The following is a 57,671-nucleotide window of genomic DNA, read 5'->3' as shown; positions in this document are numbered from 1 at the left end:
GTAATAAGGCTTAGGAAAATGCTTTAATAAATTAACTGCTTTTTGAATAAAAATTAAATTAAAACGATTTGAATAATCTATGTCTGAAATTAAAGTGGCTTTTTTAAGCAAGCTCACTTTGTTGTTCAATCGAGCTTGAAAATATTCAATTTCAACTAAGGATCCTATTTGTAAGTTAACTCGATTTTTTGACTCACTTTTATTTACACCTTTTGCTAAAAGTGAGAAAATTCCATTTTTTGAATAAACTTGAACAATAGCATCATTATCACTTGTATTAGCATTTTGAATGTCTAAAACAACAACTTGTAAAATTTTTTCAGCCATAATTCTCCTAATAAATTAATTTAATTACTATATTTAATATTAATTTTAATATTTATTTATTGTATTTTTTCTTTTTTGTTAAAATAGTTTTACTTGATTATAAATAATCTTTTAATTATCACAAGGAGTAAGAATGACTTTAGAAGAAATTAGAAAAGTTTTTTTGAATATTCTTGAATCAACGCCGGGGGTTTATGGAATCTGTGAAAATGCAGAACAATGTCCTAATTTAGGCCAAGAATATTTAAGTATTCAAAATATAAACAATGAATGGCATTTCAGCGCTACAATTATTATTTTAAAATATGCTAATGCAAAAAATGTTGTTAACTCAATTAGTTCTCACTTAAGATACGAACTCAATAAGAAAAAGGAACATTTAGGCAAATTAAATGTATTTATAGGAGGTCTTGCAAATGACTAAGATTTTAGACGGTAAGCTTTTTTGTCAACTTTTTATTTCCGGAGCTAATAACATTATTAACTCTAAAAATAAGATCGACGCTTTAAATGTTTTTCCTGTTCCAGATGGCGACACAGGAACTAACATGTCATCAACAGCTCAAGCTGCTGCTGATGCTTTGGCTTTAAATAACTCAAATCACTTAGGTGAAGTAACTAACACTATTTCAAGAAATATGCTTTTAGGAGCTCGCGGAAACTCAGGTGTTATTTTAAGCCAAATTTTTAAAGGTTTTGCAATTGCGTTTAAAGAAGTTGAAAGCGTTGACATTAAAGGACTTTTAGAAGGATTTAAGCAAGCGACTAAAAAAGCTTATTCATCAGTTTTAAAACCTGTTGAAGGTACCATTTTAACAGTTATTAGAGAAACAACAGAAGCATTAGAAAAAGAAGTAAATAATAAAACTTCACTAGAAGAATTTTTCAAATTAGCTAAAAATGCAGCTCGTAAAGCATGTGACAATACTCCTAACAAATTAAAGATCTTACGTGAAGTTGGCGTAACTGACTCAGGTGGTGAAGGATTATATACAATTATTAGTGGTATGGAAGCAGCATTAAATGCTGAAGCCATTAAAATTAGTGAATCAGAAGAAAACATTGATACTTTTATCAGCTCAAAAGAAGTTTATGATGGCGAATTTGGTTATTGTACTGAATTCATTATTGAATTAAATGACGAAAAAGACTTTGATAAAGCTAATTTTGAAAAATCATTACTTAAAAAAGCTAATTCTTTAGTTGTAGTTCAAGATGAAAAAATTGTTAAAGTTCATGGTCATACATTAAAACCTGGTGATATGTTAAACTTTGGTCAAAAATATGGTGAATTTATTAAAATAAAGTCAGAAAATATGACTCGTCAAGCAAGTGAAAGTCGTAATAAAAACGTTATTATTAACCAAAATGATGAACAATCAAACAAAAAATGTGCCATTATTTCATGTAACTTAGGCAGTGGAATTATTGCAAGAATGAAAGAATTTGGAGTTGACGCTATTATTGAAAGTGGTCAGACACAAAACCCTTCAGCTCAAGATATTATTGATGCAATTAACTCAGTAAATAGCAAAAACGTTTTCATTTTACCTAATAACTCAAACATTTTCCTAGCAGCTGAACAAGCAGCTCAAGCTATTACAAATAAAAAGGTATTTATTATTCAAACTAGAAGTCAAATTCAAGGATTAACAGCTTTAATGAACTTTAATTCTGAATCAAGTCCTAAAGAAAACCGTGAAACAATGTCTGAATCTATTAAGCTTGTAACCACAGCTGAAGTAACCCAAGCAATTAGAAGCACAAAAATTGACAATGTTAAAATCAAAGAAGGTCAATTCATTGGCATTACTGATGGCAAGATTTTAGTTAGTGAAAATAACTACATTGATGCAGCTAAAAAATTGATTAAAAAATCAATTAACAGTGATCATGAACTTGTTACAGTTTACTATGGAAATGATGCAAGTGAAGTTGATGCTAACGAAATTAAAAACTTTTTAGAAAGCCATTATGATGTTGAAGTTGAAGTAGTGAATGGTGCTCAACCTAACTACCACTTCATTATTGGTTTTGAATAAAATAAGGAGCAAAATGTACAAAATAGCATTTGATATTAATGGCAATGACAACGGCATTAATTCAGCTTTAGCAGCAACTAAATTATTTTTAAAAACCAACAAAAATTATGCAATTATTTTAGTTGGTCCTAAGGCTGAAATTGAAAAATATTATGGCAAAAACATGCCAGAAAATTTAGAAATAATTGACAACTCATCAGTGCCAAGCGATGTTAAAAACATTCGCCAATCTTTAAGAGAAAATACCTCAATGAATGTTGCACTTGATTTAGTAGCAAATAAAAAAGCAGATGCTGTACTTTCTTCAGGAGACTCTGGCACATATCTTGCAGCTGCTACTTTTAAAGTTAAAAGATTAGAAGGCATTTCAAGAGCAGCATTTATGCCCTTAATGCCTACAATCACAGGACGTAAATTCTTACTTCTTGATGTTGGAGCTAACTTAGAAACCACAAGTGATTATTTAGTTGAATGAACTAAAATTGCAAATTCTTTTGATCGTGTTTTATTAAAAAACTTAGCACCTCGTTGTGCATTAATTAACATCGGAACTGAAGACTATAAAGGAACAGAATTAATTAAAGAAGCAAATAATAAACTTAAAGAACAACATCAATTAAATTACATTGGCTTTCAAGAACCTCGTGATTTATTAAATGGTGTTTGTGATGTAGCAGTAATCGATGGCTATGGTGGTAACTTAATTCTTAAGAGTCTTGAAGGTGCAATTTTAAGTTTTAAAAATTTATTAACTAGCAAAATTAAATTGAAACCAATTAGAAAATTAGGTTACCTTTTAGCTCGTGGTGCATTTAAAGATGTAGCTGAAACTCTTGATTATCGTAATGTTGGAGCTGCTTGAATCGCTGGGGTTAATGGTGTTGTAATTAAAAGCCATGGAAGTAGTGATGAAAAAGCTTACTATGGAGCACTTAATCAAATAAAATTAGCTTTAGATAACCACATTTTATCTGAGGTTAAAAAAGACTTAAATATTAATGAAGAGTAGAAAGAAAAATAATAAATAATGGATGAAATTAAACAAACTATTCAAGAATTTTTAAAAGCTTGAAACATCAATTATCACAATTTAGGATACTATCGTCAAGCTGTAACTCACGGTTCATATTTTGGACTCAAAAAAAATCAAAACAAAAATAATGTGAGTGAAAGAGTTGGCAATTATCAAGATCTTGAATTTCTCGGAGACGCTATTTTACAGTATCTTTCGTCAGATTTTGTATTCAAAAAATTTCCAAATTTAAGTGCTGGTAATATGACTTTAATTCGTTCTAAATTAGTTTGCACAAAGTCACTAAATGAAATTAGCACTAAAATTGGATTAAAAGATTTTTTACTAACTGCACCTGGTCAAATGAGTAAAGATGCTAAACGCTCAGTTAAAGTTGGCGCTGACATTTTTGAAGCCTTTATTGCTGCTATTTATTTGGATACAAATCTAAAAGTAGTCAAAGAATTTTTAAACAAAACTGTTTTTGATATCAAAATTGGAGACTTTGACATCAAGCATCTTAAAGATGCTAAAACTGCTTTTCAAGAACAAATTCAATCATTCAGTAAACTAGCTGTTATGTATATAGTTAGTGAAAAAAGTCCAACTGAATTTGAAGCTCACGCAGTTCACGACAATAAAATTTATGGTATTGGTTTTGGTAAAAGCAAAGCTGAAGCCGAAGAAAATGCTGCACTAGATGCATTGCATAAAATGAAAAAATAAAAATTTTTACAATTAAATTAGATATTAATATTAAAATTATAATTATGAACCGTCAAAAAATCAAGAATTGAGTGGTTCAAAAAATAAAGGAGGTAATATGAAACTCATTAAAGTTGAAGCCCACGGATTCAAATCATTTGCTGATCCTATTGTGCTTAAATTTGATGGTGGAGTAGCCGGAATTGTTGGCCCTAATGGTTCTGGTAAATCAAATATTAACGATGCTATCAAATGAGTTTTAGGTGAACGTAGTGCTAAAGAACTTCGTGGTGATAACATGGATGATGTTATCTTCGCTGGTTCTAAAACTGCAAAACCTATGGATAAAGCAGTAGTTACTTTAACTTTTGATAATCGAAATGGTATTAGTTCAATCCCGCATGAAACTATTTCAATTAGTCGTGTGCTTGAAAGAGGAAATGGAAACAACCAATATTTCTTAAATGGCGAACCATGTCGTCAAAAAGATATTAAAGATATTGCTATGGAAAGCGGTATTGGTAAAAGTTCATTAGCTATTATTTCTCAAGGTACAGTTAGTGATATTGCTGAAGCTACACCTGAAGAAAGAAAGTCTATTTTTGAAGAAGCTGCTGGTGTTTCAAAATACAAATTTCGTAAAAAAGAAGCTTTAAGCAAATTGGCTAAAACTCAAGAAGGTTTAGACCAAATTAAACTTGTTATTAGTGAAATTGAAAGAAAATTAATTCCATTAAGAAAACAAGCAGAAAAAGCTAAAGTTTACATTGCTAAAAGTGAAGAATTAAAAGCTGTTGAAGTTGGTCTTTTAGTAGACAACATCAAAACTTTTGGTGATATGTACGAAAGACTTGTAACTGAACTTGAAGGTGTTCAAGAAACTAAAAATGATCTTGATGCTCGTATTTCATCAGCTGAAGCTGCTATTACTCAAAATACTAAATTCAGATCAGAAGTTGAAGCCGAATTAAAAGAACTTTCAATTGAATATGAAACAGTTAAAGAAAGATTAAACAAATTAAACATTTCTTTAGCTAAAGAAAATGAACGTGAAAGATTAATTGCTGCTGGTGAAATTCAAGCAAACCAAGCTGAACAAATCGAAGCATACAAAACTATGCTTACAAGACATGCAAATAAATTAAATTACTACGCTCGTGAAATTGAAAATCAAGCAAACCAAATTGCTGAAAACCAAAAAACAATTTCAAAATATGACGAAGAAATTAATTTAATGAACATTAAAATTAACAAAAAACGTACAGACTTATTAAAAATTGAAACACAGTTAAACTTGCTTAACCAACAAAAAGAAAGTAACTCTTTATTATTTAAAGGGACCAAAAACATTTTAGAAAATAAAGCTTACTTTGGAAAAGCACTAAAAGGAACTGTAGCTGATTTAATTAAAGTTACAACAGAATATATTCCTGCTATTGACTCAATTTTAGCTAATGCTTCACAACACTTAGTGGTTGATAAAGCTGAAACAGCAGTTAAAGCTGTTAACTTCTTAAAAGATAATAATGGTGGTCGTGCTACATTTATTCCACTCACATCAATTCAACCAAAAATGATTCGTGATGATCATCTTTTAGCAATCCAAGGACACCCTGGATTTATTGATGTTGCAAGTAATTTAGTAACAATTGATCCTCAATATGAAATTCTTAATAAATTCCTTTTAGGTAATGTTATTGTTGCTAGCGACATTGAAAATGCTAACAAAATTTCAAGTATTCTCGAACGTCGTTACATGGTAGTTTCACTTGATGGTGACACCATTCGTTCAGGCGGTGTGATTATTGGTGGAGCTAAAAATACAGCTCAATCATTACTTGGATTTGATGAAAAAATTAAAGAGCTTGAAAATATTGTTACAGGTATGAGAGCAGCAGTTCAAGCTGATGAATCAAAAATCAATGAAATAAGAAACTATCGTCGTAGTGCTCTTGAATTAGACAGCCAATTAAAACAACAAATTACTAGTCTAAAAACCCAAAAGAGCAGTGAACAAGGTCTTTACGACGAATTACAATTAAAACTTCAAAATATTACAAACAAAGAATTCAAAGTTAAAGAAGGTGTTTCAGCATCAAGCCCTGAAGCTTCAATTGAAGTTTTAGAAAGTCAAAAAATTGCTCTTGAATCACAATTCAGAGCTAAAAATGAACGTGTAAATACAATTGCTGCCGAAATCAATTCAACTTTAGCTCTTAAAAATGATTATGAAGCTACACGTCGTAAATTAACAGATGCTTTCTCAGCTAAAATTGGTGAAAGAGAAAGATCAAAAACTTTACTTGAACAAAGTAGAGAAAGACTTGCTTCTCAATACAAAATGACATTTGAAGCAGCTGAAAAAGTTCATCACTTAGAAATGAATCGTGATCAAGCTGAAGAAATTGTTCGTCAATTAAGAGAAGAAATTGAAGGCTTAGGTAACGTTAACTTAGAAGCTCTTGAACAATTAGTTGAAGAAGAAAAACGTTACAATGAATATGCCGAAGGTGAAAGAGAATTAAGTGCTGCAAAAGAAACACTTGAAAGCGCTATTGCAGACATGGATAAAATCATTATCACTCGTCTAACTAACATTATTAATGATGTTAATGATGAATTTAACAATGTCTTTAGAACAATGTTCGGTGGTGGTACTGCAAAATTATTTTTCAGCAACCCTAAAGATATTTTAGAATCAGGTGTTGAAATCGAAGCTCAACCTCCTGGAAAAAATATTAAAAACCTTAAATTATTCTCAGGCGGTGAAAAATCACTTATCGCTATCTCATTATTATTTGGTATTCTTAAAGCTCGTCCATTACCTCTTTGTATCCTTGACGAAGTTGAAGCTGCACTTGACGAAGCTAATGTTGTTCGTTATGCAGAATACCTTCAACAACTTAAAGAAAAAACTCAATTCTTGGTTATTACACACCGTCATGGAACAATGTCAAGAGTTGACACATTATTTGGTGCAACAATGCAAAACCGTGGTGTTACAAGCTTCTTCAGCATTCAATTAGCAGATGCTAAAAAACTTGTTGCAGACGAACAAAAAGAAGAATTAGAACCTTCAAACAAAAACAAATAATAATCAAATAATTATTGTGCTTAATCATAGGCACAATTTTTATATATTTGCCCAATCAATCTATAAAAAAGCTTTATTAGTAAAATCCATCAATTTTAAATGAAAAATTGTTGAGAAAAATCTCACAAATTTAATTATTGAAAATAATTATAAAATATTAAAATTTATATTAATAAATATAGCGAATAATCATTTATAATTAGAGTACTAAAATTGAAAGGCCAAGAATGAGAAAATATCAACCTATTCAAAATTCAGCAAGTATCGAAATTGTTCAAAATAACCACGACTACAAATTCAATAGTGTAAGTAGTCGTGTTTATCGTGATCCAAAAAATCAAATATCACCTCGTGTTTATCGCGTCATCCGTGCTGAACAAATGCTTAAGATTTTAATCCTTTCTATTTCATTTGTAATTATGGCTGCTTCAATTATTCTCTTCACATTAGTCTATGCTAAAGTTGGTATCTTCAACAAAGAACAAAGATTAGTTGGCTACCTTGTACTTTTTGGATCAAGTGCCTTTATCTCAATGGCAATTGGTTTTAAAAATCTGATTGAAAATATTCAATGATCTCACACAGTTCAAAGATATCGTGATGCAGTAAGTAATGGTGATTACACTTCAAGTAGTACTTTTCATATTGCTTATCGTAAGATAGTACTTAAAGATGTTAATTTAACTTGAATGCTTGTTTTTGTCTTAACATATCTAGGCATTATTACAGCAATAGTTTATGGACTTTATATGTCAAATCGTTGATATTATGAAACTGATACATTAAAAATCAATTTTGAATGAGCTAAATGACTTGATAGAGGTTTTGGCAACACAATTCTATTCTGTATTATTAGTGTTATTATTATGGCTTCTTCAATAGCGGCGTATATTTTAATAAGATTATTTGATAAAAAACGTTTAGCTGACATTAGTGATTTTCTCGGTGAACGTTCTGTTGAAATTCATGAACAAGTTGAGCAAAGCAAAAAAGATCGTAACAAAATGTGACTTAGAATTTATCTAGTAGTAGTTGCTTTAACAATTCTTTTACCTCTTGCTTTAGCTCTAGTTGCTCTTTGAAGATTTATTGTTAAACGTCGTAAAAAGGTTGTAGCTTAAAAAAATTATAAGGTTTTAAAAAGCCTTATTTTTTATTAAATAATTCTATTATTTACTTGTTTTATATACATTTTAGTCAAAATTATTTTTATTTTTTTGTTTTTATTTTCAAATTTTTGCTTATACAATTTTTATATGGAGGCATTAAATGGAAAACACAAAAAGAACAAAATTAACTAAAACATCATGAATTCTATTTGGTTTAGCAATTTCATGTTTAGTTATCTTTGGTTTAATAGTAAAATCAGCTGTTGACTTGCATCAAATTATCGTAAAAAACACAAAATCTAGTTTTAATGAATACGAAGCAATATATCATTCTGGATTAAATTATGGATTCTTCTTATGATTTAAAAATTTTGATGTGATTAAAGGTATATTTGAACATGATAGCAATAATGTAAAAATTATTTATGTTGTTTCATTATTAGCACATATAATCATTCATATTACAATGATTGCTATTCTTGTTTATGCAATTAAAGCATTTGTAAAATCAATAGCTTCGAAAAATGTAATTAGCATTATTTTAAATATTTTGGTATTTGCGGCAGTTGTTTTAACAATTATTTGTTATGTTGGCTGAATTATTGCGAATATTTGAAGTGTAACAGGACCAAGATCATTAGATGATAAATCATATGCTAACGTTCACGTTGCATTTGCATTCTTTTTATTTGTAACATTTGCAGTAACATTAGTTTCAACATTCTTACATTTATTCTTAAAAAGTGCAAATCAACCAGCAACCATTGAACATAGAACAAAAGAATAATTAAAATAAGTGGATTAATTCCACTTTTTATTTTTCCTTATATAATTAAAATATGAAATTATTATTAGCCGGAACTCCTGCTTTTGCAGTTGAAATATTTGAAAAATTAATCAACAACTTTGAAGTTGTTGCAATTGTTTCGCAACCTGATCGCCCAAGTGTCAGAGGTCATAAATTAGCTCCAACGCCAACAAAATTATTAGCTCAAAAATATAACATTAAATGTTTTCAACCAGAAAAAATATCACAAATAAAAGATGAATTACAAACTTTAAATTATGACTATTTAATTACCTGTGCCTTTGGTCAATATATTCCTGAAAGTGTTTTAAATATTGCTAAAAAATTAAGTCTAAATATTCATGGTTCTTTACTTCCAAAATATCGTGGAGCAGCACCAATTCAATATTCACTTTTAAATAATGATCAAGAAACTGGTATTAGTCTAATGGAAATGATTAAACAAATGGATGCAGGTGATGTTTTTGTCCAAAAAGCCATTAAAATAGATGAATATGACACAGCAAGTACTTTATTTAATAAGCTTTCAAAGCTTAGTGCAGATAACATTGTGCAATGATTAAATGATTTAGATCAAAACAAACTTAAAAGAATTAAACAAGATGAAAGTAAAGTAACTTTAAGTCCCAAATTAGAAAAAGAAAAAGCTCTTTTAAATGAGTCCTTAACCATGCAAGAAGCAATCAATATTATTAGAGCTTATGAGATGAATCCTGGTGCTTACACTTTTATTGATAATAAAAGAATTAAGATCTTTTTTGCAACCAAAAAAGAAATTAAAAATGTACCTAAATTAAAATTTAAAGATGGTTATTTATTTGCCACTGATTATCAATATGAATCTAAAAAACGAGTTAAGCTGGCATAGCTTAACTTTTTGTTTTTAATAACTATAAAAACTTATATAATTTTTATGTATTGAACACAAAAATAATTATATAGAAGGAGAAAAAATGGCTAATTTATACAATCGTGAAAACAGTCGTGCTATTAATGAAAAAGGCTATGAACCACGTTCAATGAGTACAGAAGTACCAGTTAAAGTAAACTTTTTTGGAAAATTTATTTGATACATATCATTTATTTTCTTAATTCCAATTTTTATTCATATTTCTTGAGTAAATTATTTTAGAAGACAACAAATGAAAATAAGTAGCGATGCTTCATTAATTGATACTCAATTGGCTAAAAGAGCAGGAACAATTCTTAAGTTAGTTGAATCAGTAAGTTCACACATGAAATTCGAAAAAGATGTTATGACACAAGTTGCAGCATACCGTTCAGCAGTTGCTACAATTCGAGAACAATCAGGAAATACTTCAGCAGATGCTATGGCAGTACGTCAAAACTTTGAAAGTCAAACAGAATCATTCTTAACAAGATTTATGGCTCAATTCGAAAAATATCCAGAACTTAAGAGTGCTGAATTAGTTAAAGGTTTAAATGATGAAATCGTTGAATGTGAAAACAACATTGCTTCAGCTAGAAGAATTTACAATACTTCAGCCACAACATTTAACCAAGAAATCTTTACATATCCAAAAAGTGTTGTTGCTTCAAGTATGAGATTAACAACAATTCTATTATTCCAAGCTAAAGAAGCTGATAGACAAGATGTTAGTGTGAAATTGTATTAATTAAAAAGTTGATAAGGGCTTAATTGCTCTTATTTTTTATTTAACATTTATTTTGCATCATCAAAGCAAAATAAAAAAGCTCCCTTACTGAGAACTTCTTATTATTAATAATATCCAACAAAGCATAGTCTAATGCTACGAGGTTTAATATCTAATAAACCTAAGCAGCGAGATTCTAATTCTTGAGTTAAATTTTCAATAACTTGTTGGAGACCACTACCTTTTTTAATTTTAATATCAATTACAAAAGCAACATTTGTTTGTTCTTTATCAAATGAAATTCTTGCTTCATTAGCTAATTTAACATTTTTAACTTCTTCAAAGCATTGATCAATCAATTGACTAAAAACGTTTTCTGTAATTGAATAAGAAAGATTTAAACCACAATTTGTTGTAACTAAATTCATTATTATTTTCCTTTACCATTATATTTGCCAGTGTCAGTTGAAATAACAATTAAATCACCTTCTTTAATAAACATAGGTGTTTCTAATTCATAACCTGTTTCAACTTTAACTTTCTTTTGAGGATTTGTTGTTGTATTGCCTTTAACTGCATCAGGTGCTTCAATAACTTCTAAAGTAACTGTATCATCAATTTCAATGTCCAAAATTTCATCTTTATACATACGCACCTTAACTGTTGATCCTTCTTTAATGAAGTTCATTTCTCATTCAACATGACTAAGAGGTACTTCAATTTGTTCATAGGTTTCATTGTCCATTAAGATAATGTTGTTACCATCTGTATATAAGTAATTCATTGGACGTTTGTCAATGTGAGCTTTAGAAACCATAACACCACCTGTGTATGATTTAATAGTAATTGAACCTGTTCTTAAGTTTTTGACTTTAGCTTTAACGTTAGCTTGTCCACGACCTTGTTTTGAGTGTTGAGCTTCTAATACAACAAAAATTTCGCCTTCATCTTCAAATGTAATTCCTGGCTTGAATGTGTTAACATTAATCATAAATTCTCCTTTTTCATTTAGTTTTAAAATATGTATCAAAATTATACTAGAAAGCTTTATTTTTCTAAGAAAAAGAATATAAAAAAGCTTGCACTTGCAAGCTTAGTTATTATTTAGATCTAACTGCATAGACAATTGTACAAATAAGGAATATTGTTGCTAAAACTCAAGTGAATATTGTTGAAATAATACCAAACACTTTATAGCCATCATTATTAATGTTAGCTCCTTCTGTTGAACAAATTGTGTATGATAATGAAACAATTGATGCAGCTAAAAGCAAGAATAAGAAAACAATTAATAATATTCCCAATTTACCATTGTATCCTGGTTTATTGTAAACAAATGCAAAGAATAATAATACTATTTGTGTAACTAAAGTAAATCCAACTGCACCATAGATGCCTATTCTAAGCGAAGCTCCATTTATATTAATTGCTTCAATCATTCCTAAAATAAATAGAATGATAATAATTGATGTTTGCAATAAAGCAACGGCAACAAAAGCTGTAGATTGTTTTTTCATTACAAGCTCCCTTCTCAAAAAAATTATATTTAAATTATACTTTATTATTAAATTATTTAACATTTTTTAATAAAAATTAAATTTAAAAACAGACCAATAAGCCTGTTTTATAGATATTTAAGTAAAAATTATTTTCTTTTTGATTTGTAAACTAAAAGTTTTGGATTAGGTCTATAAACACGTCCTTCTTTAGCTTGTTTTTTACCATTTAAAAGTACAGCATCAGCACTAAAACTTGAAACTAATTTAAAGATACTTTGACCTACACCATAACTATCTACCGGTGTATTTGCTGCTTCAAATTTTCTAATTTTTTCAGCATTAAATCCTGAACTTACGACAATTTTAACATCCTTAGCACCAGCTTGATCTAATGCCTTTCTCAAGTTTTTAACTTGTTCAATATTTACACCATAATGTTCTGGATTTTCAGGTTCATTATCAAACATATGGTCAACCATATTTTTAGAAGTATCAATTCTAACACCTCAAAGTTTTTTGCCTAATACTTTATATGATTCTAATGCTTGAGTAATAACATTATTGTGGTAGTCAACTAAAGAAATGATTTTATTTTTAGGGAATAATTCGCCATAAGCTTGCATAGCTTTAGCTGTATCACCATCAAAGTTTTGAATTAAAATGTGAGGTACTGATCCAAAGGTTAATTCATAATTATGAATATTTTGAGCATCAGTTGAAACTGATTTAATTCCAGCTAAAGCAACAGCTCTTCCGTCTATTTCTTGCATTAAATAGTGATCAGCTCGATCTCCCATAAAAATTACATTTTTGCCTTTAGCAGCTTGGACACAATCATAAGCATTTGAAGCAATTGAGCTTGAACGAGCTAAAATTCCATCAATCATTCCTTCGAATTTACCGAAGTCTTGATAATGACCTTCTAATTCTAAAGCTACTTCTAAATTATTAATAATTGTGCCATCAGGTAAATATCTAATAATGTATTTAGAAGTATCAGTATTCTTTTCTAATAAATCTAATACTTCTTGCATACCAGCTAGCATGCTATTATCACGGCGTTGGAAAAATTGTAAAACAATTACATTATTTTTATTATATTTTGCTAATATCTTTTCAGTTTTGTAAAAATAACTAGCAATGTATTTATCCATTTTTTTGCTTGTCATTTGGACCATCCTTATTATTTTTTAGTTATTTAATTATAAATTAAAGTTAAGAAATAATGCAGTAATTTCTGTGATTACTTACTAAAAAATTTAATTAAGTTTTTATTTTTTAGTTTTATAAACTAATATATTTTTAGTAAATTAAACAAAAAGAAAGAACTTTAAAAATAACAAAAAAACCAAGTGAAATCTATGCTCAAAGTTTAAGTATGGAGGATTGATTCTCAATTCTAAGTTGTATTGATAAAAAATATTAGAACAAGAAAAAATATATGAAAGCATAACTCAAAAAGCAACTAATAACTTACCTTCAGACTTAAGCAGTAGTAAAAGAGAATACTATCGAAAATTATTCGTGTATATTTTGAATTAGTTAAAAAGAAAATTAGTTAGTTTTTAATATTATGATCCAGCTTTTAGTAAAGGCTGGTTTTTTATAATAAAAGTTTAAAAAAATATCACAAATGAATGTGATATTAAAATATTTTAAGCAAGTAAATTATGTACTGCATCTCAAGCTCATGATCAACCGCCTTGTTTTTGATCATAGCCTGTTATATTTTTTAATTCTTTTGCTAATAGATTAGTTTTTAGTGTTTCTAATCTTACATTATCTTTTTCAGTTTCTAAGAATTTAATAAATGAGCCAATTAATTGAATTCCTGTTGAAAGTTTAACTAAGCTTGAAGTATCTTTGATTCAGTCAATTAATTCATTATTAATGTAATTGTTAATAGAATCAAATAATGTACCTCATTCAGTATTCTTAACATTTTTAGTTAACAATCTATTGATATTTCTAAGCATATCGAATTGTTTTGAAAAATTATACAATCTCTTGTTATTGTCTTTATTGTCAAAATTAAAGTAATAACTTGATTTTTCTTTTAATGAAATATTTGCTGCATTTTTATCTTTTGTTCATTCTCAAAAATCTTTTAGAACGTTTTTTGCTTCGTCTTTATCTTTATTAGCTAAAGCTATAACATATTTAGAAACAGTTATTGAATACATTTTATTAGCTCAACGGTTAAATGTAGGTTTGTAATTTTTGCCATCTGACAAGTTTGCATCTTCACCTTTAAATGAATTTAAGTTTGAAGCTTTTGGTAAGAATATTTTTGTTGCATTATAAAGAATGTCTAATTTAGTTTTATTTGCAGTTTTTTGTGTATCACTTAAAGTGGCAAAAGTTCTAGCAATTAATTCAAGCATTTTTTCTTGATAGAAATAATGTTCTTTATAAATAACTTGGTTAGCTCCAAAATATTTTTCAGCTAAAGCATTTATTGTTGCAGGAATAATTTCATCAGCTTTAGTTTTTTCATCATTTTCTAATTGATCATAAGAAGCTAAAATTGAATTAAGTGATTGAACAGCTGGATATATATCTTCAATATGTGAATTAGTTTTACTTTCAGCTTCAAGAAGTTTAATTGATTTATTAAATCAACTTGCTTGAGGCTTACTTGAGTTTTTGCCTTTAGCAAAAATACCAGCCATTAAAACTAAAATATTATCTTTGATTTTTGCATCAAGACTTGATGATTTTGTTGCATTGTATGCAGCTATAACATTTTTAGCTTCTGCTTTGTTTGCAGTAAGTAATTTTAGTTCTTTATATTTGCTTGCAACTTCATCAAAATTAACGAAGTCAAATTCTTCTGTAAATTCAAAATTAGATATTTCAAAAGTATATACTGGTGAATTTGAAGTGTCTTTTGTCATTTTTCATTTAATAACTAATTTTTTCTCAGCATCATTTGGTTCTAAAGTTAAATTAATTTTTATTGAAGAATCTAATTGAGGTCTTTTTATTTCGATTTCACTTTCTATTACTGTACTTGGTTTTCTTTTTAGATTTGCTATTTCAAAAGAAACTTTTCCTTTTTCTTCATCTCAATTAATTGTAGGTGTAGCAGTTTCTGCTTTAAAACCTGAAATAGTAATAGTATATGCTTGAGATTTTTTATTATTTTTGTCAATTAATATTAATTTAAATTTAATTTTTCCATCTTCATAATTTTCCAAAGTAATTTCTTTTTTAAAATCAGATGGTAAGTTATTAATTTTAATAAGATTTGTATCTTTAAATTCTGATGCTTTAATATTTGATTTATTATCAACATCAAAAGTTAATTTTGATTTAACTTCATCAAAATTTGTAATTTTTTCTTCTTTTTCATTTTTACAACTAGTAGCAATTATTGGTAAACAAGTTGTAAGAGAACTAAGCGTTAAAATCATTTTAATTTTTTTCATTGTTTCCTTTCTAACTAACTTATTTGTGTTAGTTTTTGAAGTTCTAAAGTATTATCTTTAGTAATTAATCTACCTGTTTTGTTTGAGTTTGTAAAAGCATAAATTATGTGTTGAGTTTTAAGATTCAAAGCACAAGAATTGAATAGCGTTAGTTTTAAATACAATGTATCTTCTGTAACATAATCTGCAAATTTTGAACTTAATGGATTGAAGTAAGATTGCACATCATATTGTATTCATGAAGGCAAATATTGCACACCTTTATTTCAAGTAAAATATTTTTTTAAATTGACTATTTTGCCTGTTTTAAAAGAATTTTGGTCAAAATTTGTAGTTGTTTCATCTAAATTATTAAATGCTTTAAAATTTTTATTGTAAGTTATTTTTGAACCAACTTCATTAATATTAAATTCTTTATTAAGAATCATTTCATTATAAAAATTAGTAATCTTAAATTCACTTTTAATTAATTTATTGATTAATATGTTTTCAGATTCTTTCATTCCAGGTTTATTTGATTCTTTAGATCACTTATTAGCGTTTTCATAATCATTTGAACTCTCAATACTACAACTTATTGCAGTTAAAGGCATGAGAGTGAATGGAGTTAAAGCAAATATAATTTTATGTTTTTTCATAATAACTCCTTTAATTTGTTAATGTAAATCATGAAATATGATTATAATCATTAACTTCTCCTAATCGATTATCAACTCTAATTTTTGATTGACCTAAAACATTATTTAAAGTTACTTCGCTTAAATTGATAACATTTTTTGCACTAAATTTTTTGTTTGTTATTTTACGTGAAGTAATATTTTGGAATGCTTTTGAAAATTCAATTTCATATTGATTTTCATTTAAATCATTTGAAACTAAAACATCTAAAATTGAAGAATTTTGAACTTTCTTAATAATCATTGTAGTAGGGTTTCATAAATTAATTTTTAGATCTAAATCTTCAAGGTAAAGACCATTTTTATAAGCTTTATAGTTTCTTTCAAATTCAGGAATTTCATTGTAATTTATTGAAACTTCATTATCATAACTTCCTAATGAGTTTAGTTGTTCTTTATATTTAATGTTTCCATTTTCATATAAACTAGCAACAAAATAATAATCATTAATTTGGCCTAAGGAATCTTTATTTTGATATTTTAAAGCTATGAAATTTTGATCATTCTTGATAATTTTGATGTTGTTTAAAATATCTAAATAATTTGATTTTTTACTGTCTTCATAGTTTGGAACAATTGCATACATGAAAGTATTATTTTGTTCATGATTAATTGATAAAGAAGCAAAATCACGAACAACTGGAACCATTTTTTTACTATTCATATTTGTAATAATAGGATATTTAGCTTCATGCAAATATTCAACTTTTGCCTTATTATTTCCTAATATGAAATATCCATTTTGTTCATTTAATTTATTTTTTCAAATAAATAAATCTTGTTCCTTTCCATTTATGTTTACTTTTTGGTTACTAAACATATCAGTGTTTTTATCAATGATCATTCTATTTTCAATCGTTGTATTAACTAGCTTATTTTTAATATTTGTGTTTCCAATAACTATTATTATTCCATTAACCATAAAATAAACTTTATCAGTAATTAAGGTATTGTTGTAGTTAATTACTTCTGCCTTAACAAAACCCATTTTGTTTCAAATTATTCCATTATTAAATGATTTATTAGTTTTTGTTGAAACTTGAAATTCAATGTCTCTTTCTTTTTGTTTCAAATCTTCTTTAATAAATTTTTGATACTCATCATAAAGTTCTTTGCCTGTTTTTTTAACTGGTTTACCATTTGCATCAAGAATTGGATTTCCTTCTTTATCTTTGATTTCGACCTCACCTATTTCTTTTCATTTTTCAATATCGACTGGCATATAAGATGGAAAAATATAATCATATATATTATCGTAAGCAGAGGAGATGTATGAAGTTGTGCCAGGAATTTTGAATGTATTAACTGCTTGTCAATATTTGTTCGAATAAGGCGAATAGTTATTATTAGTTGCTAAAAAAGTTGAGCCATCATATTGATAATAAGAATCCATATTTTCTTGAACAGAGGCTTCAGGAAAACCACTAATTCTTCCATGAAGATTAATATTGAACATAAAATCATCATGTTTGTAAACATATCTATCTTGATTTTTTGTAAATACTAAACCATCGTTTTCTTTATGTAAATCAACACCAACTAAAGCATTGTCTGAGCTTTCTGAATGCTCATTTGTTGAGCTTGGTTCTTTTCTTTGATCAAAATAATTATTTTCATAAAATTCTCAATCTTCCTTATTTCTAGGAGGATGTGGTAAATCTGGTAAGTCTTTAATTTCTAATAAAGCATCTATTAATAATGGTCTAACTTTGTGTTCTGATGCTAATTTTTGTAGTTGAGTTTTATTTAAATGAGATATTTGATTTTTAATAAATTCTCTTAATCTACTTTTATATATAGGAGAAGCAGATTTTTCAATAATTGCTAAAGAGCCTAAAATGTTTAAACCTTTTTTGAGATCTGAGTGATCATCACGAACAATACTTCTACCACTAAGACCATCACTTATTGCGCCTTTAAACATAAAAGGCATAATCGAGAGTTCAATAAATTGATAAATTTTTTCAAATCTTTTATCTTTGCCTAAAGCCAAATCTGTATTTTCAAAATATTTGAATATATCTGCAATATTAGTGAATAAAACTTCACCATAACTTCCTACATAAGGTATGTTTGTATGTTGCATATATGATCCATCAACATAAAAACCGTCACCTTTTTTAACAAAATCTCGAAAGATATTGTCATATAAAGAAAGAATACAATCTTCAATTTTTGAAGTGTCTTCATTTAGAATACCTGAAATTAAAATTGGCTTAGCATTATCTACAGCATTAGCCCCTGTTTGAGCTCTTTTTTTAGTAACTGGTTTATAAGCTAGAATAGCTGTTGGTGCTGCCCCACCATAGCGAGGATTTGGCAAAAAGTAATCAACACCAGCTTTTCATTTTTCTATTTTTTCCTTAGGAAAAACGTTATTTAAAACTGCTAATAATTTTGTTAAATCCTTAGGAATACCGATTTCATAAAATCATCAGTTAACATATTGTTGTTGTCCGCTGTAATAATAATTTTTTGCAAAATCATCTAAAACATTCTCAATAATATTTTTTAATTTTGCATTTTGATAAAACTTATTAGTAAATATTCCTTTTGGTTTTATTTGATACGCAGCAGCTAAAAATAGTAATTTTTGAATTGCTACTCTAACTTTTTGAGCATCACTATAGCCTTCATCTACTATTCTTTTTGTTTCAGGATCTTGAACAGGTTGACTTTCTTTTCTATAAATTAATTCTTTAGCCTCTTCTATTGCTTTTAATTCTCGATCAAAAATTTTTTTAGCTTTTACTTCGTTTGAGTCAGTAGCTTTTATTCCTGTTCCATTATTATATGTCCCAGCATAATATAAGTTAGCAAGAGGATGATCCATAAAAAGATTTTCATTATATTTGTTTAAGATAATATCGGTAAATCTAACTGCATTATTTTTATTCTTTTTATCATTATCGCTAAGTTTTGATTCATCTTCTTCGACTAAATATTTAAGATCATTAACAATTAAAATGTTTTTTAATATTTGCTCATAATCACTTTTTGATAAGTTAGAATCTTTTTTAAATTTAGTATCTTGACCTAAAGTTAATTTAATATTTTCTTTTGAGCCTGTGCTTGTTTGAATTACTAAAATATTAATTTCTAATAAATCGCCTTCTGATTTATTGATTACTTTTGCACTATATTGATACTCAAAATTTTTAGGTAATATTTCAAATTCAGGTTCTAAGAAAGAAAGTATTTGATTATATCTATCTTCATTTTCAACATTGTTAATTGCATTGGCTGCAACACTTGCTTTTGTGTTTTCAATAGCAACTTTTCTTTCTTTAAAAATTAAATAGTTTTTTAATTGATTAATTTCGCTAGGTATTCTATTTCCATATTTATCAAAGCCTTCAGATTTTAAATTAGTGCATGAAGAACTTAGTGCAGGCATTATTGCTGCACTCATTGATAATGGCAATATTATTTTCTTTAATTTCATATTTACCTTTCAAGTTCAAAAGATTCATTACTTACATTATTTATTTGTTCTTGATTGCAAGGATTAAAGTCATATTCAAAATAATTTTTTAATGCATATGCTTTAGTTGCAAAATCTAAACATTCTTTTATTTTTTTATTGTTGACATAATAATTTAGAAAAGCTGCCACAAAGGAATCGCCCGACCCAATTGGATAAATTGGTTGATATTTTATTGATTCAGATTCATATATTTTTTTATTAGAAATAGCTAAGGATTTTATATTAGCAATTTGTTGGCTAATAACCTTGTTTGGTGAAATTATCAATTCGATATTTTTGTATTTTTTATCTATTAAACAGGTTAATTTGTCAAAATCTTTTGCACTTATTGAACTATTACTTTTGCAATAATTTTGTTCTGAAATTCAACCAAAAACAATATCAGACAAATTTAAAAATGGATCAATTTCTTTTTTAAAATCAGCATATTTGTTATTTCATAAAGTTGGTCGATAATTGATATCTATAACAATTTTTTTGTTTAATTTTTTAGCTTTTTTTAATATTTCTAAAATATAAGAATTTAATTTTTTATTAATCGAAATTGTTATTCCGCTGAGATAAATATAATCAATATTCGCTAGCAATTTGTCATTAAAATTTTGAAAATCTTTGATTAATTTATAGCATGAATTATCACGATCATAAATTACTTTGCTGCTAATAAATTCATTGCCTTTGATAACATTATAGAGACCAATTCTTTGATTTTCATAAATCATAAAATTTTGTTTAATATTGTATTTATTCAAGTGGTTTAAAATGTCTTGATAATAAAAACTTTCTTTATTTAAAACACTTAAATATTCAACATCATTGCCTAATATTGATAAACTAGTTGCTACATTTAAAGCGTCTCCGCCAACATAATATTTAATTATGCTTTGACTGTTGTAATAATCTTTTTGATGTCTTATTAAAGTTTCGCCGATACATAATATTTTAGCCATTTACTATTTTTAAATATTTCTTAATACTTTCAAGTTTTTCTTTTTCACTTTGTCCAGCTAACAAGTTAGAGCCAACACTTATTGCTTTAGCTCCTGATTTTAGTCAAGCTGCTGCATTATCCAAATTTACTCCTCCACTTGGCATCAATTCCAAAAATGGAAAAGGTTTAAGTAGACCGCTTATAAAATTTGGACCAACAATTTCACTTGGAAAAACTTTTAGTAATTTACTACCTTGTCTATAAGCACTTATTGCTTCTGTTGGCGTCATAACACCAGCTAAATAAGGTATCTCTGATATTTGCGAAACTTCGTTGACTGAATCACTAAAGTGTGGACTAACTAAAAATTTAGCTCCACTTTTTACTGATTTATAGGCATCTTCATGACTTACAACTGTCCCAGCTCCAATTAAGACTTTTGATTTAGAAAATTCTTTAATAAGCTTCAAAGCTTCAGGTGTGGTTAAAGTAATTTCTATTATTTTAATTCCACCTTTTATGCATGTTTCAATAGCTTTTTTTGCTTCTTCATAAGAGTTATATCTTATTACGGCAATTAGTTTTTCTTTTTTAATTAAATCTAAAGCACTTAACGACATAAGAAACCACCATCAACAGGAATTATTGCTCCTGAGATGTAGTCACTTGCTTTAGAACACAAGAATACAACAGCACCGGCAATTTCTTCTGGTTTTGCTCAATGACCTGCAGGAATTCTTTCTAAAATTGATTGATTTCTTTTAGCGTCATCTCTTATTGCTTGTGTATTTGCTGTTTCTACATAACCTGGAGCAATTGCATTAACTTGAATGTTATATTTTGCAAGCTCAGTTGTAAAAGCTTTTGTTAATCCTGCAACTGCATGTTTAGAAGCTGTATAAGCTGGAACTAATATTCCACCTTGGTATGAAAGCATTGATGCAATATTTATAATTTTTCCATAGCCTTGCTTTTTCATTATTTGAGCTACTTTTTGACTTAAGAATCAAACAGCATTCATATTTATATCAATAACTTTATTTCAAGATTTTTCACTAAATTCCAATATTGGTTCACGAATTATAGTGCCAGCATTGTTTACTAGAGCATCAATATGTTTGAATTTTTTAATAGCTTCTTCTATTAATTTATTTCTATCTGCTTCTTTAGTTAAGTCACCTTGAACAAGCAATAATTCTGTTTTGTTTTTAGCACAAAAGTTTTCTATTTCTTTTGTATTTGTGTCAAAATGACTAATAACTAATTTGGCGCCACAATTTGATAAAGCTTTAGCATAAGCTAAACCTAATCCCATGTTTGCACCTGTAATAATAACAACTTTGTCCTTAACTGAAAAATAGTCTTTATTAAATTTAAAATCCATGATAGTCTCCCATTATTTTTGTTTTCTTTGTTCAATCTTTTTTGCAATATCCTTGTCAAAGAAACCAAGTATTGCACTTTTGTTAACTTTGATAATTACATTATTTTCTTCATTTATTCTCATATTAAAAGTTTCGTCGCCACTAGAATTTACATATGTTCCATAAATTCCATTTTGAAGTAAAACTTCATGACCACTTTTAATATTCTTAACTAGTTCTTTATGTTCCCTTGCTATTTTTTCATCTCTTTTCTTTTTTAAAATAGGCAAAATAACTGTTACAACTATTATTTGTAGAATAAATAAACCTAGTAAAATAAATAAAACAATTTTAACTGCTAAATCCATAATTAAGCTCCTGTGATCATAATGTATTTATCTAAATTTTTTTTCTTTTCACCTATAAAACAGATTATTTCGTCAAATGATTTGAATTTTATTAGTATAACTTTAAAAGCAATATCCATAATCATAGGCATTCCTGCACCAGCAATAACTATTGCATTTTTCTTTTTAGTTTTTTCAATAGTTTCAACCGCTAGACGATGCGGTGATCCGCCTGGTAAATCCGCAAAAATGATTATATTTTCACATTTTTCTAAATATTTTTCTAAATCATTTTTAAGTTCATCTATTGAATGATCATTATCTATATATTTATAATCAATGTCTTCTTCAATACCACTAACAAATTTAAGACCTTCAACAACAACTCGGGGAAATTGTGAATGTCCTATTACCAAAATTTTTGTTTCCATTAAACACCTAAAATTCCAAATACTCCAGCAGTAACACCAACTAAAATAGTTACTACAATAACTTTATATGGACTTCATTTATATTTAGTTACCATAAAGTAAATAAAGATAACTCATATTCCTGAAGCAAATAGTGGCATAATGTTGTCTAAAATATTTTGAATTGAAATAACTTGTTCTTGAAATCCTGATGCACCTGCATCAACACGTTGTGAAAATTGTAAAGTAAATTTAACTTTTGTTAATCTTAATGCAAGAGCTGAAATAATTGTTACCCCAAGCATGCTAGCAATTTTAATTATGCTTTGCATGTGTTTAGATAATTTAGCTATTGCAACTTCACCTAGTTTGTATCCTAAAATACCTAAAGTTAATCTGATTGTTATTAATGTGATGTTCATTCCTACTATAAAGATAATAGGTCCTAGTATATTTCCGCTTTGAGCAAAACCAATTGCTATAACAGAAAATAAAGGATAAATTGCATATTGTGTTAATGAATCCCCAATACCACTCAAAGGTCCCATCAATGACATTTTTATAGTTCTTGCATCTGCTCAACTTGTCCCATTGTTTAAAAGTTGAATGTGAATTGAAGTTATAAGCGGAATACATTGAGGGTTAGTATTATAGAATTCTATATTATTTAGTAAAGCATCTTTGAATTGTTGAGTTCCATAACCATAAATTTTCTTTAAAGCAGGATAAATTATGTTGGCATAGCCTAAACCTTGAAAGTTAGCATAGTTAAAGCCTGATTGAAGAAAATAACTTCTTAAAGCAACAATAATGTAAGTTCAAATTGAAAGCTTTTTAGTTTGAGCTTGATTAACTTGCACAAAATCTTTGTTATTAGATTCCATCTTGTTGACCTCCCTTGTTATTTTCATTATTACTGCTTGTGTTACTTATGTTTCGAGCTACTCCAGCTGCTTCTTTAATACCTGCTAATTTTTTTATTGATATTATGATCAAGACAAAAGCCATGGCAGTAAGAGCAAGAGCTAATACCGAGAATGCTTGACCTGTGATTTTTGAAATAACTTCAAATACCAAAGCTAAAAAGTAACCTAATAAAGCAAAACCAATATATTCTTTTTTGAGCATAACTTTTAATATTAAAGCAAAACCTAAAGCAGGAAGCATACCACCAGCAACTCTTAATCCGGTTCTTAATCAATCTGGAATACTGCTTGAGAATCTAGCTATTCCATTAGCTGAAACACCAACTAATAAACCAAATCCAAATGTAATGATCATCAAGACTAAAATAGTTACATGAGATAAGAATTTAAAAGTTTTAAATTTGCCTTTTGTAATTTGTTTTTTGGCTATTTCACTTATCGGTGACATTAATGTGAATAATAATGTTGTTAATAATTGCATTAAGATTCCCACTGGAATTGAATATCCAATATAAATACCAGCATCCCCAATTGAAATAGGTTGTGCGCTTCCGTGTTTTTCAACAATTGCAACAACTGTGGCAAAAATACCTGGTGCAATTGGATCTGGCGGTCTAACACCACCTTGTGAAATACCAAAGCCTAATCAAACAGTTTGACCAGCAGCTCCAACAATAACAGCGGTTTGAATATCCCCTAAAATTATTCCAACACCTAAAGCATAAACTATTGGTGTTGCTGTATAGGTCCCCATCATAGTACCTGTTATTGCTACCGCGGCTCAAACTCCGATAAAGATAGCTTGAATAATTGAAATTTCCATTTTGTCCTACCTAACTAATTAATTTATTTTGGTCAACTAAACCTTTAGTTACACCAGGAAGGCTTGCAGTATTAAACTTAATTCCTAAATCAATCATTTCTTTAATTTTTGCTTTTTCATCTTTACTTAGATTAACTGAAGGTGTAATTCTTACACGATCTTCTCTTGTATGAACATTACCAATATTTATTTCTTCAATTGGTAATTTTCCTAAAGCTAATTTATAAACATCATCGATACTTTTAACAACAATGTAAATTAATTGTCAATCAGCAGCTTTAGGTCAAATTTCTATTAATTTATCAACTGAATAAAAGCTACATCTAACCCCTTCTGGTACAGTAACTTTCATTAATTGTTGTTGAGTTTCCGAAACTGCTGCTTCATCGTTAGCAACAATAACTGAGTTTGATCCATTTACTTGCATTCAAATAGATGCTTGTCCATGCATCAATCTTTCATCAACTCTACATTGAACAATTTTTGCCATAAAATCTCCCTTTTATCAATAAGGATTTCAATCCTTTTTATATAGTCTCATTAGTGCTTCAAAGTAATAATAATCACCTCAAATATTTCCTTCATCAACACCTTTTTTTGAATGTCATGAATAAACTCCATGCAATAAAATTGGTGTTCCAGGTTCAATTTTTTTATTGTGATATTTATTAATTAAATTTCTTAAAATTAAATGAGCTGATTTTTCGTATAAATCTGTTTTATAGTCTTTTTGAGTAATTTTAAGCATTTCTAAAATACCACAAACTGCTATAGCACTAGCTGATGAGTCGCGTGATTGATCTGCCTTTTCATTAAAAATTAAATCTCAGTAACAAACATAATCATCTTGAGGCAAATTATTTAAAAATTGATTTAACACTTTTTGATAAATTTGATAAGCGTTTTTATCTATTTTTGAATTATTTTTTGCATATTTTAATGTAAGTGGAATTCCATATATACCTCACGCTTGTCCTCTTGCTCAGCAAGAGTCATCACTATAACCTTGTCTAGTTTTACCACATAAAGGTTTGTTTGTTTTAGCATCAAAAAAGTATGTATGATATGTTGTTCCGTCTTCTCTTATAACAGTATGCAAAGAAGTATTAAAATGATTTAATGCTTTATCGAAATAATTTTTTCTATCATAATCAGAAGCTCAATATAATAAAGGAATATTTAATAAGCAGTCAATAATTAAACGATAATTATCATTTGCCCCAATATTTCCTCAAGCTTGTATAAATTTGCCTTTTTCTTGATATCTACTTATAAGATTATCTGCAGCTAAAAGAGCAGCCTCTTTTGCTTCTTGATTTTTAGTTAATTTATATGCTGCAACACAACTTGGTGAATACAAGAATCCCATGTCATGATGATCAACCAATATTTTTTCTTTAATTCTTTTTTTGTATCATTTGACATGCTCAAGTGCTAATTCTTTATATTTATTATTATTAGTGTATTCATAAGCTAATCAAAGAATTCCTGTTCAAAATCCATCTGTTCATTCACTAGAATAAATTTTTTGATATTTATTATTGAATGTGTTGGCAATCATAAATTCTTTGCCAAAATAATCAATATTTTGATCAACTTGCTTGATTATTAAATCAAGAGCTTTTTTAATTTCTTCTTTAGTTAATAGTTTTGTATCATTGAATTCTTTTTCATAGATTAATGAATTATTTAGATTTCTAAACACTATTTTAGATCTATTGTTTTAACACCTTGCATATCTGTATAGTCAAGATTTTCTCCACCCATTGCTCAAATAAAAGCATAGTTACTTGTTCCTACTCCTGAGTGAATACTTCAAGGAGCCGAAATGACAAATCCTTCATTTTTAACAACTAAGTGTTTAGTTTCTTGAGGTTTGCCCATTAAGTGAATTACTCTTTGACCTTCTGCTACATCTATATATAAGTAGCATTCTGTTCTTCTTTCATGTGTATGACATGGCATTGTGTTTCACATATTGTTAGGTTCTAAAATTGTAAGCCCCATTAATAGTGAATTTGTTTGACATACTTTTGGATGAAAATATTGGTAAATTGTTCTAACATTACTTTCAGCTGGTGTTCCTAATTTATTTGGAATTGCATCTTTAATATTTACTTTTCTAACTGGTAGTGGTTTAAGGCCTTGAGTTGAAAAGAAATAAAATTTTGCAGGTTTTTTACTATCAGCTGATTTAAAAATAATTTTTTTGTTACCTACAGGTAAATATAAACCATCTTTATTTTCTAGTTTTTCAATTCCATTGTCAAATTCAATATAACCAGTATTGCCAATGTTTATAATTCCTATTTCTCTTCTTTCACAGAAATATGGTGCAGCAATTTCTTTTGCTACTTCATCTAAATTTAAACCTTTTGATGTAGGCGTTGCACCACCAACAATTATTCTGTCATAGTGAAGATATTGAACATTAAGCTTTCCGCTTTCAAATAAATCTTCAATTAAGAAATTACTTCTCAGTTCTTCTGTTGTCATTCTTGATGTTTCATTTGCTGAAACTGCATATGTTGTTTTAAATCTCATAATATCTCCTTAAATTCCGTCTTCATAAGTTTCTTGTTCAGAAACAACTTCTTCTTTTTTCTTAAAGCTAATAGCCTCTTTAAGTTTTTGGTTATCTTCTTGTATTTTTTTCTTGTTGTCTTCTAAATCAGCAATAACCAATTTCTTTTGAACTTTTGGAACATACGTAACTGTTAAAAGCACAATTATGATTAATGCAATAAAAGTGCAAATATAGTTAATGATATTTAAACTTAAAGTGCTTCCAACAACTATAAAAGCAATAGCTGCATAAGCTTTATTTTTATTACCACTTTTAGCTATAGCGAATTCTCACAAAACTCATCCGATTGCAAAAATAGCTAATGAAAGTCAAGCAAAATTACGGTTGTAATTATTACTTAATCTATCTAAAAGTATTTTTTGACTATGATTTTCAAATTGACCTGTTTTTAGAAAATAAATTCCAATTAGGCTACCAGCTAAGAAAATAACAATAGTCATTTTTAAGTATTTAACTAATTTTTCTTTCACTTGCCCTCCTCAACTTTATTCTATCAATATATATATTGACCTCTTTTTTCTAGGAATTTAATTTCAGTAATGAAATATAAAAAGTCAAAAAATGCAAAAAAATATGAAAAAAACCGAATTTTTTTCACTATTTTTGAATTTTTTATTCACTAATTACTTATTTTTATTGTCTATTAAGGTTTTGGCGTAGATATAAATTATATCTATGAGCATAAATAAAGACAATTTTGACACAATATCATAATTAAAGTTTTTTTGTGCAGGAATATAATCATAAATTATTGGTGAGGTGCAATTTGCATAAGAAACATTTTCGTTTCTTGTCAATATTTGAAAATTAAAATTGCTTTTATCTAGTATTTCTGCAGCTTCTTTAACTTCATGATTTTTAAATGATTTAGAAATAATGATATAAAAAACATCATCTTTATTTGATTCATTGTATGCATCCTTAAAATCATGGATCGAATTTATACATACAGAAATTATTCCAATTCTTGTTAATTGCTTGGCTAAATAAGAACCTATAATTCCACTAGTACCTATTCCAAAAATAATTAACTTTTTGTATTTGATTAAATTATTAACAAGTTTTTCAATTTGAATAGTTTCTATTGTATTAAAACCTGCTTTTGAAATATTTTGATATTGTTGAAAAACTTTTAAAATACAATCTTTTGCATCTTTTATTTCATCAATTTTATAGGTTTCGTTTGGTAAAAATTGCTCCACTTTACGTGCAACATAAATTTGCAATTCACGATATGATTCAAAACCTAAAAATTTTGTAAATCTAGATAATGAAGATTGAGATACATAAATCTTTTCTGTAATTTGATGTTGAGAGCAAGCTAAAAATTCATGCGGATTTTCTTCAATTCATTTAATTAAATAAGAATATGTATCTTTATAATTTTCTACTAATTTTTTGTCAAATATCTTTATTCTTTTCATAATTTTATTTTATCAAATTAAAATAATCCAAAATCTAAATTTTTGTTTTTTAAATTTTGATTATTTATGTATTTTTCTAAAAAATATTTTGCAATTTATTTAAAATTTATATAAAAAGAGAGGTAAATTATGAAAAAACTATTTAATATTATAACTTCAGATGACATTAATGATGAAGTTGGTTGCGACATCATGGAAGAATATGAATTAGAAATGTATGAAGAAGTTAGAAATTATATAAAACGCGAAATAGGCAACAAAAAAACATCTAAAGTAGTGGCTTATCAACTTTGTGATTCAAAAGGTAAAAGTATTTGATATCTTAATTGAGCAAATAGTTTAACTATCAGAGAAGACTTTATTGAATTTCTAAATAATGAAAAAACTTTAAAAGCTGATTTAGGAAGAAAAAACTTTCAAATAGATATTCCACGTGTTAATGTAATTAGTGACAAGGATGTTGAAATTCATTTAATTCCAGAATGAACAGAACAATTATTTTTAGATTACACTTTTTATGAAGAAGATTTAAAAGAATTTGGTTCTTGATATTATGATCAACACAAAAAAAGTGAAACTAAATTTAATAGTGGACAAATTGCTAATTCAGAAATAAAAAAGCTTTTAAATTCTTACTTGAAATTAGAAGAAAACACATTAGACAAAATTGAATATAGTCATATAAAATGAGCAGTTCTTAATAAATTTGATAGTAATAAAGAAGCTAAATGTAATGAATTTAATACTGAATTCTTCATCAAAAACTTTAAAAAGTATTACACTCAAACAATTAATTGTATGAAAGAAATTAAACCTAAGGAATTATTCGACAAAGTTAAAGAAGCAATTAAAAATAAAGAAGTAGGTGACAAAAGTGACTATAGATATAAACTAAAAGGTAATTTAGCAAATATTAAATATGCCAGATTATATAAAGATTTAATGGATATAAATAATATGATTCTTGCTAATTTATGTGATTTAGTTAGAAATGAAGATATATCTAAAAGTTCTTTAGGTGGTAAACCTTGACATGATATGTTGTTTTATCTTAGTGAATTTACTGATGAGTCATTATTAATTTACTTTGTTTATGGCAATCCTTTTTATCGAGATTTATGATACAAATATGACCAAATTAATTATTTAGTTGACAATAATTTCAAATTTGATGATTATTCAAATGTTGAAATTAGAATGGACTGAATAATAGTTACCGGAATTATAAATTTAACTATTTTAAATTTCTTATTTTCAAGCCATTGACTAGTACCTAAAAAGGAAATTAGAGAACCTTTAGAAGACATAAATAATCAAATGTATTTAGATACTATTTAATATTTGATTTTTTACTAAAAAACCTATAAAACAGGTCTTTTAAATAAATTGAAACATAAAAAAAGATTACTCTTCATAGTAGTAAGAATAATCAATCCCCTTCATAAATAATTCGCGATCATTAATCTTATCGGTTAATGATTTTTTAATTAAATTTTTAATTTTTGTATCATCATAAGGGCTCTCTTGCATAGCTTGTAAATAATCAAATTTATTTATTAAACTTCAATCAACAACTTTTTGTAAATTCTTTTTTAGCATTAAGTCTAATCAAATTCTAGTACTTCGTCCATTGCCTTCTAGAAATGGATGCGCTATATTCATTTCAATATATTTATCTATTATTTGCTCCAAATTACTTTCGGGCATATTTTCAATATTTTTAAGTGTTTCATTTAAATATGTAGAATTAGCAAATCTGAAGCCACCTTTTGAAATATCTTTTTTTCTAATTTGACCAGCAAAAGAATAAAGACCACCAAATAAATAACCATGAATTTGCATTAAACTTTTAGTGGTGCCTATTTCTAATTTATCTTCTATTATTAAGTCAAATAAGTTATAAGCCTTTATTTTACTTTTTTGATCTATTGAATTTTTCATATATTTATTTTATCTTTTTTTAAATTGAATAAGAAAAAAATGAACTGGTTAGTGTGGCTAACCATTTGATGTTTTTGTTACTATAAAATAGAAAATTTCAAAAAAATAATTTAAAACAAGTTATTTTATTACAAAATAAAAAGTTTTTTTGTGTTGATAATTTTGTATATTCTCTTTATATTTTAAATGTTTTAATAAAATTATCATTCTAATTTTGTCCTTTAAATGATAAAATTATATTAATAATAATACTTCTTATAATTATATATTATAGGAATTTATTTAAATGAGGTTATTAAGATGAATAAAAAAAATACTATAAATGAAGAAGAAGTAAAATTACGTTTTATAACACCAGCTTTAGAAAGAGCTGGTTGAGATAAAAATTTCATAAATATGGAATATTATATTTCTGCTGGAAAAGTGATTTTCGAAAATGGTGAGGCTAAAAAACTAAAAGCAAAAAGAATTGATTATTTGTTGAATTACAATGGAGATGGTTCACCGCTCGCAATTATTGAAGCAAAAGGTGAAGATCATAAAGAAGGCGACGGATTACTCCAAGCTCAAAATTATGCTAAAAGGTTGGGCGTTCGTTTTGTTTTTACATCAAATGGTAACAATTTTCGATTTTATGATATGAAAACAGGAATAGAGAAAACAATAGGGTTAGATGAATTTTTCACGCCCGATGAATTATTTGAGATGACATATGGTGAAGAAATCAAGGAAAATAAGGCTTTAGAAAAAATAATTTCCACTCCTTATTATTATGGACAAAATTCTCATATTCCTAGATATTATCAAAAAAGAGCCATAAATGATACAGTAGACGCTGTTGCTAAAGGAAAAGATAGAATTTTACTAGTTATGGCCACTGGCACAGGTAAAACATATGTTGCTTTTCAAATAATCTGGAGATTGTGAAAATCTGGTTTAAAAAAGAAAATTTTATATTTAGCTGATAGAAATATTTTGATTGATCAAACTATAATAGGGGATTTTAAACCTTTCAAAAATAGTATGGTTAAAGTTTCAAAAAGAAATATGGACACATCTTATGAAATTTATTTATCTCTATATCAACAATTATCTGAAAATGGCTCCGAAGATTCACTCAAAAAATTAAAAGAAAGCTTTAAACCAGACTTTTTCGATTTAATAATTGTTGATGAATGTCACAGAGGTAGTGCAAGTGAAGATTCTAAATGAAGAGAAATATTAAATTATTTTGATTCTGCTACTAAAATTGGATTAACTGCAACTCCTAAAGAGACTGCTGAAGTATCAAATATAGATTATTTTGGTGAACCAATTTATACATATTCACTTAAAGAAGGTATTGAAGATGGTTATTTAGCTCCTTACAAAGTTGTTAAATTTGGTATAAATACAGATGTTTTTGGCTATAGACCAGAAAAAGATAAAAGAGATAAATATGGTGAAATAGTGGAAGACAATGAATACAATGTAAAGGATTTTGATAAAACTATTGTAATAGAAGAAAGAACAAAGGAGGTAGCTAAAAAAATTACCGATTATTTAAAATCAATTAACAATAGATATGCAAAAACAATTGTATTTTGTGACGACATAGAACATGCTGAGAGAATGAGACAAGCTTTAGTTCACTACAATAGTGATATGATGGCCAAAGATCATAGATATATTGTTCGTATTACTGGTGACAATGAAGAAGGTAAAAAACAATTAGATAATTTCATTGATGATAATGAGCTATATCCAACAATAGTTACAACCAGTGAACTTATGACTACAGGTGTCAATTGTAAATTGTGTCGTGTTATTGCACTTGATAATACTTTTGGTGAAAATGGTATGACTAAATTTAAACAAATAATTGGCCGAGGCACCAGAATTAAAGAATTTGATGATCCTAAAGATAAACATAAAAACAAATTGTATTTCACTATTTTAGACTTTAAAAATGCTACTAAATTATTTGCTGATCCTGATTTTAATGGCCCAGCAATCCAAGAAGAATTTTTTAATCCTGAAATTCTTAGAAATAAAAAAGCAAAACAAGAAACAAAAAAAGAATATGAATTAGTTGATGAGGGATTAGTCTGAAAAGAAAACTCAGAACAAAATAAAAGCAATAGAAGAAAGAAAATATATGTTAATGGTGTAGATGTTGAATTAATCTACAAAAAAGTAAACTATTATGATGATGAAGGAAAATTAATTATTGAACCTATTGAAGATTTTGTAAAAAGAAATGTTTTAAAAAACTATAACACTATTCAAGATTTTGTTAAATATTGAACTAGTAATAAAACAAGATCTACCATAATTCAAGAATTAATGAGCAAAGGCATTTTAATTGAAAACTTAAGAAATATTTATCCAAGAGATTTTGATGATTTCGATTTAATCTGTAGCATTGCATATGGATCAAAATTACTAAAAAGATCTGAAAGAGTAAATAATAAAAAAGTTGTTCAAATAATAGAAAGACAAAATGTTGAAACATGTAGAAAAATTTTACAAATTCTTATAAATAAATATCAAGAAGAAGTCATTGATGAATTAACAGATAACAATAATTTGAGATTAAAAGAATTTGAACAATTTGGCGGTCCTTTAAAAATTGCTAAACTTTTTGGTGGAAAAGAACAATATATTCAGACTGTTAAAGAAATTCAAAAAGCACTTTATATAGTATAAAAAAGGAGAATTGGCAAAATGGCTATTGGAAATTTAATTAAAAGAATTCAAGATATTATGAGAAACGATGCAGGTGTTGATGGCGATGCTCAACGTATTAGTCAAATGACTTGAATGTTTTTTCTTAAAGTATATGATGCAAAAGAAAGAGAATGAGAATTCATAGATAAAGATTATAAAAGCTTAATACCAAATGAACTAAAATGAAGCACATGAGCAACTGATGATCATAGCAACAATGTAATTACAGGCGAAAAGCTATTAGATTTAGTTAATAATAAACTTTTTCCTTTTTTAAAAGGAGAAACTGTTACACTGAGCAATGGCGAACAAGCTTTTTATGGAATTAATGAACATACTATTTTAAAACAAAAAATTGCAAGATTTGTCTTTGAAGATGCACAAAATTATATGAAGGACGGTGTTTTATTAAGACAAGTTATTAATGTAATTAATGAATTAGATTTTGCTGACTATAAAGAAAAACATGAGTTTGGTACTATATATGAAACTATTTTAAAAAGCTTGCAAAGTGCTGGAAATGCAGGTGAATTTTATACACCAAGAGCAGTAACTGATTTTATGGTTAAAATGATTAATCCAAAATTAGGAGAAAAAATTGCAGATTTTGCTTGCGGAACAGGTGGATTCTTAACATCTTCATTGAAGCATTTAGAGGATCAAAAGAAAACAGTTGAAGATGAAAACTTATATGATAATTCAGTCTATGGCATTGAGAAAAAACCATTGCCATATCTTTTATGTATTACTAATATGTTAATTCATGATGTAGATGAACCAAAAATATTTCATGATAATTCTTTAGAAAAAAGAGTACAAGATTATACTGAAGCTGATAAATTCGACATTATCTTAATGAATCCCCCATATGGTGGTTCAGAAAAAGAAGCTGTAAAAAATAATTTTCCAGCTGATTTAAGAAGTAGTGAAACTGCAGATTTATTTATGAACGTTATTATGTATCGTTTAAAGAAAAAAGGACGTTGTGCAGTTATATTGCCTGATGGTTTTTTATTTGGAGCAGATAATGCAAAAGTTGCAATAAAAACTAAATTATTAAAAGAATTTAATTTACACACCATTATTAGAATGCCGCATAGTGTTTTTGCTCCATATACTTCAATAACAACAAATATTTTGTTTTTTGATCACACTCATCCAACTGAAGAAGTTTGATTCTATAGAATGGATATGCCAGAAGGATATAAAAACTTTTCTAAAACGAAACCAATACAATTAGAACATTTTGATCAAGTCATTAAATGATGAGATAATAGAGAAGAAATAATAATTGATGAATTCCCAAAGGCTAAAAAATATTCAAAACAAGAAATTATTAATAGAAATTATGATTTAGATTTATGCCAATTTCCTCATGAAGAAGAAGAAATATTAGAACCAATGGAACTAATCTCTCAATATCGAGAAAAAAGAAAAACTTTAAATGATGAAATAGATAAAATACTAGCAGAAATAACAAGGATTTTAAATGAAGATTAATAGACTTACAGCAGAACAATTGAGAAAATCTATTCTTCAATTGGCTATTCAAGGAAAATTAGTTAAACAAGATCCAAATGATGAGCCTGCTAGCAAACTTATTGAGAGAATTTATCAAGAAAAACAAAAATTAATTAAAGAAGGAAAAATAAAGAAAGATAAACAAGAATCTTTCATTTTTAAAGGTGAGGATAATCATTATTATGAGAAGATAGGCAAAAATATTAAAGATATTACTGAAGAATTGCCTTTTGAAATACCAGAGAATTGAATGTGAGTAAGATTAAAAAATATTTCAATTATCAATGGAGGATTTGCTTTTAAAAGTTCAGAATTTGTGTCAAAGGAAAATGGTATAAGAATATTAAGAATATCTGATTTTGATGAACGTGGTTTAAAAAATAACAATATTGTTTATTATAAATATGAAAGTAAAATGTTTGATTATTTTTTAAATAATAAAAACATTGTTATTTGTATGACAGGTGGAACAGTTGGTAAATCTTTATTAATTAAAGAATTAAAAGAAAAAATTCTTGTAAATCAAAGAGTTGGCAATATAAAAATATTAAATGAAATGTTACCTGATTATGTAGATATTGTTATGAAAAGTGAACTAATATCAAAAATTATCAGAAAAAATAAAAATTCTACAAATGATAATATTTCAATAGAGCTCATAAAATTGTTTTTTATTCCAGTTCCCTCTATTGAAGAACAATTAAAAATTATAGTTAAATATAACAAATTGTTAACACAATTGACATTATATAAAAATATATTCCCTTATATATTCCTACTATATATTCCCGTCAATATCTGGTATTTAAGATTTTTAGTGAACAAAACAATTCACTTTTCAACTTTATTTTATATCAAAATTTTAAATATGTTAAAAAATGTTAAATTTCTTTGAATTTTCACTCAGTTGACTCTTTTCATGCAATTAGTCCTTGAAAGGCCTTAGATCTTAAGAATGAATGCAAATTCTTCAATTCTAAAGCTTTTGGTTTGTTTAACTTAACTTGAATATAAATCTTCTCATTTCCTTTTGTTGCCACTATATCAATTTTATATATGCCATCCATTTTAAGATTTGTTCTCTTAGCTTGGTAACCTTTAGCTTTTAGAATAGACAATAATTCTTCTTCTCTTTTATAATTAATAAATGAATGATAAAAAAGAACTTGATAATAATTTTTAAATATATCAGGTTGGTGGCTATTAATTTTGGTTAAATATTTACCAAGGGCAAGGCAAAAAACTTTTGATTTAGCTTCTTTTCATTCTTCAAAGCTTTTAGGTTTTAATTTATTTAATTCTCTCTTGATATTAAAATTAAGATCTTTATAGCTTGGCATTTTCATAGTTAAATTATAACGTGAAAAATTTTCATAAATTTATTTGACATTGTTATATATTCCCGATATAATAAGTGTGATAAGTAAAAACCTGCAAACTTTTTACTAATCACTAAATTTATTATTTTCATAATTAATAATAAAGAGTGAGTGGGTTTTGAACTCACTCTTGTTTTTACTTATCATTGTCTGTTCGGTTTGAACAAAATAAAAAGGCGGTTATTTGCCTTTAATTGAACACCAAACAACCGCAAATTTATTATATATTAAAAAAGAAAGAAAGGAAAATAAAAATGTTAATAAGTGAAAAAGAATATTTTGAAAGAAATGGTATGAAATTTCTAAAACAAACAGAACAAAGAATAGATATTGTTGAAGAAAGATTATGAAAAAATATAAATTCTCTTTCTAATTTAAGAGGAGCTAGAAAAGCTCAAAAAGAAAAGAAAATACAAGAATTAGAAGCAGAATTAAAAAGTTTAAAGGAAACACAAGATAAAATCTATGAAAAATTTAGAAAGTATCCAGATTTATAAAATAAAGAAAGGAAAATAAAAATGTTAATTTCAAGAGAAACATTTAAAAATTGTAGTGACAAAGATTTAAATTATTTGTGAGCTTTGGTTAGTGATATGTCAGACTTACCATTAAGTTATGATATTAACAAATTAATGAGTTGTGTCAATTCTTCTAAACATGGCTGCAGTCATTTAATGACTCATATACAATTTATAGAGTTTTGATATAAAGAAATAAGAAGAAAAATAAAATACTATCTTACTTGAATTAGCAATATGATGGAATTATTTAAATCAAATTTCCTATTATATTTCATAGTAAGAGAAATGAAAATAAGATTAAAAAACATTAAGCTATGTGTTAAGTCTTACAAAGCTAACGAATGAAAATTTGACAATTTAAGAACTCCAGTACAAGTGCAAGTATTTGAAGATTATTTAAATATGGTATATACCGCAATTGATGGCAAATTGAAAGAAAGGGAAAAGGCAAATGATTAAATTTGAAAAGGAACTATTATGTTTGAAAAAATAAAAATGAACAGATGGCGTTGCCGTTGTTGTCAAACATTAACAAATGACAAAAAAAGAGAAGTTTTTAATTACAAAAATGAAGAATATGTGTTCCCTTATTTTTGTCAAAAATGTTGTCAAAGATTAATTAATTGAATAAAAATACATAAATAAAATTAACTAAAATAACTGTTTTATAGTTGTTTTAGAGAAAAAGGAGTAATCATGTTTTACAAAAATAAAATTGTTTTAAATAAAGAAATTGACTATGTTAAAGTTTACTTAGATCAATTTAAAATCTTAGTTGAAAGAAAACAAAAAAGTAAAAAAACTTTTCAACATTATTTAACTTTATTGAAAAGACTTAAAAGATTTGGATCGGTTGAAGAATTACTAGACCAAATGAATCATTATTTAGCTTCTTCAAATTGAGCAGAAAACACTAAATATAGTACAAGATTAGTTTATGCTACTTTTATCAAATGATTATCAGAATATACAGGAGTTTATATCAATACTAAACTAGACTTAGATTCATTTAAAAAAGTTGGTGGAACTAGACAAGCATATAGTATGGAAGAATATTTAAAAATATTCAATTATGTTGAATTATGGGGAGATCTTAAATTCAAATTAGTATTCCAAATTTTAGCTATTACAGGAGTTAGAATTGGAGAACTTGCAAATGTTAATTGAACTTTATTAGTTAAAAATAATTTCACTCAAAGAATTGAAACAGAAAAGAAAAATAACACTAGACTTTTCACAATTCCAAAACCTGAAACAAATCATTATTTTGCAAACTTAAGACAAGACATTATTGACAATATTGATTTCTTTAAAAAAGGTTTAAACATTAAAACCATTCAAAATAAATTCAATTTATTTAAACATTATGTTCATGAATTAGAGCCAGAATGAGGCATAAAAATCTCTGCTCACATGTTAAGACACTTCTTTATTGTTAATGCTCATTTAAACATTGGAAGAACAGAAGAAGTTGCAAAGCTTGTTGGTCATGTTAACTCACAAACAACAGCAACAACATATTTAAACTTTAGCAATGTTGCTCTTGAAAATATTATGGAACAAGCTCAAATGGAAAATGAAAGTGCTTTTGACTATTCAAAAATTAAAATTAAATATAAAGAACTAAGCGAAGAAAATGCTCAACTCAAATTAACAATTAGTGAACTAAACAACCAATTAGACAAATACAAAAAAGTTTTAGGTGAAACAAAAGAAAATGTTAATTTTACAGAAGTATTAAATAGCAATATAAGTAAATTAAAAAATTTAATTAAAAATATTAAGTAATAAAAACAAATGGCGACTGCCATTTGCTATGTTACTCACAATTATATTATAAAGGTTTTTTAAATATATAGGCTAACATTTTCATTATTTTTTGGAGCTTCAAAGGTTTCTGCTTTTGGGGCTTCTATTTTATTTTCCTTTATTGCTTCATTAGAAGCCTTATTTGCCTCATTGTTTTTGGGAGTTAATATATTTGCTATGTCTTCAACAATCTTAGCTCTTTCAAGCTTTAATTGCTCTTTAAGCTCACTATTTTCCCTTTTCAATTCAACAATTTCATTTGCATAAGCTCCAGAATGATATTTAGACTCATTTAATTCAGCTTTAACATTATAGACTTGTTCAGTTAATTGTTTCTTTTCATTAACAAGGTTCTCAATTTGTTCTTTTAGCTTTTTAACCAAAGGATCAACATTGCCACTTTGTAAAGCTTTTAATTCTTCACTTAGTCTTTCAATTTCTTTTCTTTGGTTGTCAAACATAACTTCAAGTTTTGAAAGTGAATTGTTTTTATCAGCCAATTCTTTTTGAGTTTGAAGAAGTTCAAATCTTATGTCTTTATTTTCTTGTTTAAGGTTATTATTTTGAAGCTTTAAATTATGAGTTTTAATGAAAGTGGTTGTGATTCCAGTAATAGAAGCTATTAAAGAAACAAAACCACCTAAAAATATAATTAAGTTAGTTGGGTTTGCGAAAAAATCTTTCATTATTTGTTTCCTTTCTTATCATGTTCAATTTTATTGTCTAATGTATTTGTTTTCAAAGCTTTGGAAGCTTCTTTGATTCTTTTAGCTAAATTTCTTTTTTCAATTTTCATTTTTAAAATATAGAGTTTTATTCTAACCTCCAATTTTTATTCTAAATAGGTGTTTTAATCATGAAGCTAATTCTTGACTTATTGCGCTTTCAGGTTTAACAATGGTGAAGACTAAAAAACATATTGAAATAATTAATAATATAAGCAAAATGCTTAATAGTCATAAGAAAAATCTTTTAATCATTAATATGTTCTTTCTCAGCTAAATAAGTCTATTTTTCAAAAACGCAAATCACTAGGTGTTTCATTATTAAAAATTTTGCCAACTTGTATAATTTTAAATTCACAAGACTCATTTAATATTTTAATATTTCATATTGCTAATGCACTACTTGAGCCGATATCATCATAAACCACAGGCTGACAAAAAGTTAATTCATCACCAGAATTTAAATATGTAATAAAGTTATTCTCTTTCCCTGCATAATTAATATAAGTTACTATTTTAAATTTTTTTAGGTCAAATTCATAATTTAGATTAGTCCTTTTTTTATCTAATGAAATTGTGTGCTCTTTGCCATATTCAAATTCTCTTTCTCCAACTAAACCGACTCTTATTCATTTTTTGTCTTTTTCTCTATTTATTTGATTATATAAAGAAATTAAATTTTTATCTATTTCAGCTATTTTTCAAACATTAGATGTGGTATTTTCTAAAGTAGCAACTTTATCTTCTAAAGCTTTTATTTGATTATCTTGTGTGGAATTGATTTGGACATTTTTAGTATTTTGGTTTTCTTGCGCAATTTTAAAGGATTCAAAAGCTTGCTTTAAATTTTCGTAGTTGTCTAAAATGTCTTTTAGTTTTTTAAAACTTTCATTTTGAAATGCATAAAGCACATCGTTATTATTTTTGTATCCGAAACCGTTACCTCATAAATGAAATTTTCCCTCATTGTCTTCAAGTCGTATCTCGCTTTTGCTTTTAATAACATTAGTTTTATATTCTAAATTTTTAATACGCGCTTCTTGATTAATATTATTTTGAGTTTGAGATTTGTCATATTCTTCCAAGCTTTTTATTTTGTTTTCTAATTCAATATCTTTATTGTTAACAAATTCTTTTAATGATTTCAATAAAGCTTCAAAATCAGCTTGAATAAAATCAATGTCACTTTCTAAATCAACTCAACTTGGAAATGTTAATAATTGAATAGATTCATAATTTATTAATTTTGATAATGAACCAAAATCTCTTGTTTCACCATTAAGTGAAATATTATTAGAAACCAGAAAAACACTATTTGAATATTCTGGAAAACTTTTACTTGAAAGTCTATATTTAATTTCCAAATAAATAGCTTTTTTGAAGTTTTCAAATCTTGTTTCTCCAATAATATTTTTAATAGCTTTGGAGTCACTTTGAGTTTTAACAAAATAACTCATTTTTTGACCTATGATTAAATCTATTGTTGTATATATTGAATAAGCAAATTTATTAAAAAAATCTACTTCATTTAAATTTTCATTTTGTTTTTTAAAAACATAAGGAATAGTTAAATTTTGTTCATATCAATATTTTGATTTAAATTCATTCAAATTTAATTCTAATTTGTTTAATTCTTCCATTAATTTAACTCCTTTCCTATTTTTTATATTTATTCTTTACTCAGTGATTAACTCAATAATTAGTCTTTTGAGTTTTACTAGTAAAAGCTTTTTTATTTGCTCACCTTAAGGCGGCTTTTGTTTGATAACCTACATTGCCAGTTGCTCATGATCTAGCCATAGAGCTAATAAATTGAAATCCTGGTGCTCTTCAACCTTTAAAAACATTTTCTTTAACTCCTTTAACAATTTCATTTAAGATTATGTTTTTGTCTTCTAGTCACACTCATTTTTGTCTTTTAAAATTCATAATAAGAGAATTAATTGTTCTAAAAGTAAATAATGAAGTTCCTATTAAATTGGAGAAAATAGGGTGTATTGGAACAGCTTGAAACATTTCAAATTTTCTAATAAATCTTCCTACTATATGGCCATAAGCAATATTATTTAAATAGTATCTTCCAGGACTTTTAGCACAAACTAATTTAATCAATTCATCTATGCTCTTATTTCATAATCTAACAGGTTCTTTTCCTTTAGGATTTTTTTTGCTTTTTGTTGCATTTTTCTTAAAATAGAGAACAGCATTTATAGCTTTAATATCTCAAGGGTTGTTCACTTTATTTATTGACATTCTTTCTAATCAAGAACTATGATCAATTCAAATATAATTAGAAGCTTTCTTAACTACTTTCTTAATTGGTTTTGATTTAAAAGTATTTTTTAATAATTTGGTAAATTTGCCAAGTTGTTTGTTCAAATAGGCTTTTGGGTGTTTAAATACAGTGTCAACTGCTTTTTTTGCTAAATATGAGGGAGAGGTTAATAATGAGACCATAGATCTTAAATGTGTGAAAGCTTTTTGTATATTTTGAACCTTTTTATTCAAAAAATAATAAATATTTTTGTTATCAGATAAAGTTCTCAAAAATGAATCATTATTAAATAATTTTAGTTCTTTTTTTAAAAGTGATTTATTGTCAATAAATTTAGCTTTGTCAACTCCTAATTCAGAATAATTAGCAGCTATTTTTGTTATTTTTTCACTTAATTCTTCTTGACCCTCTTTTTTAAGATTTTTTGCAATTTGAAAAAACTTGTTAGTTTTATGTGTGTTTGCTGCATATCTTATTCCTCTTGTCACAAAAGGAATAGCATTAATTCCAGCGCTAATTCCAAAGTCTTGTCAATTGATATTTCCATAGTTTATAGCAGCATTAAAACCTAAATCTAAGGCAGTACTTAGACCATATTCAATAACAAGACCAAGACCAGGCGCAAAGGTATTAATAAAACTACCTAAAAAACTTGCTCCTATATCCAAAGCAACATGTAGGAATGAAAGAAAACCTCGCAAAAAAGGATTCATTTGTTTTTTTGAATCATTAATAACAAATGATTTTGGGCTTAATTGCAAGGTTGTTTTTGGTTTTGGGTTAGAATAAATTAACATTATTAAGAGCCAGGTTTTGGAATTGGTGCAGTTGTTGGTTTTTTAATAGCTTCAAAGTTTGAATCACAAACTATTCCAAAAAAGTTTTGAATTTCCATAGCCACAAATCTATCACTAAATTTTGGAACTTCGTCAGTTTTAAGAGAAATTAATCTGCTTCCAGAACCAGCAGAATCACTTGTTCAAGCAACAGCCTCAAATTCTTTTAATAATGTTGAAGGTTTGACTTTAATTCCTGCAATCATTTGGAAATCACTTAATAATCATGTTCTTGGGTCTTTAGGATTACCTTGAATTGATTCTTTTACAAAGTTTCCTTGTGTTGAATATCTGACTATTTTTTGATAAATACTTGGTTTGACAAAAATTCCAATTTTGCTTTGTTCAATTCCGTCAATTCCTAATGTTGAATCTTCATGTTCCATTAATCTTAATGCCATGTTTACAATTTCACTATAAACTTCTTCATCTGTTTTTTTAGTCAAATCAATTTCAGTGACAATTGAATCAGGTTGTCCATTTTGTTTTTTTGTTGCATAGTTTTTAATGTGTTCTTCAACTTTTAGTCAATTTTGTTTGTCAACTTTTCTCTTTCATTTTGAAATTTCGTCACTTGCTTTTTGAACAAGCATGTCAGGAACATTCATTAATAAATCAACTTTATTTAATTGAATATCTTGAACATGAGATTCATTTCAACGGATTTCTTTTTTAGCATATCTTGCTTTTTGAGCTCTTGGGTTTTTTGTATATTCTTCTTTAGTTTTTCATTCTTGATCTAAAGAAATTAAATATTCAATAACTGGTGAATTTGGATCACTTGCAGGAGTTAATGTACTACCTAAAAAGTTTGTTTCTAAAATTGCATTCAATAAAGTTGAAATTTTAGTTAGACCACCATTTGATATGGTATAAGCTTTATCAGCTCCTTGTTCAAATAAAGTAGCAGATTCAGCAGTTAAATATTGTTTTAAAGTTGGTATTTGATAAGACATATAATTTCCTTTCTAATAATTTCTAATATAAGGACTTCATGGATCAGAACTATTAGAACTAGAATCTTGGTTAATATTATTTACAGAATTAGGTTCTTTAGTCTTAATAGTTATGTTATTTTCTTTTGCCACTTGCTCAACACTTTGAAACAAATTATTTAGATTAATTGAATTTACATCTATCTTCTCAAAATCAATTTCATTCAATTTGTATTTGTTTCATTCATTTTTAAAAGTATCTTTAACTTTTCCGGACAAGTTTTTATAATTTTCTAAATTGGTGTTGAATTGTTGCTCAAGACTTTGATAATCATTTTTTAACTTTTCATTTTCAGTTTTTAAATTTTGATTATCTTTATGTTGGTTTTGAGTTTTATTTAAGATGAATGAAGTCAAGTCATCTTTTTCTTGGAAAAACTCATAAACTCCAAGCGAAGAAGCAATCTCCTTTTGAGAAGAATTTTCATTTAATGAAAGTTTTTTAAGGAGTTCACTTTCTTCAATTCCTAGTTTGCTAGATAAAACACTAATAATTTTATGCATAGCTTCCTTTCTTCCGTCTTTTGGGCAGCAGTTCCCTTAAATTAAATATAGTTAATTGTTAAGTTACCTAAATTGTGATAATAAGGTAATTCTATTTTTTGGTTATTAATATAAATTTCATTAGGTAAAAATAAACCAAAAATAATTATTCTTTTCTTTTGTTTGCATATAAAGTTTTGTGGAACGAAACCTAAAGAATTTGCAATTTTTAATCATTGATTTTTATTGATAATAAAATCATTGTTTAGAAACTTAAAATAAGTGTCATATATATTTGATTTAAAATCTTCTTTTTCATATACTTGATATTCAATTGTATAAATAGGAACATAAGTTTCATTTATTAATTCATAGTTATCGTCAAGATTTTTGTAATCAAGACCTGAAAAATTAACAACTTCTAACCAATCATTTAAATCATCTAAATCAACAATTTTAAATGCAGCAGGAATTGTGTCATAAGTATAATGAATCATTCCAGGTTCATCACCATGTGCAATTTTAGCTGTATATGTTGGGTTTAATTGAACCTTTGCAAAAGCGTTAACAATGTTTATTTCTTTTTTAACGCTTTTTTTAATTAATTGAACAAACATTTGCTTTTTAGTTAAACCAGGTTCTAAGTCTTTAATTTCTTTTCTAGCTTCTTCTGGTGTCATAGTATATCTAGAAGTTTGAATTGATGATAATTGAAAAGCTTCATTAAATTTTTCTTTATTAAACATTAAAAATTCTTCATGTTTTTGGTCAATAAACATTTTGACTTTATATTTTGAATTATTAAAATCAAAGTCTTTTCAATTATCAGAAATATTGACTTCTTGAATATTTAATGGAATTAGTGGTTCAGATATTTGATAAAGCTTATTTGGACTTTTTATTGCTTTTGGTTTTATGCTTTTTATCAAATTATTTTCATAAACTAAATCATAAAAATTACTTGCTATTTCTCAATTTTTATCAAAATAAAAAGGCAAATAAAGTTCATGTTTTTCAGTTTCACCATTATCAATACAATATGTTGAAGGAACATTGCCTGAACTCATTGCAAATAAAGTTTTTAAAAATTTTTCTTTCTTTGTATATAAGTTAATCAAAGTGTAAAATTTAAAATCAACAAAATCTTTTAAATTGTTTCCAGCAAAAATAGTCTCTTTAAATTTTTTTATTTCTTCTTCAGTCATTCCCATGAAATTATTTTGTAATCTAAGTCTAACATTATCAATTTGATTAATAGCACCTCAAAAGTTTTTCATTAAATCATTTTCTTTGTTCAAAATAATATTCAAATATAAATGAGAAAATTTGCTCAAAGTATTTAAATAGTATTTATTGTCAATACCATTAATTTCAATTGGATTAACAAACATATCAAAAGCTAGGCCATTTGTTGGCAATTCACTAGTTAAACCATTGTTTTCAATTTCTAAAGCTTTTTGGTGCAAATATGGAGTTCTTAAACTGACATTAATTTCATTTGGCTTTTCTTCAATGAAAACAAATTTTATTTTTTTCTCATTTTCAATTTGAGAAATTGGTTGAGCTATTCCATATGAATAAGCATTATTTTTTTGCTCCAAATCATATTGGTTATTTAAAGCATCTAAAATATAAAATTTATTATCTAGTTTCAAAATTGCACTCTGATTATATTTAAAAATAGGTTGTTCGAAATCAATGCTTAACTTTATGACATCATAAATATCTTTTTCAATATCAATTCTATTTTGAGATTCAACAGAACAATATAATTCAATGTTTTTGATTTTGTCTTTAGTTCAAGATATTACATTAACTGAACCATTTTCAAAAGAAAGTGATTTATTGTCTATTAAAATATATTCACCAGTTCTTGGCTCTAAAAAAGATTTTAATTCCATAAAGTCCATTTTATAATTCCTCACTTTCTTCTAAAGCTTTTGAGTTATTATTGATTAAAGGTGTTTGATTTATAATTGAGCCATTTAAATTTGCAGAATATTTTCAAGCTTCATTTTTTAGCCATTCAGTTGAACCAAAAATTAAAACTTTATCAATTAGCAAACTAGGTTCAAAAGTTTTGAAAAAGTTTAATAGTTGCATTTGTCTTAAGTTTGATTTTGCTTCAATATGATCTTCAAAATCACTATTAATTTGTTGAACTTCAGCATTATGCATATTTTTAGTTCCAGAATCACTTGAATCTTCTTTTAAGAAAGCAAATTTTTTAATTTGTTTAATATTGAATCTTATTTTTTCAATTAATGGTATTGCTTGACTATTGCCTTGCACAAGTTGAACAGGAGGAGTTCCATCCATTTGAATAGCAGTATTAATTGGAATAAATCTATCATTAGGATCTTTAAGTCCTTGTTTGATCATGTCTTTAAGACCATTCATATCATTGACATAAATTCAAGGAGCAGATAAGTTTGAATCATTTGCAGCAATTTTTAAGTCTTCATCTAGCATATCAAAATAATATAAATTAACATTAAACAAATCGGGGAAAGCATTATGATTATTAAAGAAAATTTGATAAGGAATTTGGTTATAAAATGGAAGAGTTTCATAGTCATAAAAATCTAATAAAGCTTTAGCTTGTTTTTCTTGTTCAACATTTAATAGAACATTTTTTATAGGATCAAAAAGTAAATCATATTTAAATTCAACTTTATTTTTAATTCTTATTCACTCTTCATCAATATAGAAACTTATATTTGATGAATAAAATTTGATTCTTGTTTTAAGTTTTACCAAGTTACCATTTCTATCAAGCAAATAATCTAAAACTTGAGCAGGCATTCAATTATTTCTTAGAGCAGCAACTCCCTCACAATAAAGATATTGCTCTAATTTTTGCAAAGCTTGCAATTTTGAAATTGTAAAATAGTCTTTAACTTCTACATTATTCTTAAAAATTTTTGGTAAATTGCTTCAAATAGTGTTAATAGTTGTTTGAGTTCCAAATTTTAAAAATTGATTATATGAATCAGGTTTATTATTAAACCTTAAACTAAAATATTTGTTGCTTTCATTTTCTAATTTATTAATAATTGTTTTGCTCATTTCTCTCCTTTAATTCTTTATTAAATAAATAGTTTTTATATTCACAATTTTGTAAGGTGTTGGCCATTTCAAAAGCATTGATGACATCATAAATTTTTTTGTTAATTCTTTCATTTCTTTGGTTAGGATTTTTAGGATCTTCTTTATCAATTACTTGTTGACATAACAGAGTTAATAATGATTTAGCTTTAGGTAATAACTCAACTAAACCATTTTCAAATATGTTTTTTTGTCATACTTGTCTGTCAATTATTCCAAAGCCTTTTTTGCCTTTAAATCTTGAAGCAGGTAACAATTTAGTATTTATCCCATTGTTAATAAAAACTTCAGTCATTCATTGCAAAGAGTGGACATTATCTCCATATAAGAAAGAATCAAAATTGCCTAATAATCATGAGTTATAGAATTTAAAATTGTATTTATCAAAATACTCATTTCATTTTTTGACAATTAAAGCAACTTTATTGTAAATAGCTTTATTTTCTCTTCTCTTGTTTTTTGGTAAGAGCTTTTTAATGTCTTCAAAAATGTCTAATACTATTATTCTTGCTCCACTTAACAACAAAACAACAACAAGAGCACAATTATCAGTTAAACCATAATCAAAACCATAAAAGAGTCCACAAATTTCTTCATTTTCTAATTTTGTTTCTAATTGTTTAATATTGATTATTTTGCATTTTTTTCTATCTCAATTGCCATTTTTGTTGAGCAAAACACTTTTCATAAAATAATCATATCTTTCAGGTGGCTCTTCAAAAGCAAAACCAGCAACAGTAATCATTCATAATTTATAATCTTTAGTTTTTAGAGCTTCAAATTGTTTTAATTGCAAATCACTTAATTCATTTTTAGGAACAAAATATTTAGAAAACATTGTGACAATAATTCCGATTCCCTCTTTAAAAGCTAAGTCTTCTTTTTGCAAATAAGTATTTTCAATTAATTCTTTTGCTAAATTTAAATTGATCTTCTTTAAAAAATCTGTTCCTGAATACAAAGGTAAAATAGGATTATGAAAATCTTTAATTAAAAAGTGATCTACTGTGAAAATGTTATAAAGAAAAGTTACATTAGTTTTAAACCCTTCAATATTTTTAGATCTTAAAACAGTATTAGCTATTAATATTTCTAAATTACTTGCTTGAATTTTATAAATTTCTTCTAATTCTTCAGTTAGCTCTTTTTCAATTGGTTCATCTATTACTAATTCACCCCATGCAAAATCTTTTTGTGAAAGAGTTACACCTTGGAAACTTTGAACATTTTTTCAATTACCAAAAAATATAGCTCTTCCTTTTCCACCATCTTCATAATCTCAATAAGCTTCAGTATTGTAAATACTAATATAAGGTCTATAATCTAAACCTTTAGCAGCAAGAAAACTTAAAACTTTTTCTAATAATGGTTTTAATGTTCCTTTAATGTGGTTATATTGATTTCTACACCAAAAACTATTAAAATTTTTTTCATTCACTAATCTATAAACAGTTTCAATCATTCTACTAAAAGATTTTGAAACACCTTTAGCATCTGAATAGATTTTGAAAAATGCATTAGATTTGTAAGCTTCAAAAGTTGGATTATCTTCTAAATCAGTATAATGAACTAATTCTTTAAATTGTTCTTCTGTAAAAACAGGAGGTTCTTTTAGAAATTTCATTTATCTTTCAAATATGTATAGCCACATAAAATTTTGGTGTGACTAAATCACAAAAATATGTCAGACTTTAAATCATGATCTGCAAATTTATAGATTTGTGATTTAATAGGAACATATAGCCAATCATATTTTTCATTTTTTTTAATTTCTTCAAGAGTTTTTTTGTATAAAGAAATTACTTTTTTGTTTTTTGATTTAGTTCAACCTTTGGAATTACAATCTCAAATGAATTTATCTATGTTGAGTAATAATTTCTCAATTTTATCTTTTTCAGCAATTTCCATTTTTTTAAAAATATCCATTCTTTTCCTTTCTAAGTATGTAATGCATTCTTATATTCTTAGAGAGAGATATATATAATGAGTGTAGCTCATATATATCTCTCTAATATAAGTATTTTTATACTTATATAAATAACCCCTATAATCCCCTTTTAATCAAATAAGGAGATCTGATCTTTCTCTAGTGAATTTGAAATATAGTTTTTTGTATATTCTTTACTTAATACAGAAATTTTTTTCAATTGGACAAAAACATTTAAAAATAAATCTTTAATTAATTCTTTTGGAATCATTGAGCGTTGATAATAACTACCTTTTGAATAGTGTTCAGCATTGCCTGGTTTTCTTTTGTTTTTCAAATTTAAATTAATATTTGAATAAAAACAAGTTGGCTTAACACTAAATTCTTTGTTATAGCTTGAGTAATAGGTATTATTTTTAATTCCATTCAAGTTATGATGAAATTTCAGAAATTTTCAAATAAAAGACTGAAAAGGATTCTCAATTATTCACACTTTAGGTTGAAAGACATTAATTATATAAGCCGTCGCTCCAGCAGTACTTTCACCTAATACTCTTTTTTGTTCTTTAGAGTAAAAATCTCTTTTTTTGTTTTTTGTGGTTTCTACTGTTTTATAAAATTCATAGTTATTCAATTCTCAACTTGTTTTGCTAATATCTTTTCAAATAGCTAGTGAACAGTCTGCTCTACTTCAACTCTCACAAGGTGGAGAAGCAATTATAATGTCAGGTTTTGGAATTAGTTTTAGTTGGTCAATTAAATTAAAATTATTTAATGAAAGGTCAATATTATAATAATTCTTTAAATCTTTATGTTCTTGTATTCCTATAGAATAAATAACACAATTTTCATTGTTTTGTAATGCTTTAAAATAACTCATATTGCCGTCATCATACAAAGCTCATATGGTTATTTTTTTATTTTTATTCATAAACTAAAGTTTTTTTAATAAGTCATCAAAAGCTTTTTCTTGTTCTTCATATTCTTTTTTTATTTTTTTAAGTTTAGATTTTAGAATTTTAACATCTGATTTTAATTTTGTATTTTCTTTTTCTGTTAAATCAATAAGAAATTTAATCAGTTTTTCTTTATTCATTATTTTCTCCCTCACAATTTAAATCAATTTCACTTGCATAACAAGAAACTTGTTCTAAGCATTCTTCTGAACATACTACTAAATTGCCTCAAAAATATCTTTCTTTTTTTGGTTGAAATCTTTTGTGGCAAAAATCACACTTATTATTTAACATAATTATAATTAACTTTCTATAAATTTTGCTAAATGCGGAATAAAATCAATATTTGTTTTGACCAATTCACCATTTCTATTTTTTGCAATTGATAAGTTCAAAATTGTTTTCTTGTTAGGGATTAAAGTGCCAACATTAAAATTATTTGAAGAATTATAAAGAAACATAATTAAATCAGCGTCTTGTTCAATAGAACCAGTTCCTTTTAAATCAGAAAAAGATGGTTCATTATTGGTTTTCTTTTCATACTCTCTTGAAAGTTGAGATAAAACAAAAAAATTACAATTAAATATTTTTGACAATTCTTTTAATTGTTTAGAGCATTGAGACAACTTTTCTCTTTCACTTGAATATTTTTGATTATCAAGCAATTGAAAATAATCAATAAAAACAGCTTTGATCTTTAAACCAATAGAATTCAAACTTTTATAAATAATGTCAGGAGTCACTTCACTTAATTTTTCATTATTAAAATTGTTTCTATATCTATCAAATATAAAAAGGTTCTTTTTGTTTAAATCTTCAAAATCTATTTTCTTAGAATTTGTTTCAACTTCTTTAAGTGAACAAGAATTGGCAAGAGCTAAAAGTTTTGAATATATTTCAATTGAGTCCATTTCAAGACTAAACAAAACAATGCATTCATCTTCTTTCAAATTTTCCAAAGCATTAAAAATAATGTTAAGAGCAAAAGAAGTTTTTCCAACGCCTGGTCTTGCAGCTAAAAAATAAAGTTGTTTAGGTTTTAAACCATTTGCATAATTATCAATGATATTGAAGTTAGTTAATAGAGATTTATTTTTTGCAATATTTTCCATTTCAATTTTGTAAAATTCCTGTAACTGTTTTGTAGTGAGTAGCATATATTTTTCCTTTCTAAAATAACAAGGGCATTAAAAACTCCGGTGGGTCTTTTTTTTCAAAGGGGGAGGTATATATAGTCCTGAAATTTTAATTTTGGGAAGTATATCACTATATATTCCCTGTTTCTTTAGGAAAATTCGGTGTATAGGTTAAAGCATAGGAAAAAATTATTGATTTGATTTCCTTAGTTGGTGTGGTGGTTTGATATAAATGTATAATACATTTATATAAACCACATACAATATGAAGTAAGATAATAAATAATTTTAAGTTAAGTTTAAATATAAAAGAATTTTCCTAAAATAAAAGTATTTTGAAAAGTAAACTCATTCACCTATTTGAACAAAAAAACCTGGCTAATACCAGGTCTTGACTATTTATTAGAATACTATTTAGGTGTTATATAAAAAGATAATTAATATCTTCATCTTTATATCCTTTTGCTCAAAGGTATTCTTCAAAATCCATAGGTTTCATTTCATACTAAGAAATATAACCGACTCCAATGTGTCTAATATTGTGTTCTTTAAAATTAATTCCTAATAAAAAACCTGAGCAAATAACATCAAATCTTTTGTCTAAGGCAAAACTTTTTAAACTTGTAATGCAATTAGGTTGTTCTTGAATTTCATCAAAAAATATTAAAGTTTCATTTGGCACAAATTCAAAACCGCTTTTTGCAAAAGAAATAAATTTAATTAAATCATCAACTTCATAAGATTTAACATTTTTGTTATTAAACAATTCTTTTATTTCATTCATTAAAGCAAAGTTGATATAAACTACATATTTGTAATTATTTTTAGCAAATTCTAAAATAGAAGTTGTCTTGCCTATTTGTCTTGCTCCTTTAATTATTAATGGTTTTTTATTGGCATCATTTTTTCAATCCAACAAAAAAGCATCTATTTTTCTTTTTAACATAGGACCTACTTAATAATAATTTTAATTATATTTTACTTTTTTCCGTACTTTTTAAACAAAATCTTTACTTTTTCTTAAAAAAGAGCATAAAAAATCCTTAGATTTTGCATCTAAGAATCTTAAATTTAATTAACTTTTTAGTTTTGTATCATAGTAAACTTTGATTTCAGCCATTGTTTGTTTACTTTCTGGTTCAATAGGAAAATGTTTAACTTCATATTTCATTTTTGGTGTTGTATTATCAACATCAAAAATAGTTTGTTCTTTATTTATTCCATAAAGACTAGCAATATATTGTGGATATGTATCATCAACAAAATAGTTATTTTTAACAAATTCATATTGTGATTTTCAAGCAGGAGTATAACCTACAAAGTCAAATGTTGTAAATGATTCATAACCTTCTATATTATTTCATTCTTCAGTAGTACTATTTCATTTTGGACCATTGATTCATTTATCTTTTTCAACTCCACCAAGAAAGCTCTTGTGAACTGTTTTATAAATTAAATCAGTAAAATAATCACTTGTATTTTCTGAGATAACTAACCCATCAACTAATAATAAATTAACTTTTGGTCTTAAGAATCTAATAGTACTTTGAGGCACTGTGGCATAGTTATCTTCTGAGAAATAAGCATCAACTGCATCACCGTTATAAATTAAACCAGCACATGTTTTCGAATCAGGATTAATTAAGTTATTTAAAAGAAATTGTCCATCTCCATTAAAGTTAATATGTTTTGTATCTCTAACACTATAACCTATACCATGATTAAATAATTCAACAAAGTGGTCAATGTGTTCTTTATATCAATTAGGCTTATCTTTTGATGTGCCTTTTCCAGTAGCGTGATCATCAACAAAGCCTTTATTAACGTCATAAACATAAGCTGAACCATAAATCATATTATCTCTTACAGCATTTGTTGCTTCTCAATGTTCATATTTGTTAGCTTTTAATGTTTTAAGAATATCAATGAGTCTAAATTCACCTTTGTTGTTTTTTATTTCATTAATTAGGTGATTTTGCATTGCTTGTTGATGAGCATTGATTTTATTTTGATATTCAGGGTCATCTTTTTTAAGATTTAAAACTTTAGCAGGATTATAAGCTACTACCATATCTTGTGAAAAGTATGGAGCAAAGTAGTCAATTAAGTGACGATCCTCAGTAGCTTGCGAACCATCGGCATTAATACATTTATCTTTAGTTAAATATTTGTTATATGACTCAAGATGATTTTTTACTGTGTCAGTTAAAAGTTTTAAAACTTCATTGCGGTCATTAAATTTAGGATCACCAAACATTTTAGCATAATCAATTTTGCGAAGTTTACCCTCTCTAATAAGTTGAACTGCTTGAGAATCGTTGCCAATTCCGGCAGCTGCTTTATTAGTTAAAATAGCTTTAGTAAAATCTTGAATTTCAGCAAATTCTTTGAAGTTGAAGTTTTTATTTATTTTTGCTTTGGTATTTGGATCAATATAAGATTGATAGTTGTAGAATGAAGGCTTGAAGTTATTTTTGTTACTATATTTATAAGATAAAGCACCAACTAAAGCAGCTGCAGCAACAACTGCAAGAGCACTTGTACCAAAAGTTTTGGTTAAAATTTTGGTTTTAATAAGTGTTTTAAATTTGTTGTTCTTTGGTTTGTTGTTGTTCATTTTTTATCCTTTTTGCTTTTTTATTACTTCTTTTAATCATGTAAGCTTTATAACCAATATAGCAAGCATTAGCAACAATAGTAACAAATAATAAGCAAGCTCCAACTACTAAGCCTCAAGCTTTAAATTGACCTTCATAAAGTTTGGTTCCAAGTGTACTTACATTTGAAGTTGTTTGTAAAATAATAAAGTCATCAAATGATAAGAAAATGGAAACTAAACCAGCAAAAACAATTGATGGAATCATGTAAACAAAATAAGTTTTGAATCATGATCTAATTTTTGAATAACCTAAATCTTGGCTCGCTTCAAATAATGAAGCATTGAATTTTTCACTTCTTGGATACATTAAAGTAATACCATAAGGTAAAGCCATAATTGTGTGACCTACTATTCCTCTAATCATTCCTTCTTTAGTGTTAGCTAAAGTTCCGAAAAGTGCTGTGAATACTAAAACTAAACCAATAGCAGTAATGTTATCTGGGTTAATAAAGGGTATATTATTAACAGCTCTAACTGCTCTTGAGTAGTTTTTATTTTTTTGTTTTCACATTGCAAACACTGTCACAAGTGAAATACTAATAACTAATAAAGATACAAAGAAAGCAATAATAATTGAGTTAATTAAAGCTAGTTCTCTACCTTCATCAAAAAAGTTTGTTCAAGCAGTATTAGTAAAACCATTTCATGAAAAGCTCAAGAAACCTTTATCACTTGGCTTATTAAAACTAAAGATAACTGCGAACACTAAAGGAATATAAGTTACAGCTAAAATAATGTAAATGTAACTTCTTTTAATAAAGTTTCAAAATTTAGTCATGTTTCTTACCTCCTTTAGTTTTTTTTAAGTCTAATTATAATTTTAGGAACAAAATTGATTAATCCGTAACAACCTATAAATATGGCTGATACAACTAAAACAAGTGTGCTTCCTAAAGCTAATTCATATTTGTTTGAAGGGCTTGAATAATCATTAATTACAGATCCAATAGTTTGTAATTGAGTACCATTTGGAAGTAATTTTGCACTAATAACAAAGGTGGTTGCTGATGATAAGAAGATCATACTGAAACCACTTAAAATAGCTTTGAAACTATATGGAACAACTACTTTAAATAATGTTTGAAATTTGTTGTAACCTAAGTCTGCACTAGCTTCAAGAATGTTTTTAGGCATGTCTTTAAAGACTGTGTAAAGTGGCATAATCATGTATGGCAAGTTTAAATAAGTTAAACCAAAAACCATAAATCATTCAGCATTCAAACTGTCTTCTTCAAAAATTGAAAGGAAGAAACCTCTAATTGCATAAATTTTAGCAATTGTAAAAATTATCATAGGACTAAGAATTAAACTTAAAGCATAAATTGCTAAATATTTGCTCTTAGTTGTAGCAATAAAATAAGCATATGGAAAAGCAATAATTAAACATAATATTGCTGAAATTAATCCAATTTTTAAACTACGTCAAATTATTAATCAAATTCCTTTTTCAGCTAATAAAGCTGATGCATTAAAGCCATCTTGTGGTTTTAAAGCATTAATTACGATTAATAAAATTGGCAAAATTATTAAAAAGATAGCAATAAATAAATAAGGTAATAAAAGTAGTAATCTTTTATTTAAACCAAGTTTGTTTTTAATTTTTGAATTCATTTGTTTTGTAATCCCATTTGCTATCTTTATTCATTAAATGAATTGAGTCAATTGTTCAGCTTAAGTTTACTTTTTCACCTATTTCGAATTTTTTAGCTGTTTCAACATAAATGATTTCATCATTGTCAAGTTGAATTTTTAAGTAGTAATAACTTCCACGGTAAGCCATGTTAATAATTTCACCAACAAGCTTGTCTTTTTTCTTTTCATCATAAGCCATGATATCGATGTCTTCTGGTCTAATTAAAACATCAACTTCAGTTTGGTTTGGAAATTCATCTTCATCATGAATGGTTTTAAATTTACGTTCTCACATTGTAACGCTGCCATCTTCATTAAAGATTCCATTGTAAATATTTGAGTCTCCAACGAATGATGCAACTCATTTATTAACTGGATAGTCATAAATATTTTTTGGCGTGTCATATTGTTCAATTTTTCCACCACGCATAATTGCAATTCTATCTGAAAGTTCAAGAGCTTCATCTTGATCATGTGTAACAAAAATAAATGTAAGACCTAATTTTTGTTGTAAGCTTCTTAATAATATTTGCATTTTTTGTCTAATTTTGGCATCAAGAGCACTAAGAGGTTCATCTAATAAAAGAATAGCAGGTTCAATAACAAGAGATCTGGCTAAAGCAACACGTTGTTTCATACCACCCGAAAGTTCATTAATAGATCTTTTTTCATTACCTTGAAGTCCGACTAATTCTACAATTTCTTTAACTTCTTGGTCCATTTCTTCTTTTGTTATTCTTCTAGTTAAATAACGTTTTTCAAAATTTTCAGTTTGTTGTTCAACATAGTTTTCTCAATATGAGTAATTGAAGTCTGATTTATCTAATCATTTTTGTCTACGACGATATGCAAAAGTATTTGGTTTTAATGTTTCCATTTCTCTTTCATATTTTTCTTGTAGAGCATCTAATTTTTTCATTTCAGCTTGAGCTTTTTCTTCTCATTGTTTTTGTTTTTGAACTAATAATTTTTCATGTTTAGCATTAATAACTTCTTTTGGTTTTCTTTTAAGAGCTAAACCATATTTAATGTTTCCTTCAACATCTAAGTGAGGAAATAATGCATAATCTTGAAAAATAGTTGAAAGGTCTCTTTTGTGAGGCGGCAAGTCTTTAATATCTACACCATGAAATTTAATTTCACCACGTGTTGCTCTTTCAAAACCAGCAATAAGTCTAAGGATTGTAGTTTTGCCAGATCCTGAAGGTCCTAGCAAAGTAACAAATTCACCTTTATTGATTTTTAAATCAACATTGTCCAAAACAACCTTATCATCGAATTCTTTAACTACTTCTTTTAATTCAATAATATAAGGTGTATTATTTTTCCTAATCATAAATTCTCCTAAAAAATAAAATATAAATTTTTTCTAAATAATCTGTTTTATAGCGTTTTTGGTAATAAATAAATTTAAAATATTTTATTTTGGCGTCAAATCAAAGTTAACTAAATTTAATTAAATCGATTGACTTCTTAGGGAGGCTAAATCAAACACGTTTTGAGAATACTCAATAACAAAAAATGGAAGATCTGGATTTTTATCTTCGCAAAAGTTTAATAATACAAATTTAGATTTAAATTTATCACGCTTAAAATTTTGTATTCTCATAATGAGAATAATTATAATAATAAAAAATATTTTTGTTTAAAAATAATAAAAATTTTCATTCTTTGTTTTCTGCATTTTTTATTCATTATTTTCTTTTGTTTTTTTAAAACTAAATAGCATTTCTATTATTACGTTTTTAAGTCTTTAATGATGTTATTTTATTTTTTATAAAAATCTAAGTAAGGAGAAATTATGAGCATTAAAAATAAGAGAGAATATGGTTTGGTTTCATTATTCTTAATACAATTATTTTATTATTAGAATTATCCTTAATAATATTGATTGCAATAAAAGGAAAAATAGGCTTTATGATATACACCATTTTTGCAATATCNATACCATGTGTTGTTATANAATTACACCACACGGGGCCAAGGAGTCATTGTACGAATCCACATACACGAGTGGACCANACTTCAGTAGGAAAACAAGGGGTCCAGCGGAAAGCGATTATGGATCCGCATAATTAAAAGGAGAACAAAAGAGTAACGCCCGGTACGAAAGAGAGGAGAACAAGCAAATCAAGTGAACCGGACGATTNTTGGGAAAGGAAGAGGCGAGAGGATGGGGATAACGAAANCGAGAATGGGCTTGAAGAGAGAAAAGGAAGGGAACGAAGGCAAAACGATGCGTCGAGGACAGTGGATNGGAGAAAAGAAGAGGGAAACCGACAACTAAAGACCTACTCAGCTAGGTAGGAGTTTTTAAAAAAAATGAAAATGAGTGAACACGGAAAAACAGACAGGGAAAAAATGGGGTGCAAAGAAAAGGGGGCGGTAGATTAAGATAAAATGGAAAAAACGAAAAAAGAATCCGAATAAAAAGAGAAAT

General features: G+C 26.7%; 57 protein-coding genes (1 of these 57 running past the window's edge). 17 read left to right on the top strand and 40 right to left on the bottom strand.

Annotated features, from left to right (window positions below):
* Positions 1 to 327 carry the 5' end (the start) of a DNA repair protein RecO gene (recO, locus tag MBIO_RS00270; protein ID WP_013354746.1) on the bottom strand. Its footprint begins 354 nt before the window's first position, so 327 of the gene's 681 nt are visible here — the first part of the coding sequence; it begins with the start codon at positions 325 to 327; the stop codon falls past the left edge of the window.
* A gap of 133 nt (positions 328 to 460) precedes the next feature.
* Here recO and MBIO_RS00265 point away from each other — a divergent pair, with 133 nt between their 5' ends.
* The 9 genes from MBIO_RS00265 (at position 461) to MBIO_RS00225 (ending at position 10,734) form a co-directional block, all read left to right on the top strand.
* Positions 461 to 751 carry a hypothetical protein gene (locus MBIO_RS00265; protein WP_013354745.1) on the top strand — a complete coding sequence of 97 codons (291 nt, stop codon included), beginning with the start codon at positions 461 to 463 and terminating at the stop codon, positions 749 to 751.
* Positions 744 to 2,369, top strand: coding sequence for a DAK2 domain-containing protein (locus MBIO_RS00260; protein WP_013354744.1), 1,626 nt, complete (start codon positions 744 to 746; stop codon positions 2,367 to 2,369). The genes MBIO_RS00265 and MBIO_RS00260 overlap by 8 nt, the downstream gene beginning before the upstream one ends.
* Positions 2,370 to 2,382: 13 nt before the next feature.
* Positions 2,383 to 3,378 carry a phosphate acyltransferase PlsX gene (plsX, locus tag MBIO_RS00255; protein WP_013526967.1) on the top strand — a complete coding sequence of 332 codons (996 nt, stop codon included), beginning with the start codon at positions 2,383 to 2,385 and terminating at the stop codon, positions 3,376 to 3,378.
* 18 nt (positions 3,379 to 3,396) lie between these two features.
* A complete protein-coding gene (gene rnc / locus MBIO_RS00250; RefSeq protein WP_013354742.1) occupies positions 3,397 to 4,107 on the top strand; it encodes a ribonuclease III in 711 nt (236 codons plus the stop codon).
* A 97-nt stretch (positions 4,108 to 4,204) separates the two neighbouring features.
* Entirely contained in the window at positions 4,205 to 7,180 is a 2,976-nt protein-coding gene (locus MBIO_RS00245) for an AAA family ATPase (RefSeq protein WP_041594168.1), read from the top strand.
* Positions 7,181 to 7,407: 227 nt separating this feature from the next.
* On the top strand, positions 7,408 to 8,301 hold the full coding sequence (locus MBIO_RS00240) for an MSC_0882 family membrane protein (RefSeq protein WP_013354740.1): 894 nt from the start codon (positions 7,408 to 7,410) through the stop codon (positions 8,299 to 8,301).
* Positions 8,302 to 8,449: 148 nt separating this feature from the next.
* A complete protein-coding gene (locus MBIO_RS00235) occupies positions 8,450 to 9,076 on the top strand; it encodes a hypothetical protein (protein ID WP_013354739.1) in 627 nt (208 codons plus the stop codon).
* A gap of 52 nt (positions 9,077 to 9,128) precedes the next feature.
* Positions 9,129 to 9,965: a methionyl-tRNA formyltransferase gene (gene fmt, locus MBIO_RS00230; RefSeq protein ID WP_013354738.1), complete on the top strand. Its 837-nt coding sequence runs from the start codon at positions 9,129 to 9,131 to the stop codon at positions 9,963 to 9,965.
* A gap of 85 nt (positions 9,966 to 10,050) precedes the next feature.
* Positions 10,051 to 10,734 carry a LemA family protein gene (locus MBIO_RS00225; protein WP_013354737.1) on the top strand — a complete coding sequence of 228 codons (684 nt, stop codon included), beginning with the start codon at positions 10,051 to 10,053 and terminating at the stop codon, positions 10,732 to 10,734.
* Between the two features lie 104 nt (positions 10,735 to 10,838).
* Here MBIO_RS00225 and MBIO_RS00220 read toward each other — a convergent pair whose 3' ends face one another.
* The 19 genes from MBIO_RS00220 to MBIO_RS00130 form a co-directional block, all read right to left on the bottom strand.
* Entirely contained in the window at positions 10,839 to 11,141 is a 303-nt protein-coding gene (locus tag MBIO_RS00220; RefSeq protein ID WP_013354736.1) for an MMB_0454 family protein, read from the bottom strand.
* Between the two features lie 2 nt (positions 11,142 to 11,143).
* Entirely contained in the window at positions 11,144 to 11,704 is a 561-nt protein-coding gene (efp, locus tag MBIO_RS00215; protein ID WP_013354735.1) for an elongation factor P, read from the bottom strand.
* Between the two features lie 109 nt (positions 11,705 to 11,813).
* On the bottom strand, positions 11,814 to 12,230 hold the full coding sequence (locus tag MBIO_RS00210) for a hypothetical protein (protein WP_013354734.1): 417 nt from the start codon (positions 12,228 to 12,230) through the stop codon (positions 11,814 to 11,816).
* Positions 12,231 to 12,358: 128 nt separating this feature from the next.
* On the bottom strand, positions 12,359 to 13,381 hold the full coding sequence (locus MBIO_RS00205; protein WP_081439133.1) for a nicotinate phosphoribosyltransferase: 1,023 nt from the start codon (positions 13,379 to 13,381) through the stop codon (positions 12,359 to 12,361).
* Positions 13,382 to 13,867: 486 nt separating this feature from the next.
* The gene (locus MBIO_RS00200; RefSeq protein WP_013526965.1) at positions 13,868 to 15,643 is read right to left on the bottom strand and encodes a lipoprotein 17-related variable surface protein; all 1,776 of its coding nucleotides are present in this window, start codon (positions 15,641 to 15,643) and stop codon (positions 13,868 to 13,870) included.
* Positions 15,644 to 15,657: 14 nt separating this feature from the next.
* Complete coding sequence (locus MBIO_RS00195; RefSeq protein WP_013526964.1) at positions 15,658 to 16,281, bottom strand: hypothetical protein; 624 nt, start codon at positions 16,279 to 16,281, stop codon at positions 15,658 to 15,660.
* A 10-nt stretch (positions 16,282 to 16,291) separates the two neighbouring features.
* Positions 16,292 to 19,765, bottom strand: a complete 3,474-nt coding sequence (locus MBIO_RS00190) for a polysaccharide lyase family 8 super-sandwich domain-containing protein (protein WP_013526963.1) — start codon at positions 19,763 to 19,765, stop codon at positions 16,292 to 16,294.
* A gap of 2 nt (positions 19,766 to 19,767) precedes the next feature.
* Entirely contained in the window at positions 19,768 to 20,757 is a 990-nt protein-coding gene (locus MBIO_RS00185; protein ID WP_013354713.1) for a PfkB family carbohydrate kinase, read from the bottom strand.
* Positions 20,750 to 21,358, bottom strand: coding sequence for a bifunctional 4-hydroxy-2-oxoglutarate aldolase/2-dehydro-3-deoxy-phosphogluconate aldolase (locus MBIO_RS00180; RefSeq protein WP_013354712.1), 609 nt, complete (start codon positions 21,356 to 21,358; stop codon positions 20,750 to 20,752). Before MBIO_RS00180 ends, MBIO_RS00185 begins: the two co-directional genes overlap by 8 nt.
* Positions 21,349 to 22,122: a 2-dehydro-3-deoxy-D-gluconate 5-dehydrogenase KduD gene (gene kduD, locus MBIO_RS00175; protein ID WP_013526961.1), complete on the bottom strand. Its 774-nt coding sequence runs from the start codon at positions 22,120 to 22,122 to the stop codon at positions 21,349 to 21,351. Before kduD ends, MBIO_RS00180 begins: the two co-directional genes overlap by 10 nt.
* Before the next feature lie 12 nt (positions 22,123 to 22,134).
* Positions 22,135 to 22,470: a preprotein translocase subunit YajC gene (locus MBIO_RS00170; protein ID WP_013354710.1), complete on the bottom strand. Its 336-nt coding sequence runs from the start codon at positions 22,468 to 22,470 to the stop codon at positions 22,135 to 22,137.
* A gap of 2 nt (positions 22,471 to 22,472) precedes the next feature.
* Positions 22,473 to 22,880: a PTS sugar transporter subunit IIA gene (locus MBIO_RS00165; RefSeq protein ID WP_041594167.1), complete on the bottom strand. Its 408-nt coding sequence runs from the start codon at positions 22,878 to 22,880 to the stop codon at positions 22,473 to 22,475.
* Entirely contained in the window at positions 22,880 to 23,743 is an 864-nt protein-coding gene (locus MBIO_RS00160; RefSeq protein WP_013526960.1) for a PTS system mannose/fructose/sorbose family transporter subunit IID, read from the bottom strand. Before MBIO_RS00160 ends, MBIO_RS00165 begins: the two co-directional genes overlap by 1 nt.
* Positions 23,733 to 24,608, bottom strand: coding sequence for a PTS sugar transporter subunit IIC (locus tag MBIO_RS00155; protein ID WP_013354707.1), 876 nt, complete (start codon positions 24,606 to 24,608; stop codon positions 23,733 to 23,735). Before MBIO_RS00155 ends, MBIO_RS00160 begins: the two co-directional genes overlap by 11 nt.
* A gap of 10 nt (positions 24,609 to 24,618) precedes the next feature.
* The gene (locus tag MBIO_RS00150; protein ID WP_013354706.1) at positions 24,619 to 25,098 is read right to left on the bottom strand and encodes a PTS sugar transporter subunit IIB; all 480 of its coding nucleotides are present in this window, start codon (positions 25,096 to 25,098) and stop codon (positions 24,619 to 24,621) included.
* 12 nt (positions 25,099 to 25,110) lie between these two features.
* Positions 25,111 to 26,313, bottom strand: coding sequence for a glycoside hydrolase family 88 protein (locus MBIO_RS00145; RefSeq protein WP_013526959.1), 1,203 nt, complete (start codon positions 26,311 to 26,313; stop codon positions 25,111 to 25,113).
* Positions 26,313 to 27,152 (bottom strand): 5-dehydro-4-deoxy-D-glucuronate isomerase, encoded by an 840-nt coding sequence (gene kduI / locus MBIO_RS00140; protein ID WP_041594166.1) that lies wholly within the window; start codon positions 27,150 to 27,152, stop codon positions 26,313 to 26,315. The genes MBIO_RS00145 and kduI overlap by 1 nt, the downstream gene beginning before the upstream one ends.
* Before the next feature lie 9 nt (positions 27,153 to 27,161).
* Positions 27,162 to 27,665, bottom strand: a complete 504-nt coding sequence (locus MBIO_RS00135; protein ID WP_013526957.1) for a hypothetical protein — start codon at positions 27,663 to 27,665, stop codon at positions 27,162 to 27,164.
* 153 nt (positions 27,666 to 27,818) lie between these two features.
* Entirely contained in the window at positions 27,819 to 28,619 is an 801-nt protein-coding gene (locus tag MBIO_RS00130; protein WP_013526955.1) for a MurR/RpiR family transcriptional regulator, read from the bottom strand.
* Positions 28,620 to 28,748: 129 nt separating this feature from the next.
* Between MBIO_RS00130 and MBIO_RS00125 the strand changes: the two genes are divergently transcribed.
* On the top strand, positions 28,749 to 29,957 hold the full coding sequence (locus tag MBIO_RS00125) for a hypothetical protein (RefSeq protein WP_013526954.1): 1,209 nt from the start codon (positions 28,749 to 28,751) through the stop codon (positions 29,955 to 29,957).
* A 66-nt stretch (positions 29,958 to 30,023) separates the two neighbouring features.
* Here the strand turns inward: MBIO_RS00125 and fic are convergent, their stop codons facing one another.
* Entirely contained in the window at positions 30,024 to 30,560 is a 537-nt protein-coding gene (gene fic / locus MBIO_RS00120; RefSeq protein WP_013526953.1) for a protein adenylyltransferase Fic, read from the bottom strand.
* 300 nt (positions 30,561 to 30,860) lie between these two features.
* On the opposite strand from fic, the gene hsdR reads away from it, so the two are divergent.
* Genes hsdR through MBIO_RS00105 form a run of 3 tightly spaced genes read left to right on the top strand, consistent with a single transcriptional unit; the run spans position 30,861 to position 35,736 of the window.
* Complete coding sequence (gene hsdR / locus MBIO_RS00115; RefSeq protein WP_013526952.1) at positions 30,861 to 33,248, top strand: EcoAI/FtnUII family type I restriction enzme subunit R; 2,388 nt, start codon at positions 30,861 to 30,863, stop codon at positions 33,246 to 33,248.
* Positions 33,249 to 33,266: 18 nt separating this feature from the next.
* Positions 33,267 to 34,769 (top strand): class I SAM-dependent DNA methyltransferase, encoded by a 1,503-nt coding sequence (locus tag MBIO_RS00110; RefSeq protein WP_013526951.1) that lies wholly within the window; start codon positions 33,267 to 33,269, stop codon positions 34,767 to 34,769.
* Positions 34,759 to 35,736 carry a restriction endonuclease subunit S gene (locus tag MBIO_RS00105; RefSeq protein WP_015510658.1) on the top strand — a complete coding sequence of 326 codons (978 nt, stop codon included), beginning with the start codon at positions 34,759 to 34,761 and terminating at the stop codon, positions 35,734 to 35,736. Before MBIO_RS00110 ends, MBIO_RS00105 begins: the two co-directional genes overlap by 11 nt.
* On the opposite strand, the gene MBIO_RS00100 is transcribed toward MBIO_RS00105, so the two are convergent.
* The gene (locus MBIO_RS00100; RefSeq protein ID WP_013527137.1) at positions 35,672 to 36,136 is read right to left on the bottom strand and encodes a restriction endonuclease; all 465 of its coding nucleotides are present in this window, start codon (positions 36,134 to 36,136) and stop codon (positions 35,672 to 35,674) included. The genes MBIO_RS00105 and MBIO_RS00100 overlap by 65 nt on opposite strands.
* Before the next feature lie 287 nt (positions 36,137 to 36,423).
* On the opposite strand from MBIO_RS00100, the gene MBIO_RS00095 reads away from it, so the two are divergent.
* From MBIO_RS00095 to MBIO_RS00085, 4 genes are read left to right on the top strand one after another with little or no spacing between them, the layout of a single operon-like run.
* Positions 36,424 to 36,666: a hypothetical protein gene (locus MBIO_RS00095; protein WP_013526948.1), complete on the top strand. Its 243-nt coding sequence runs from the start codon at positions 36,424 to 36,426 to the stop codon at positions 36,664 to 36,666.
* A 21-nt stretch (positions 36,667 to 36,687) separates the two neighbouring features.
* Positions 36,688 to 37,149 (top strand): hypothetical protein, encoded by a 462-nt coding sequence (locus MBIO_RS00090; protein ID WP_015510656.1) that lies wholly within the window; start codon positions 36,688 to 36,690, stop codon positions 37,147 to 37,149.
* 18 nt (positions 37,150 to 37,167) lie between these two features.
* A complete protein-coding gene (locus MBIO_RS04855) occupies positions 37,168 to 37,335 on the top strand; it encodes a hypothetical protein (protein ID WP_158304012.1) in 168 nt (55 codons plus the stop codon).
* A 51-nt stretch (positions 37,336 to 37,386) separates the two neighbouring features.
* Entirely contained in the window at positions 37,387 to 38,478 is a 1,092-nt protein-coding gene (locus MBIO_RS00085) for a tyrosine-type recombinase/integrase (protein WP_013526946.1), read from the top strand.
* A gap of 59 nt (positions 38,479 to 38,537) precedes the next feature.
* On the opposite strand, the gene MBIO_RS00080 is transcribed toward MBIO_RS00085, so the two are convergent.
* The 18 genes from MBIO_RS00080 to MBIO_RS00005 all read right to left on the bottom strand — a co-directional run bounded on the left by MBIO_RS00080 (position 38,538) and on the right by MBIO_RS00005 (position 56,567).
* Positions 38,538 to 39,185 carry a hypothetical protein gene (locus MBIO_RS00080; protein ID WP_013526945.1) on the bottom strand — a complete coding sequence of 216 codons (648 nt, stop codon included), beginning with the start codon at positions 39,183 to 39,185 and terminating at the stop codon, positions 38,538 to 38,540.
* 293 nt (positions 39,186 to 39,478) lie between these two features.
* Positions 39,479 to 40,864, bottom strand: coding sequence for a chaperonin (locus tag MBIO_RS00075; RefSeq protein WP_013526942.1), 1,386 nt, complete (start codon positions 40,862 to 40,864; stop codon positions 39,479 to 39,481).
* Between the two features lie 16 nt (positions 40,865 to 40,880).
* Positions 40,881 to 42,296, bottom strand: a complete 1,416-nt coding sequence (locus MBIO_RS00070; protein ID WP_013526941.1) for a hypothetical protein — start codon at positions 42,294 to 42,296, stop codon at positions 40,881 to 40,883.
* A 2-nt stretch (positions 42,297 to 42,298) separates the two neighbouring features.
* Positions 42,299 to 43,291 (bottom strand): hypothetical protein, encoded by a 993-nt coding sequence (locus MBIO_RS00065; RefSeq protein WP_015510651.1) that lies wholly within the window; start codon positions 43,289 to 43,291, stop codon positions 42,299 to 42,301.
* Positions 43,292 to 43,303: 12 nt separating this feature from the next.
* Positions 43,304 to 43,834, bottom strand: a complete 531-nt coding sequence (locus MBIO_RS00060; RefSeq protein WP_013526939.1) for a hypothetical protein — start codon at positions 43,832 to 43,834, stop codon at positions 43,304 to 43,306.
* 41 nt (positions 43,835 to 43,875) lie between these two features.
* On the bottom strand, positions 43,876 to 45,714 hold the full coding sequence (locus MBIO_RS00055; RefSeq protein ID WP_013526938.1) for a hypothetical protein: 1,839 nt from the start codon (positions 45,712 to 45,714) through the stop codon (positions 43,876 to 43,878).
* 10 nt (positions 45,715 to 45,724) lie between these two features.
* Complete coding sequence (locus MBIO_RS00050) at positions 45,725 to 46,882, bottom strand: hypothetical protein (protein ID WP_013526937.1); 1,158 nt, start codon at positions 46,880 to 46,882, stop codon at positions 45,725 to 45,727.
* Positions 46,863 to 48,545 (bottom strand): hypothetical protein, encoded by a 1,683-nt coding sequence (locus MBIO_RS00045; protein ID WP_015510649.1) that lies wholly within the window; start codon positions 48,543 to 48,545, stop codon positions 46,863 to 46,865. Before MBIO_RS00045 ends, MBIO_RS00050 begins: the two co-directional genes overlap by 20 nt.
* Entirely contained in the window at positions 48,533 to 48,847 is a 315-nt protein-coding gene (locus MBIO_RS00040; RefSeq protein ID WP_013527141.1) for a hypothetical protein, read from the bottom strand. The genes MBIO_RS00045 and MBIO_RS00040 overlap by 13 nt, the downstream gene beginning before the upstream one ends.
* Before the next feature lie 131 nt (positions 48,848 to 48,978).
* Positions 48,979 to 49,728, bottom strand: a complete 750-nt coding sequence (locus MBIO_RS00035) for a DNA cytosine methyltransferase (protein WP_232048377.1) — start codon at positions 49,726 to 49,728, stop codon at positions 48,979 to 48,981.
* 54 nt (positions 49,729 to 49,782) lie between these two features.
* Positions 49,783 to 49,944 (bottom strand): hypothetical protein, encoded by a 162-nt coding sequence (locus MBIO_RS04910; RefSeq protein WP_013526932.1) that lies wholly within the window; start codon positions 49,942 to 49,944, stop codon positions 49,783 to 49,785.
* Positions 49,937 to 50,098 (bottom strand): hypothetical protein, encoded by a 162-nt coding sequence (locus MBIO_RS04905; RefSeq protein ID WP_013526931.1) that lies wholly within the window; start codon positions 50,096 to 50,098, stop codon positions 49,937 to 49,939. The genes MBIO_RS04910 and MBIO_RS04905 overlap by 8 nt, the downstream gene beginning before the upstream one ends.
* 8 nt (positions 50,099 to 50,106) lie before the next feature.
* Positions 50,107 to 50,961, bottom strand: a complete 855-nt coding sequence (locus tag MBIO_RS00030) for a DnaB-like helicase C-terminal domain-containing protein (RefSeq protein WP_013526930.1) — start codon at positions 50,959 to 50,961, stop codon at positions 50,107 to 50,109.
* Positions 50,962 to 51,445: 484 nt separating this feature from the next.
* Positions 51,446 to 51,886 carry an AAA family ATPase gene (locus MBIO_RS00025; RefSeq protein WP_013527144.1) on the bottom strand — a complete coding sequence of 147 codons (441 nt, stop codon included), beginning with the start codon at positions 51,884 to 51,886 and terminating at the stop codon, positions 51,446 to 51,448.
* 129 nt (positions 51,887 to 52,015) lie between these two features.
* Positions 52,016 to 53,557 (bottom strand): type 2 periplasmic-binding domain-containing protein, encoded by a 1,542-nt coding sequence (locus MBIO_RS00020; protein WP_015510646.1) that lies wholly within the window; start codon positions 53,555 to 53,557, stop codon positions 52,016 to 52,018.
* A complete protein-coding gene (locus MBIO_RS00015; RefSeq protein ID WP_013527146.1) occupies positions 53,523 to 54,377 on the bottom strand; it encodes an ABC transporter permease in 855 nt (284 codons plus the stop codon). The genes MBIO_RS00020 and MBIO_RS00015 overlap by 35 nt, the downstream gene beginning before the upstream one ends.
* Before the next feature lie 14 nt (positions 54,378 to 54,391).
* Positions 54,392 to 55,210, bottom strand: a complete 819-nt coding sequence (locus MBIO_RS00010) for an ABC transporter permease (RefSeq protein ID WP_013527147.1) — start codon at positions 55,208 to 55,210, stop codon at positions 54,392 to 54,394.
* Positions 55,194 to 56,567, bottom strand: coding sequence for an ABC transporter ATP-binding protein (locus tag MBIO_RS00005; protein ID WP_013354963.1), 1,374 nt, complete (start codon positions 56,565 to 56,567; stop codon positions 55,194 to 55,196). Before MBIO_RS00005 ends, MBIO_RS00010 begins: the two co-directional genes overlap by 17 nt.
* Positions 56,568 to 57,671 lie beyond the last annotated feature (1,104 nt).

The sequence above is a fragment of the Mycoplasmopsis fermentans PG18 genome, assembly GCF_000209735.1.
GTDB lineage: Bacteria > Bacillota_I > Bacilli_A > Mycoplasmatales > Metamycoplasmataceae > Mycoplasmopsis > Mycoplasmopsis fermentans.
The sequence above is the reverse complement of the archived record's forward strand: the minus strand, read 5'-3'. Positions and strand labels throughout refer to the sequence as shown.